General features: G+C 59.4%; 61 protein-coding genes, 3 tRNA genes and 1 pseudogene (2 of these 65 running past the window's edge). 44 read left to right on the forward strand and 21 right to left on the reverse strand.

The window, feature by feature from the left end; genetic code table 11:
- From mobA to HB633_RS14765, 3 genes are all read right to left on the reverse strand, one after another.
- A protein-coding gene (gene mobA, locus HB633_RS14755) for a molybdenum cofactor guanylyltransferase MobA (protein WP_213778815.1) crosses the window boundary here: on the reverse strand, nt 1-563 show its 5' portion. It extends 70 nt beyond the left edge of the window; only the first 563 of its 633 coding nucleotides appear in the window; its start codon is at nt 561-563; the stop codon falls past the left edge of the window.
- Between the two features lies 1 nt (nt 564).
- Complete coding sequence (moaA, locus tag HB633_RS14760; protein WP_213778816.1) at nt 565-1674, reverse strand: GTP 3',8-cyclase MoaA; 1110 nt, start codon at nt 1672-1674, stop codon at nt 565-567.
- 218 nt (nt 1675-1892) lie between these two features.
- Nucleotides 1893-5252 (reverse strand): Rne/Rng family ribonuclease, encoded by a 3360-nt coding sequence (locus HB633_RS14765; protein ID WP_213778817.1) that lies wholly within the window; start codon nt 5250-5252, stop codon nt 1893-1895.
- 62 nt (nt 5253-5314) lie between these two features.
- On the opposite strand from HB633_RS14765, the gene HB633_RS14770 reads away from it, so the two are divergent.
- From HB633_RS14770 to HB633_RS14790, 5 genes are all read left to right on the forward strand, one after another.
- A complete protein-coding gene (locus HB633_RS14770) occupies nt 5315-5947 on the forward strand; it encodes a hypothetical protein (RefSeq protein WP_213778818.1) in 633 nt (210 codons plus the stop codon).
- A 238-nt stretch (nt 5948-6185) separates the two neighbouring features.
- Nucleotides 6186-7190 (forward strand): RluA family pseudouridine synthase, encoded by a 1005-nt coding sequence (locus HB633_RS14775; protein WP_213778819.1) that lies wholly within the window; start codon nt 6186-6188, stop codon nt 7188-7190.
- A 1-nt stretch (nt 7191) separates the two neighbouring features.
- Nucleotides 7192-7851, forward strand: coding sequence for an HAD-IIIA family hydrolase (locus HB633_RS14780; RefSeq protein WP_213778820.1), 660 nt, complete (start codon nt 7192-7194; stop codon nt 7849-7851).
- Complete coding sequence (locus HB633_RS14785) at nt 7848-8234, forward strand: Rieske 2Fe-2S domain-containing protein (protein WP_213778821.1); 387 nt, start codon at nt 7848-7850, stop codon at nt 8232-8234. The genes HB633_RS14780 and HB633_RS14785 overlap by 4 nt, the downstream gene beginning before the upstream one ends.
- Nucleotides 8235-8279: 45 nt before the next feature.
- Complete coding sequence (locus HB633_RS14790; protein ID WP_213778822.1) at nt 8280-9293, forward strand: S49 family peptidase; 1014 nt, start codon at nt 8280-8282, stop codon at nt 9291-9293.
- A gap of 54 nt (nt 9294-9347) precedes the next feature.
- Here the strand turns inward: HB633_RS14790 and HB633_RS14795 are convergent, their stop codons facing one another.
- Both HB633_RS14795 and HB633_RS14800 read right to left on the reverse strand, forming a co-directional pair.
- Nucleotides 9348-10067, reverse strand: coding sequence for an SAM-dependent methyltransferase (locus HB633_RS14795; RefSeq protein ID WP_213778823.1), 720 nt, complete (start codon nt 10065-10067; stop codon nt 9348-9350).
- On the reverse strand, nt 10064-10678 hold the full coding sequence (locus HB633_RS14800) for a Maf-like protein (protein WP_213778824.1): 615 nt from the start codon (nt 10676-10678) through the stop codon (nt 10064-10066). The genes HB633_RS14795 and HB633_RS14800 overlap by 4 nt, the downstream gene beginning before the upstream one ends.
- A 404-nt stretch (nt 10679-11082) precedes the next feature.
- Between HB633_RS14800 and HB633_RS14805 the strand changes: the two genes are divergently transcribed.
- The 22 genes and pseudogenes from HB633_RS14805 (at nt 11083) to nagZ (ending at nt 31283) form a co-directional block, all read left to right on the forward strand.
- The gene (locus HB633_RS14805) at nt 11083-11736 is read left to right on the forward strand and encodes a YceD family protein (protein ID WP_213778825.1); all 654 of its coding nucleotides are present in this window, start codon (nt 11083-11085) and stop codon (nt 11734-11736) included.
- Nucleotides 11737-11853: 117 nt separating this feature from the next.
- Complete coding sequence (gene rpmF / locus HB633_RS14810) at nt 11854-12033, forward strand: 50S ribosomal protein L32 (protein WP_056354381.1); 180 nt, start codon at nt 11854-11856, stop codon at nt 12031-12033.
- Between the two features lie 171 nt (nt 12034-12204).
- A pseudogene (plsX, locus tag HB633_RS14815) lies at nt 12205-13206 on the forward strand (phosphate acyltransferase PlsX); the annotation flags it as partial.
- 158 nt (nt 13207-13364) lie between these two features.
- Nucleotides 13365-14354, forward strand: a complete 990-nt coding sequence (locus HB633_RS14820) for a beta-ketoacyl-ACP synthase III (protein ID WP_213778826.1) — start codon at nt 13365-13367, stop codon at nt 14352-14354.
- Nucleotides 14355-14422: 68 nt separating this feature from the next.
- Nucleotides 14423-15355: an ACP S-malonyltransferase gene (fabD, locus tag HB633_RS14825; RefSeq protein WP_213778827.1), complete on the forward strand. Its 933-nt coding sequence runs from the start codon at nt 14423-14425 to the stop codon at nt 15353-15355.
- A 22-nt stretch (nt 15356-15377) separates the two neighbouring features.
- Entirely contained in the window at nt 15378-16124 is a 747-nt protein-coding gene (fabG, locus tag HB633_RS14830) for a 3-oxoacyl-ACP reductase FabG (RefSeq protein ID WP_213779085.1), read from the forward strand.
- Nucleotides 16125-16358: 234 nt separating this feature from the next.
- On the forward strand, nt 16359-16598 hold the full coding sequence (gene acpP / locus HB633_RS14835; RefSeq protein ID WP_004197638.1) for an acyl carrier protein: 240 nt from the start codon (nt 16359-16361) through the stop codon (nt 16596-16598).
- A 156-nt stretch (nt 16599-16754) separates the two neighbouring features.
- Nucleotides 16755-17993, forward strand: coding sequence for a beta-ketoacyl-ACP synthase II (gene fabF / locus HB633_RS14840; protein WP_213778828.1), 1239 nt, complete (start codon nt 16755-16757; stop codon nt 17991-17993).
- Between the two features lie 15 nt (nt 17994-18008).
- Nucleotides 18009-18509 carry a hypothetical protein gene (locus HB633_RS14845; protein ID WP_255580936.1) on the forward strand — a complete coding sequence of 167 codons (501 nt, stop codon included), beginning with the start codon at nt 18009-18011 and terminating at the stop codon, nt 18507-18509.
- Nucleotides 18510-18604: 95 nt separating this feature from the next.
- Nucleotides 18605-19204, forward strand: a complete 600-nt coding sequence (gene rpoE, locus HB633_RS14850) for an RNA polymerase sigma factor RpoE (RefSeq protein WP_031363443.1) — start codon at nt 18605-18607, stop codon at nt 19202-19204.
- A 77-nt stretch (nt 19205-19281) separates the two neighbouring features.
- Nucleotides 19282-19914, forward strand: coding sequence for a sigma-E factor negative regulatory protein (locus tag HB633_RS14855; RefSeq protein WP_213778829.1), 633 nt, complete (start codon nt 19282-19284; stop codon nt 19912-19914).
- Between the two features lie 3 nt (nt 19915-19917).
- Nucleotides 19918-20961 carry a MucB/RseB C-terminal domain-containing protein gene (locus tag HB633_RS14860; protein WP_213778830.1) on the forward strand — a complete coding sequence of 348 codons (1044 nt, stop codon included), beginning with the start codon at nt 19918-19920 and terminating at the stop codon, nt 20959-20961.
- 19 nt (nt 20962-20980) lie between these two features.
- Nucleotides 20981-22609 carry a DegQ family serine endoprotease gene (locus HB633_RS14865; RefSeq protein ID WP_213778831.1) on the forward strand — a complete coding sequence of 543 codons (1629 nt, stop codon included), beginning with the start codon at nt 20981-20983 and terminating at the stop codon, nt 22607-22609.
- A gap of 6 nt (nt 22610-22615) precedes the next feature.
- Nucleotides 22616-22861: a glutaredoxin family protein gene (locus tag HB633_RS14870; protein ID WP_213778832.1), complete on the forward strand. Its 246-nt coding sequence runs from the start codon at nt 22616-22618 to the stop codon at nt 22859-22861.
- 136 nt (nt 22862-22997) lie between these two features.
- On the forward strand, nt 22998-24788 hold the full coding sequence (lepA, locus tag HB633_RS14875; protein WP_213778833.1) for a translation elongation factor 4: 1791 nt from the start codon (nt 22998-23000) through the stop codon (nt 24786-24788).
- A gap of 21 nt (nt 24789-24809) precedes the next feature.
- Nucleotides 24810-25703, forward strand: a complete 894-nt coding sequence (lepB, locus tag HB633_RS14880; protein WP_213778834.1) for a signal peptidase I — start codon at nt 24810-24812, stop codon at nt 25701-25703.
- A gap of 211 nt (nt 25704-25914) precedes the next feature.
- Nucleotides 25915-27132 (forward strand): ribonuclease III, encoded by a 1218-nt coding sequence (gene rnc, locus HB633_RS14885; protein WP_213778835.1) that lies wholly within the window; start codon nt 25915-25917, stop codon nt 27130-27132.
- A 98-nt stretch (nt 27133-27230) separates the two neighbouring features.
- Complete coding sequence (era, locus tag HB633_RS14890) at nt 27231-28130, forward strand: GTPase Era (protein WP_213778836.1); 900 nt, start codon at nt 27231-27233, stop codon at nt 28128-28130.
- Nucleotides 28117-29040: a DNA repair protein RecO gene (gene recO / locus HB633_RS14895; RefSeq protein ID WP_213778837.1), complete on the forward strand. Its 924-nt coding sequence runs from the start codon at nt 28117-28119 to the stop codon at nt 29038-29040. The genes era and recO overlap by 14 nt, the downstream gene beginning before the upstream one ends.
- Nucleotides 29037-29810 (forward strand): pyridoxine 5'-phosphate synthase, encoded by a 774-nt coding sequence (gene pdxJ / locus HB633_RS14900; RefSeq protein WP_213778838.1) that lies wholly within the window; start codon nt 29037-29039, stop codon nt 29808-29810. Before recO ends, pdxJ begins: the two co-directional genes overlap by 4 nt.
- 4 nt (nt 29811-29814) lie before the next feature.
- A complete protein-coding gene (acpS, locus tag HB633_RS14905) occupies nt 29815-30213 on the forward strand; it encodes a holo-ACP synthase (RefSeq protein WP_056354336.1) in 399 nt (132 codons plus the stop codon).
- 65 nt (nt 30214-30278) lie between these two features.
- Nucleotides 30279-31283 carry a beta-N-acetylhexosaminidase gene (gene nagZ / locus HB633_RS14910; RefSeq protein WP_213779088.1) on the forward strand — a complete coding sequence of 335 codons (1005 nt, stop codon included), beginning with the start codon at nt 30279-30281 and terminating at the stop codon, nt 31281-31283.
- A gap of 61 nt (nt 31284-31344) precedes the next feature.
- Here nagZ and HB633_RS14915 read toward each other — a convergent pair whose 3' ends face one another.
- The 4 genes from HB633_RS14915 to earP form a co-directional block, all read right to left on the reverse strand.
- Nucleotides 31345-32727 (reverse strand): sigma-54 dependent transcriptional regulator, encoded by a 1383-nt coding sequence (locus tag HB633_RS14915; protein ID WP_213778839.1) that lies wholly within the window; start codon nt 32725-32727, stop codon nt 31345-31347.
- 261 nt (nt 32728-32988) lie between these two features.
- Nucleotides 32989-33324 (reverse strand): BON domain-containing protein, encoded by a 336-nt coding sequence (locus HB633_RS14920; protein ID WP_213778840.1) that lies wholly within the window; start codon nt 33322-33324, stop codon nt 32989-32991.
- Between the two features lie 258 nt (nt 33325-33582).
- Nucleotides 33583-34140, reverse strand: coding sequence for an elongation factor P (gene efp, locus HB633_RS14925; protein WP_056354324.1), 558 nt, complete (start codon nt 34138-34140; stop codon nt 33583-33585).
- Nucleotides 34141-34358: 218 nt separating this feature from the next.
- Nucleotides 34359-35540 carry an elongation factor P maturation arginine rhamnosyltransferase EarP gene (gene earP / locus HB633_RS14930; protein WP_213778841.1) on the reverse strand — a complete coding sequence of 394 codons (1182 nt, stop codon included), beginning with the start codon at nt 35538-35540 and terminating at the stop codon, nt 34359-34361.
- 154 nt (nt 35541-35694) lie between these two features.
- On the opposite strand from earP, the gene uvrC reads away from it, so the two are divergent.
- From uvrC to HB633_RS14980, 10 genes are all read left to right on the forward strand, one after another.
- Nucleotides 35695-37845, forward strand: coding sequence for an excinuclease ABC subunit UvrC (uvrC, locus tag HB633_RS14935; RefSeq protein ID WP_213778842.1), 2151 nt, complete (start codon nt 35695-35697; stop codon nt 37843-37845).
- 85 nt (nt 37846-37930) lie between these two features.
- Nucleotides 37931-38527, forward strand: coding sequence for a CDP-diacylglycerol--glycerol-3-phosphate 3-phosphatidyltransferase (gene pgsA, locus HB633_RS14940; RefSeq protein WP_213778843.1), 597 nt, complete (start codon nt 37931-37933; stop codon nt 38525-38527).
- A 177-nt stretch (nt 38528-38704) separates the two neighbouring features.
- A tRNA-Gly gene (locus tag HB633_RS14945) sits at nt 38705-38780 on the forward strand.
- A gap of 59 nt (nt 38781-38839) precedes the next feature.
- Nucleotides 38840-38915: transfer RNA gene (locus HB633_RS14950), tRNA-Gly, on the forward strand.
- Nucleotides 38916-39018: 103 nt separating this feature from the next.
- Nucleotides 39019-39092, forward strand: a tRNA-Cys gene (locus HB633_RS14955).
- A 174-nt stretch (nt 39093-39266) separates the two neighbouring features.
- Nucleotides 39267-40427 carry a site-specific integrase gene (locus HB633_RS14960; protein WP_213778844.1) on the forward strand — a complete coding sequence of 387 codons (1161 nt, stop codon included), beginning with the start codon at nt 39267-39269 and terminating at the stop codon, nt 40425-40427.
- 66 nt (nt 40428-40493) lie between these two features.
- A complete protein-coding gene (locus HB633_RS14965; protein ID WP_213778845.1) occupies nt 40494-41240 on the forward strand; it encodes a TIGR04255 family protein in 747 nt (248 codons plus the stop codon).
- Nucleotides 41233-41592, forward strand: a complete 360-nt coding sequence (locus HB633_RS14970; protein ID WP_213778846.1) for a hypothetical protein — start codon at nt 41233-41235, stop codon at nt 41590-41592. The genes HB633_RS14965 and HB633_RS14970 overlap by 8 nt, the downstream gene beginning before the upstream one ends.
- Nucleotides 41592-42185 carry a hypothetical protein gene (locus HB633_RS14975; RefSeq protein WP_213778847.1) on the forward strand — a complete coding sequence of 198 codons (594 nt, stop codon included), beginning with the start codon at nt 41592-41594 and terminating at the stop codon, nt 42183-42185. The genes HB633_RS14970 and HB633_RS14975 overlap by 1 nt, the downstream gene beginning before the upstream one ends.
- A 179-nt stretch (nt 42186-42364) precedes the next feature.
- Nucleotides 42365-43054 carry a hypothetical protein gene (locus tag HB633_RS14980; RefSeq protein WP_213778848.1) on the forward strand — a complete coding sequence of 230 codons (690 nt, stop codon included), beginning with the start codon at nt 42365-42367 and terminating at the stop codon, nt 43052-43054.
- An 18-nt stretch (nt 43055-43072) separates the two neighbouring features.
- On the opposite strand, the gene HB633_RS14985 is transcribed toward HB633_RS14980, so the two are convergent.
- The 8 genes from HB633_RS14985 to HB633_RS15020 form a co-directional block, all read right to left on the reverse strand.
- Nucleotides 43073-43399, reverse strand: a complete 327-nt coding sequence (locus HB633_RS14985) for a helix-turn-helix domain-containing protein (protein ID WP_213778849.1) — start codon at nt 43397-43399, stop codon at nt 43073-43075.
- Nucleotides 43396-43767, reverse strand: a complete 372-nt coding sequence (locus HB633_RS14990) for a hypothetical protein (protein ID WP_213778850.1) — start codon at nt 43765-43767, stop codon at nt 43396-43398. The genes HB633_RS14985 and HB633_RS14990 overlap by 4 nt, the downstream gene beginning before the upstream one ends.
- Complete coding sequence (locus tag HB633_RS14995) at nt 43764-43901, reverse strand: hypothetical protein (RefSeq protein ID WP_213778851.1); 138 nt, start codon at nt 43899-43901, stop codon at nt 43764-43766. Before HB633_RS14995 ends, HB633_RS14990 begins: the two co-directional genes overlap by 4 nt.
- Nucleotides 43898-44725 (reverse strand): hypothetical protein, encoded by an 828-nt coding sequence (locus tag HB633_RS15000; protein ID WP_213778852.1) that lies wholly within the window; start codon nt 44723-44725, stop codon nt 43898-43900. Before HB633_RS15000 ends, HB633_RS14995 begins: the two co-directional genes overlap by 4 nt.
- 10 nt (nt 44726-44735) lie before the next feature.
- Nucleotides 44736-45152, reverse strand: coding sequence for a hypothetical protein (locus tag HB633_RS15005; protein ID WP_255580937.1), 417 nt, complete (start codon nt 45150-45152; stop codon nt 44736-44738).
- A gap of 104 nt (nt 45153-45256) precedes the next feature.
- Nucleotides 45257-46531, reverse strand: a complete 1275-nt coding sequence (locus HB633_RS15010; protein WP_213778853.1) for a transcriptional regulator — start codon at nt 46529-46531, stop codon at nt 45257-45259.
- The gene (locus tag HB633_RS15015; protein ID WP_213778854.1) at nt 46524-46820 is read right to left on the reverse strand and encodes a hypothetical protein; all 297 of its coding nucleotides are present in this window, start codon (nt 46818-46820) and stop codon (nt 46524-46526) included. The genes HB633_RS15010 and HB633_RS15015 overlap by 8 nt, the downstream gene beginning before the upstream one ends.
- 228 nt (nt 46821-47048) lie before the next feature.
- Nucleotides 47049-47402, reverse strand: a complete 354-nt coding sequence (locus tag HB633_RS15020) for a beta-hexosaminidase (protein ID WP_213778855.1) — start codon at nt 47400-47402, stop codon at nt 47049-47051.
- On the opposite strand from HB633_RS15020, the gene HB633_RS15025 reads away from it, so the two are divergent.
- Complete coding sequence (locus tag HB633_RS15025) at nt 47396-47626, forward strand: hypothetical protein (RefSeq protein WP_213778856.1); 231 nt, start codon at nt 47396-47398, stop codon at nt 47624-47626. The genes HB633_RS15020 and HB633_RS15025 overlap by 7 nt on opposite strands.
- Here the strand turns inward: HB633_RS15025 and HB633_RS15030 are convergent.
- The 3 genes from HB633_RS15030 to HB633_RS15040 form a co-directional block, all read right to left on the reverse strand.
- Nucleotides 47620-47886 (reverse strand): hypothetical protein, encoded by a 267-nt coding sequence (locus HB633_RS15030; protein WP_213778857.1) that lies wholly within the window; start codon nt 47884-47886, stop codon nt 47620-47622. The two genes, HB633_RS15025 and HB633_RS15030, sit on opposite strands and share 7 nt — an antisense overlap.
- 391 nt (nt 47887-48277) lie before the next feature.
- Complete coding sequence (locus HB633_RS15035) at nt 48278-48775, reverse strand: hypothetical protein (RefSeq protein WP_213778858.1); 498 nt, start codon at nt 48773-48775, stop codon at nt 48278-48280.
- The gene (locus HB633_RS15040; RefSeq protein WP_213778859.1) at nt 48714-49229 is read right to left on the reverse strand and encodes a helix-turn-helix transcriptional regulator; all 516 of its coding nucleotides are present in this window, start codon (nt 49227-49229) and stop codon (nt 48714-48716) included. Before HB633_RS15040 ends, HB633_RS15035 begins: the two co-directional genes overlap by 62 nt.
- A 126-nt stretch (nt 49230-49355) precedes the next feature.
- On the opposite strand from HB633_RS15040, the gene HB633_RS15045 reads away from it, so the two are divergent.
- Nucleotides 49356-49568 (forward strand): hypothetical protein, encoded by a 213-nt coding sequence (locus HB633_RS15045; RefSeq protein WP_255580938.1) that lies wholly within the window; start codon nt 49356-49358, stop codon nt 49566-49568.
- Between the two features lie 228 nt (nt 49569-49796).
- Here HB633_RS15045 and HB633_RS15050 read toward each other — a convergent pair whose 3' ends face one another.
- The gene (locus HB633_RS15050; protein WP_213778861.1) at nt 49797-50060 is read right to left on the reverse strand and encodes a hypothetical protein; all 264 of its coding nucleotides are present in this window, start codon (nt 50058-50060) and stop codon (nt 49797-49799) included.
- 179 nt (nt 50061-50239) lie between these two features.
- On the opposite strand from HB633_RS15050, the gene HB633_RS15055 reads away from it, so the two are divergent.
- The 5 genes from HB633_RS15055 to HB633_RS15075 form a co-directional block, all read left to right on the forward strand.
- The gene (locus tag HB633_RS15055) at nt 50240-50749 is read left to right on the forward strand and encodes a phage regulatory CII family protein (RefSeq protein ID WP_213778862.1); all 510 of its coding nucleotides are present in this window, start codon (nt 50240-50242) and stop codon (nt 50747-50749) included.
- A 2-nt stretch (nt 50750-50751) separates the two neighbouring features.
- On the forward strand, nt 50752-51132 hold the full coding sequence (locus HB633_RS15060; protein ID WP_213778863.1) for a hypothetical protein: 381 nt from the start codon (nt 50752-50754) through the stop codon (nt 51130-51132).
- Nucleotides 51133-51297: 165 nt separating this feature from the next.
- Nucleotides 51298-54048: a VapE domain-containing protein gene (locus HB633_RS15065; protein WP_213778864.1), complete on the forward strand. Its 2751-nt coding sequence runs from the start codon at nt 51298-51300 to the stop codon at nt 54046-54048.
- A gap of 267 nt (nt 54049-54315) precedes the next feature.
- Nucleotides 54316-55053, forward strand: coding sequence for a hypothetical protein (locus HB633_RS15070; protein ID WP_213778865.1), 738 nt, complete (start codon nt 54316-54318; stop codon nt 55051-55053).
- 225 nt (nt 55054-55278) lie between these two features.
- A protein-coding gene (locus HB633_RS15075; RefSeq protein WP_213778866.1) for an HNH endonuclease crosses the window boundary here: on the forward strand, nt 55279-55649 show its 5' portion. The gene runs 13 nt beyond the window's last position; only the first 371 of its 384 coding nucleotides appear in the window; its start codon is at nt 55279-55281; the stop codon falls past the right edge of the window.

A 55649-nucleotide genomic window follows, 5' to 3' on the forward strand; every position in this document is an offset into this window, starting at 1 on the left:
GTCACTTCTACCGCCTTGTGGCGCGCGTACCACGCGCGGACCTTGCGCTCTCCGGCGCGGATGAACGCGTCGAGATCGTCGGCGAGCGAGGCGCGCAGCAACGCGAAGACCGGATGCAGGTGGCGTTCACCGGCGGAATCGGTCACCGCTGCGATAGCGATATCCGCATTGCCGGCAGTCAGTTTTTCCGATAACTGATCGGCCAGATGGGGATGGATGAAAGGCGCATCGCAGGGCGAAAAAAGCACGAACTCCGTCTGCGCCGCGTGCAGCGCCGCCGACATGCCCGCAAGCGGGCCGGGGAAATCGGGAAATGCATCGACCACGACCTTGGCGCGAAACGGCATGCCAAGTTGCGCATAGATTTCGAGGCTGCGATTGGCGCTGATCAGCATCGCGCCACATTGCGGCGACAGCCGGCGCAGCGCGTGAAGCGCGAGTGGTTCGAGATTCAGCGGCTGCAAACCCTTGTCCACGCCGCCCATGCGCGATCCGCGTCCACCGGCGAGTACCACACCCGTGATGTCGTGCTTCAAAAGCGCGTCCCGGGCTGGCTCGGTCATGTCAGCCGCCGATGTACGACATTTCGACGCGCCGTGCGTCCGGATCTGCCGCCGGCAGCGAATTACTGCCGCGAAGCTCCGAGTATCGGTCGGTGCGTGCTTCCCAGATTCGCGCGATGGCCGTGGCGACGGTTGCGTCGCTCGCGCCGCTGCGAATCAACGCGCGCAGATCGTGACCGGAGGTGGCGAACAAACACAGGTACAGCTTGCCTTCCGTCGATAACCGCGCCCGCGTGCAAGTCCCGCAAAACGCGCGCGTAACGCTCGAAATGACGCCGATCTCGCCGCTGCCGTCCTGGTAACCCCAGCGTTGCGCGGTTTCGGCGTCGTTGTGAGCCTCGAGCGGCTGCAGCGGAAAATGTTCGGCGATACGCGCAACGACATCCGCCGAAGGCAGCACTTCGCTCATGTTCCAGCCGTTGGACGCACCTACGTCCATATATTCGATAAACCGCAGCACCGTGCCGCTGCCTTTGAAATGGCGCGCCATGGGCACGATTTCGGCGTCGTTCGTGCCACGCTTGACGACCATGTTCACCTTCAGCGGCGCCAGCCCGACCGCATGCGCCGCTTCGATGCCATCGAGCACATCGGCGACGGCGAAATCAGCGTCGTTCATGCGGCGAAACAATGCGTCGTCGAGCGCATCGAGGCTTACCGTGACTCGCGACAGGCCCGCGTCCTTCAGCGACCGGGCTTTGCGCCCGAGAATGGAACCGTTGGTAGTCAGCGTGATGTCGAGCGGCCTGCCTTCGGGCGTGCGCATGAGCGCCAGCCGTTCGATCAGGAATTCGATGTTCTTTCGCAACAGCGGCTCGCCGCCCGTCAGCCGGATCTTCTCGACCCCATGGGCAACAAAAAGCCGCGCCAGCCGTTCGATTTCCTCGAAGGACAGCAGCGCGCTGTGCGGCAGGAATTCGTAGTTTTTATCGAACACTTCGCGCGGCATGCAGTACACGCAGCGAAAGTTGCAACGATCGGTCACCGAGATGCGCAGATCGCGCAAGTCGCGTGACAGCCTGTCAGTGAGCAATCCGGTCGGCGTCGCCACGGCTCCCGGGAAGGCCGGGATCGCGGTGACATCGGTGACGGGAATGATGCGGCGGGACATGATCGTTTTATTTCTCGGAAGCAGCGGCGGGGAGGTGCCTGAGCAAACGCCCTTCGGCTGCTATTAACTTCGAACAACTCATTTTAGCGGAAGGGCGGTTCAGGGGTGAGTTGCCACTCTCTCTTTATGGCGTTTTTGCACACGCAAGAATAAAAAAGCGCCACGGACCTGAGTCACGTGGCGCTCTTGTCAAAACGTCGGGCGCTTAATCAGCGTCTTTATTGCGCGTCTTTACCCGTTTCGACTTGTTGCATCGGCGCGGCGTCGAGCGGCGGCAGGCGCTTGCGCTCCCGCACGACGCGTTTCGGCGCTTCTACCTGAGCCGCAGCTTCGCGGGCGGCGCGGAGCTTATCGGCGTCGGTGTTCACCCAGACGAGCCCCGCCGTGTCCAGCATCGGCTTGAGGGCTTCTTCTTTCAGCGCGACCGGAGCGGCTGCCGGAGCCGGAGCCGGAGCGACCGGAGCCGACGCGGCCGTTTCCACCGCTTCGAAGGCCTTTACCGGCTCGGACTCGACCGGCGCGGGCGCTTCCGCCACCACGGGCACGGACGGTGCAATCGCCGACACCATTTCCGATTCCGGCGATGCGGCAACCGCCGCCGTCTTCAACGGCTCAGCATGCTGGGCAAGCGTTTCGACGGCTTGCGGCGCTGCTTGAGCAACCGCAGGCTCCTCGGCTTTCGGGGCATCGATGAACGGACTCGCCGGCTTTTCTTCCGCTACCTTCGGCGTCGGGCCAAACGGGTTCTCAACCGGCTGCGGTGCCGCCGGTTTCTCGAACACGTTGATTGCGGGCGTTTCGTTTTCAGCATGTGGCGTGTGAACTTCATGCGCCTCGTGCTGAACCACGAATCCTTCGGCCTCGGCGTGCTTCGCTTCGATCGGCTGTACTGCAGGAGCGGCAAGCGGTGCGGCCGTTTCGACCGGCACGGCGCGAACCGGCTCGGGCAATTCGGTCACAGCAACAGCCGCAGCCGCAACCGGCTCGACCGTTACAGCCGGCGCCGGTGCAGGAGCCGCTTGAACCGGCTTGGCTGCGGCGGGCGCGAACTCGCGCGTGTCGTCGCCATCGGTATCGAATACGCCAGCTTGAGCGCGTTCCGGGTCGGTGCTTTCAGCCGTGCCTTCGCCTTCTGCGATATCCGCGGCCTGATTGACCGTTACGCCTTCTTCCTCGCGATCGCGGCGTCCACCACGACGGCCACGACGACGGCGGCGGCGTTCTTCGCCTTCACGCGCTGCGCTCGCCTGATCGGCCTGCAGTGCGTCGGCGTTGCCGTTTTGCTGCGATTCCTGACTTGCTTGCGCGTTTTCCGACAACTCCGAAACCACCGTTTCGCCTTGCGTCAATGCTTCAACGGCGGCTTCCGGCTGTGGCTTCTTGCGCTCACCGCGTTCTGGACGATCGCCGCGTTCACGACGTTCACCCCGATCGGCAGCTTCCGCACGCTCACGGTTATCGCGCGATTCACGCGGTTCGCGCGGCTCACGCTGTTCCCGGGGCTCGCGGCCTTCACGTGCTTCACGCGGCTCGCGGCCTTCACGGCCACCACGCGGTTCGCGCGCTTCTCGAGGCTCGCGCGGTTCGCGACCTTCACGGCCTTCGCGCGGTTCACGCGCTTCCTTCGGTTCCCGTTCCTCGCGGCGCGGATTCTGACGGCCACCTGCCGTACCCGGCGCGTTTGGCGTGCCTGCAACAGCCGCTGCACTGTCGCGCGAACCGGCGCCGCCACGGCGATTCCGGTTCCGGTCACCACCTTGTCCCGAACGTTCCGGCCGGTCGCCCCGTGCCGGACGTGCCGGCGCAGGCGTGACGACCGGCGCTGGCGCCGGCTTCGCTTCCGGCTGCACGCCAAACAGGTTCTTCAACCAGCCGATGAACCCGCCCGTCGATGCCGCCACCGGCGCAGGCGCTGCAACCGGAGCCGCCGCAACCTTCACCGGCGCGCTCGGCGCAGGCGAAGCCGGCGTGATGCCCTTGACCATGGCTTCCTGCTTGGGCTTCACTTCCTCGGTGCGCTTGCTGTAACCCGTTTCGGATTCCAGTTCGTGCGCGGCTTCCTCGGCCATCTTCCACGATGCACGCGGCTCGTCCAGACGCGTGTCGTCGTGACGCAGGCGTTCCAGCTTGTAATGCGGCGTTTCGAGGTGCTTGTTCGGGATCAACACGACGTTGACCTTGAAACGCGACTCGATCTTGTTGATTTCCGAACGCTTTTCATTCAGCAGGAAAGCGGTGACTTCCACCGGCACCTGGCAATGAATTGCCGCGGTGTTTTCCTTCATTGCTTCTTCCTGAATGATCCGCAGCACTTGCAGCGCGGACGATTCGGTATCGCGGATGTGACCTGTGCCGTTACATCGCGGGCACGTCACATGGCTGCCTTCGGAGAGTGCCGGACGCAGGCGCTGACGCGACAGTTCCATCAAACCGAAACGCGAAATCTTGCCCATTTGTACGCGCGCACGATCGTGCTTCAACGCGTCTTTCAGGCGCTGTTCGACCTCGCGCTGGCTCTTGGCCGACTCCATGTCGATGAAGTCGATCACGATCAAGCCGCCCAGATCGCGCAGGCGCAGCTGGCGTGCGACTTCGTCGGCGGCCTCGAGGTTCGTGCGCGTTGCCGTTTCCTCGATATCCGCGCCCTTGGTCGAGCGCGCCGAGTTCACGTCGATGGCAACCAGCGCTTCCGTGTGGTCGATCACGATCGCGCCGCCCGAGGGCAACGGCACCGTGCGCGAATACGCGGTTTCGATCTGGTGTTCGATCTGGAAACGGGAGAAGAGGGGAACGTCGTCGTGATAGCGCTTAACTTTGCTCAAGTTATCCGGCATCACGATGTCCATGAAGGCGCTGGCCTGGTCATGGATCTCGGTGGTATCGATGAGAATTTCGCCGATATCCGGCTGGAAGTAATCGCGGATTGCGCGGATCACGAGGCTGGATTCGAGATAAATCAGCATCGGCTTGCCGGCTACGCCGCTTTGCGACGCCGCTTCCACCGCGCGCCACAATTGCATCAGGTAGTTCAAATCCCACTGCAGTTCTTCGGCCGAACGGCCAATCCCTGCCGTACGCGCGATGATGCTCATGCCTTCGGGCAAATCGAGCTGGGACATCGTTTCGCGCAATTCCTGGCGCTCGTCGCCCTCGATCCGGCGCGATACACCACCGCCACGCGGGTTGTTCGGCATCAGGACGAGGTAACGTCCGGCAAGCGAGATGAACGTGGTCAGGGCCGCGCCCTTGTTGCCGCGTTCTTCCTTTTCCACCTGGATGATCAGTTCCTGACCTTCGCGCAGCGCGTCCTGAATGCGCGCAGAACGCATGTCGACGCCGTCCTTGAAATACTGGCGGGCAACTTCCTTGAACGGCAGAAAACCGTGGCGGTCTTCGCCATAGTTCACGAAACAGGCTTCGAGCGAGGGCTCGATGCGGGTAATGACTCCCTTGTAGATATTGCCTTTGCGCTGTTCGCGCCCGGCGGTTTCGATGTCGATGTCGATCAGTTTTTGCCCATCGACGATGGCGACGCGCAATTCTTCTTGCTGCGTCGCGTTAAACAGCATGCGTTTCATTGAACGGCTCCAGAGCGGCTCTACCGGCCCCCGTCGAGCGAATTCGCGCGGTTGTCAGTCGCGTGAAGCAGGAGGGCGGGCGCGCCGCGCTTATGTGTTTGTTGTCACAAAGCACGCTGGAGCGGGAGTTCTGGCTCGGAGAATTGCCTGAGGCGGGCTTTGCCACCAATGTGCGACGAGGTGCGTCGCGACAGGTAAAAAGCCCTGGGCACATGCGAACAGGTTTGACACGCCGTGATTCGACGGCTGTCGGCTTAAGCGGCACAGCACTGCGGCTCGACGTTCATGAAACGACTCGAGGAGCCGGCAGCGCAGCCAGCAGCAGCCGGATGCATCCTGCAGCAGTCTCTTTTCAGCCGGGGTCTTCTGCGCAAAAAAACGTACAAGCAGCGCGGAAATCAAGACCGCCAGGCCTTCTTCAAAACTGCGGCAGACTGCCGTTGTGGCTTTTCAGGCGCTCAAAGAGCCCGATAACCGCGTTGGGTGTCTCGCCTTATGACAATGTCCGCCACGCTTCGCCCGTTTCAGCGCAGCTTGCAGCAGACCACTGTTTTCTTCGCTACGGCAAAGCGCCGATGTTCCGTTCACCCAACCTGATACCCGCCCAATATCTTCTCGATACCTGCCTGATACCCGGGGTCGAATCCGGAAGTCAGCCGAATAAAAATCCGGCCTTCATCAACTCTCGCCGATAAAATTCTTGATCGCCAAAAATCCGTTACCGTGTCGGCGATCGACTCGACCGAACGCGCCTGTGGGCACCGTCCCTGCCGCGCGATATCGCCGTGCGTGCAACTCGTTACTCCGTTTTCCGGGTGAGCAACTGGCCCTGGGCGCAAGTAAAATAACGGTTATCCGCTTGCACCTGTACAGTCTGACTACATCCGGCCAGCTTAGTGGCTTTTTCCAGACTGTCCGCAAATTATATTCAGAATGAATGAGTTAGGCAAAACATCCCATAAAAAGGTCGCGAGCGAACAGGTCTCCATGATCGAGATCGACGAAAATGCGGCGGGTCAGCGCATCGACAATTTTTTACTGCGCGTCTGCAAAGGCGTGCCAAAAAGTCACATTTACCGGATTTTGCGCAGCGGCGAAGTTCGTGTGAACAAAGGGCGCATCGACGCAGCTTACCGGCTGGAAATGGGCGACCTGGTCCGGGTGCCGCCGATCCGTACCGCTCAACTGGACGAGACACCGGTCTCATCGAATGCGCCCGCGGCCGAATTCCCCATACTGTTTGAAGACGACCACTTGATCGTCATCGACAAACCCGCCGGCGTCGCCGTTCATGGCGGCAGCGGCGTGGCATTCGGCGTGATCGAGCAATTGCGCAACGCGCGTCCGCAGGCAAAGTTTCTTGAACTGGTGCATCGGCTGGATCGCGAGACGTCCGGCGTGCTGATGCTCGCGAAAAAGCGTTCGGCGCTCGTGAACCTGCACGAGCAAATGCGCGACAACAAAATCGATAAACGCTATCAGGCGGTCGGTCATGGCGACTGGCTCGCGGGCTGGGGGCGTCGAAGGATTGTGAAAGAATCCTTGCACAAATATCTGACGCCCGAAGGCGAGCGGCGCGTGCGGGTACAGGACGACGGGCTTGCGTCGCACACGGTTTTCAACCTGATCGAACGTTTCGACGAGTACGCGTGGGTCGAAGCCGAACTAAAAACGGGCCGCACACACCAGATTCGCGTGCATATGGCGCACATCGGCCTGCCGATTGCCGGCGATGCCAAATATGGCGACTTCGCGCTGAACAAGAATCTGGTCCGCCCGAACGCTGATCCGTCGCTCAAGCGCATGTTTTTGCACGCTTTCCGGCTGAAACTCGTGCATCCGTCGACGGGCGAGACGCTTCAGGTCGAGGCGCCGCTGCCGGCCGAATGCAAACGGTTTATCGAACAACTCAAACAATCTTCCAGAGAGACCCAATAAAATGGCGCGTCAGCAATTCGACCTGATTGTCTTCGACTGGGACGGCACCTTGATGGACTCCACGGCGCACATTACGCGCAGCATCCAGGCGGCATGCCGCGACCTGGACCTGCCCGTTCCCGCCGACGAAGCCGCCAGCTACGTGATCGGGCTCGGATTGCGCGACGCATTGCAGATTGCCGCCCCGACGCTCGATCCCGTCGATTATCCGAAGCTGGCGGAGCGATATCGCTTTCACTATCTGATCAAGGGCGAGCAGACCGAGCTCTTCGACGGCGTGCGGCAAATGCTGCAAAACCTTCGCGACGAAGGTTATTTGCTGGCGGTCGCGACGGGCAAAAGCCGCGTTGGTTTGAACCGGGCGCTGGACCAGTCGCGCCTGACGAGCCTGTTCGACGGCACCCGCTGCGCCGATGAAACCTTCTCCAAGCCACATCCCGCGATGCTGCACGAACTGACGCGCGAACTCGGCCAGGACGTGAACCGGACGGTGATGATCGGCGACACCACGCACGACCTGCAAATGGCGAAGAATGCGGGCGCGGCGTCTGTCGGCGTGACCTACGGCGCGCATCCGGCCAAATCGCTGCATGCGCTGGAGCCTTTGTTCGTGGCCGAAGACGTGGCCGCGCTCGACGACTGGCTGCGAGAGAACGCATGACCGGAGCGCCGCCCCAAGCTGTGCGTGTGTGTGCATCGGAGGAACTGGTCGACGGCGGCGACGGACTGCGCCGCGACGCAATCGGCAAAAGCGGTGCAGCCACGGTGTTTTTCGTCCGATACGACGGTAAGCCGTTCGGCTATCTGAACCAGTGCGCGCACGTTCCCATGGAGCTGGACTGGTCCGAAGGCAAGTTCTTCGAGAGCTCCGGCTTATACTTGATGTGCGCCACTCATGGCGCGATTTACGAGCCGGACACGGGAAAATGCGTTGGCGGCCCGTGCCGCGGCGCGCGTTTGCGGAAGATCGAAACCGAAGAGCGCGAGACGCCGGAAGGCCGCGCTGTTTTCTGGCTTCCTGACGACGACCTGCGTCCTGCTTGAATCAAAATCCCCGCTTAATCTTTTAATCTGTCATCCAGGCGACGCATGTCCGATCACATTCCCACTGAACCTTCCGACCCGGCGCGTTCAACCTCTGCGGCTGTCCCACCGGCCGGTGCAAAAGGCGAAAACTGGGAGCGCGCCGCGCTCGAACGCATTGCGCTCGCGGCCATCAACGAACAGCGCTCGGCGCGCCGCTGGCGGATCTTTTTCCGCTTCGTTTTCCTCGCGATCCTGGCCGTCGCGGTCTGGCGCGCATTCGATTTCACCGGCGACAAGGTATCGAAGACTGCGCGTCACACGGCGCTCGTGGAGCTGGAAGGCGAAATTTCCGCCAATAGCGACGCCAGCGCGGACAACGTGAATGCAGCGCTCGACAGTGCGTTCGAAGACGACGCGACGGCAGCCGTGATCCTCCGCTGCAACAGCCCGGGCGGCAGTCCTGTGCAGGCGGGCATCATCAATCGCGAGATCACGCGTTTGCGGACCAAATATCCGTCGAAACCGCTCTACGTAGTCGTGAACGACATGTGCGCGTCGGGCGGATATTACGCCGCCGCGGCCGCTGACAAGATTTACGTCGATAAAGCGAGCATCGTGGGTTCTATCGGCGTGCTGATGGACGGTTTCGGCTTCACGGGCCTGATGAGCAAGCTGGGCGTGGAGCGCCGCCTGCATACGTCGGGCGCGAACAAGGGCGCTTTCGATCCGTTCTCGCCAGAAACGCCGGGTATGGATGCCCACGCGCAGGAAATGCTGGACCAGATCCATACGCAATTCATCGATGCCGTCAAAAAGGGCCGCGGCTCACGCCTGAAAGACAATCCCGATCTGTTTTCGGGCATGTTCTGGACGGGCCAGAAGAGCGTGGAACTCGGTCTCGCCGATGGTTTCGGCGACGCTGATTACGTTGCGCGGGAGATCGTGAAGCAGCCGGATATCATCGATTACACGCAGAAAGAGAGCATCGGCGAGCGCGTTGCGCGGAAATTTGGCGCGGCGGTGGGGAATGCATCGATGAGCGCGCTGATGATGGGCGGCAAGATGCAGTTGAAGTAAGTTTTCGCCGCTGAATGAAAAACGCTCGCCTTGGAGATTCAGGCGAGCGTTTTTTTAGGCGCCCAGCAGCAGGAAGATCGCCGGCCGTTTGTGCAGTTCCGGCGCGGTTTTCTTCTTCCACTCGGCGACCGTCCGAGTGACGATCGTTTCCTCCGGCATCGTCAGGTCCACCGCGACGCAAACCAGCGTCGACGGCGCGCACGTCGCAAGCAACGTGTCCAGCAGCGCCCGGTTCCGGTATGGCGTTTCAATAAAGATTTGCGTCTGGTTCGCCTTCCTCGACAACACTTCCAGCTCGCGCAGGCGTTTGCCGCGCTCGGCGGCATCGACGGGAAGATAGCCGTTGAACGCAAAACTCTGCCCGTTCATTCCAGATGCCATCAACGCCAGCAAAATCGAGCTCGGGCCGACGAACGGCACGACCTTCACGCCGCGTTCATGCGCACGGCGCACGAGCAGGGCGCCTGGATCGGCGACCGCCGGACAACCGGCTTCGGAAACGAGTCCCGCGTCGGTCCCGGCCAGGATCGGCTTGAGCAGCTTTTCGACTTCACCCGGTGGCGTGTTCACGTTCAATTCGCGGATTTCGATTTCCTGGATCGGGCGCTCGGTGCCGACTTTCTTCAGGAATGCACGCGTCGTTTTTGCGTTTTCGCCGATGTAATACTGCAACACGGCCGCGCGCGCCCGCACGGGTTCGGGCAGGACGTCGGCGAGCGCTGCGCTGTCGCCATCGCCGAGTGTGTTGGGAATCAGATACAGAACGCCGCTCATGCCGCCCCCACCAAAGGAAATCCGGCCGCGCGCAGCATCTTGGATAACGCAATCAGCGGCAAACCGACCAGTGCGGTGGGGTCGTCGGAATGAATGGCATCGACGAGCGTGATGCCCAGTCCCTCGGATTTCGCGCTTCCCGCCACGTCATAAGGCGTCTCGGCGAGCAAATACACTTCGATTTCTTCGTCCGAAAGGTGACGAAACTGCACGCGCGTAACGATATCGGCAGATTGAACGTGGCCCGTGCGGTTATCGAAGAGGCACAGCGCGCTGTGAAATTCGACGCTTTTGCCGCGCATCGACTGAAGCTGGGCACGCGCGTTTTCGTGTGTGCCGGGCTTGCCGATCTGCCGGCCGTCGCATGTCGCGACCTGGTCCGAACCGATCACGAGCGCGCCGGATGCATGGGTGACACGCGTCGCGGCGGCTTGCGCCTTCGCCACAGAAAGCCGCAGGGCCGTGGCTTCCGGCGGTTCTTCATCGAGCGGCGTTTCATCGATATCGGGCGTGATCACGTCGAACGGAATGCGCAGGCGTTCGAGCAATTCCCGGCGGTAACGCGAACTCGACGCAAGGACGAGGCGCGGCTGGTTTGAGACATCGGGCATGAAAAAGTCGGCTATAAACGAGAAGGTGGGGGGCTCAAGCGGCCGTGCCGCAACCCGAAGGATAAGTGTTTGACTCGAAAAGACAAAGCCGCTATAGTTTTGGGCTTTTCATCGGTATGCGAGGCGCTTTTCCGCATTTTCCGATGAAGCGCGACGGCTGGAAGTGTACCGAGGCGTACGGGTGGATTTAGTGCCGGATTTAGTGCGGAATTTAGTGCCAGAAGCACATGGACGTGATTGCGTGAGCCTTCCGCTTCGTCCAGCTTGGCGGGTCGGGATAACTCGGGATAAACCACACCAGCCGGACGGGTTCAGGGCGGTGCATACTGCAGCTTCCATCCCGATCGTACTCTGCGGACTTGCCGGTCCGGCCGTCACGGTAATGATCACCTGCAGGAGCGCACATGACACAAAATCCTGGCAAACCTGCATGTCCCGCGGACTTGCGCTCGCTCGACCTGTTCGACTTTGCGCAAAGCCGCCGGCAGGCAGCAGGCGGCGTACGGGTCTCGCAGTTGCCGCGTTTGCTCAATGAAGTACCGGCGGACGCGCCCGATCGCGACACGGTGTTTTCATGGCAAGCCGAAGGCTCCATGCAGCCTGAATTGCAGGACGACGGCACCGAAGCGCCGCAGCCGTATTTGCGGCTTGCCGTGCACGGGTCGGCATGGATCGAATGTCAGCGGTGTTTGTCGCCGTATTCGCAGCATCTTGATGTCGACGCAACGTATCGCATTGTGTTGACGGAAGAAGAAGCGGACGAATTTCCGCTGGACAACGATGAAGTCGAGGTGATCGTGGGCTCACGCCAGTTCGATCTCATCGACTTGATCGAGGATGAATTGTTGTTGTCCTTGCCGCTCGTGCCCAAGCACGACGTGTGTCCCCAAGTGCATGAGAGCCTGAATACAGGTGTCTACAGCGCCGAGGGCGAGCTGGACGAAGGTGGTCTGAATGGCGAAGCAGACTCGCAGCAGGATGGCGGCTCTGGAAGACCCAATCCGTTCGCCGCGCTCGGCAAGCTCAAGCAGGGCGGTTCCGGCAGCGACACGCATTGAAGAAGTTGGAGTATCCGTTATCTGGCGCGATGCGTCCGGATCGATTCACTGGCCACAGGTCAGGGTCGCCGGTGTGTCGAGCTGTGTTAGAATTCGCAAAATTTTTCTGGAGTCATCATGGCAGTTCAGCAAAACAAGAAATCGCCGTCCAAGCGCGGCATGCATCGTTCGCACGACTTCCTCACGGCGCCGGCGCTGGCTGTCGAGCCGGGTACGGGTGAAGTGCATCTGCGTCACCACGTGAGCCCGAACGGCTACTACCGTGGCAAGAAAGTCATCAAGACGAAGAACGACTAAGCGTTCGGCGCGTAGTGCGTCCGCGACGCTTGGTGCGTCTCGCGTCGCCGTCTTGACTCATGGTCTGATACATGATTTGAGCCACGGTCGCTCGCGTTTGACATCTTCCTGGTGCAACAAGAAGGCGGCATTTCACTGCCGCTTTTTTGTGCCTGAAATTCGTCGCACTCCATGACCGTAAAGATCACCATCGACTGCATGGGAGGCGACCACGGCCCGTCCGTGACCGTTCCCGCCGCTGTCAGCTTCGTGCGTTCGCATCCCGATGCGCATTTGCTTCTTGTAGGCATCGAGTCGGCTATCCGTGCGCAACTCAAGAAGTGCAGGGCCGTCGACGAAACCCGGTTGACAGTCGTCCCCGCCACTGAAGTGGTCGAGATGGACGACCCAGTGGAAGTCGCGCTGCGCCGGAAAAAAGATTCATCGATGCGTGTGGCGCTCAACCTCGTTAAAGAGGGGCAGGCGCAAACCTGCATCTCGGCGGGCAACACCGGTGCGTTGATGGCCGTGTCTCGCTACGTGTTGAAGACGCTGCCGGGCATCGAACGGCCGGCTATTGCGTTTGCCATGCCGAGCCAGAAAGGCTTCACCACCGTGCTCGACCTGGGCGCGAACGTGGATTGCGAGCCGCAGCATTTGTTGCAATTCGCCGAGATGGGCCACGCGCTGGTAGCCGCCATTGGCAACAAGGAGCGGCCCACTATCGGCTTGCTCAACATCGGCGAAGAAGTCATCAAAGGCAACGAAACCATCAAACGCGCCGGCGAACTGCTGCGCGCCAGCACGCTCAACTTCTACGGCAACGTGGAAGGCAACGACATCTATAAAGGCACGACAGACGTAGTCGTCTGCGACGGGTTTGTCGGTAATGTGGCGCTGAAGACATCGGAAGGTCTCGCGCAAATGTTGAGCGACATGATCCGCGAGGAATTCAGCCGGTCGCTCGCGACCAAGCTGATGGCGATCGTCGCACTGCCGGTTCTCAAGCGCTTCAAACGACGCGTCGATCCTGCCCAATACAACGGCGCGGCGCTGCTCGGATTGCGCGGCCTCGTCATCAAGAGTCACGGTTCGGCGCAAGCCTACGGGTTTGAGTGGGCTATCAAACGCGGGTATGATGCGGTCAAAAATGGCGTGCTGGAACGGCTCGTGCGCGCCATGGAAGATAATGCTGCTCCTGTGCAACAAGCGGCGCTGGGCACTTCCGCTGATGCAGTCGGCACCGTGGTTCCGGACCCGGCCGCATCCGCCGCCCCGGTCGACGACGCGGCCGCTTTACCCCCGCTCGTGCAGCCGGGGACATCGGGCGCCGCGCTACCCTCGAAGGCATAATGGCTCAATCGAATCTCTATTCCCGTGTCATCGGAACGGGCAGTTACCTGCCGGCCGATCGCGTCACGAATCAGGATCTGGCCGACCGGCTGGCCAAGCAAGGCGTGGAAACGAGCGATGAATGGATCGTCGCCCGCACGGGTATTCACGCACGTCATTTCGCCGCACCCAATGAGACAACGAGCGATCTCGCACTACACGCGTCGCGCAATGCGATCGAAGCGGCGGGCATCGATCCGGACTCGATCGACTTGATCATCGTGGCGACTTCCACGCCCGACTTCGTTTTCCCCAGCACGGCTTGCCTGCTTCAAAACAAACTCGGCATCAAGAACGGCGGCGCGGCATTCGATATCCAGGCCGTCTGCTCGGGATTCGCCTACGCCGTTGCGACGGCCGACAGCTTTATTCGCGGCGGCATGAATCGCACGGCGCTGGTCGTCGGCGCGGAAACCTTCTCGCGCATCCTCGATTTCAACGACCGCACCACGTGCGTGCTGTTCGGCGACGGCGCGGGCGCGGTCATCCTGCAGGCATCGGATGAACCGGGCGTGCTTTCCAGCGCGCTTCACGCCGATGGCAGCCACTCAAGCATTCTTTGCACGCCGGGCAATGTGAACAAGGGCGTGATCGAAGGCAGCGCGTTCCTGCACATGGACGGTCAGGCCGTCTTCAAGCTCGCCGTGAAGGTGCTGGAGAAAGTGGCCGTCGAGGCGCTTGAAAAGGCACGACTCACGCCTGGCGACATCGACTGGCTCATTCCCCATCAAGCCAATATCCGCATCATGGAAAGCACGGCGAAGAAGCTCCACGTGCCGCTCGAGCGCATGGTCGTGACCGTGGGCGAGCATGGCAATACGTCGGCTGCATCGATTCCGCTTGCGCTCGACGTCGCCGTGCGCGACGGCCGCATCAAGCGCGGCCAGCATGTGCTGATAGAAGGCGTCGGCGGCGGCTTTACCTGGGGCGCGTCGGTCATCCGCTACTAAACGTAGCGTCACGCCAGCGCTGCCGAGCCGCATCAGCCATTCGACCAATTCAATCGAGTAAGGACGTCATGAAATTCGCGTTCGTTTTTCCGGGACAAGGCTCCCAATCGGTTGGCATGCTCAACGCATTCGCCGATCACGCCGTGGTGCGCGAAACCGTGCAACAGGCATCCGATGCACTGAATCAGGATCTCGGCAAGCTGATTGCCGAAGGTCCGGCGGAGGACCTCGGCCTCACGACCAACACGCAACCCGTGATGTTGACGGCGGCTTACGCGATTTATCTTGTGTGGGAGAAGGAAACCGGGTTGAAGCCTGCGCTCGTGGCCGGGCATAGCCTGGGCGAATATACGGCGTTGGTCGCCGCCGGCGCGCTGAGATTCTCCGATGCCGTGCCGCTCGTGCGTTTTCGTGCGCAAGCCATGCAAAGTGCGGTGCCCGTCGGTGAAGGCGGAATGGCCGCGATCCTCGGTCTCGACGATGACGCCGTGCGCGCCGTCTGCGCCGAAGCATCGGCGGCTGGGATCGTGGAAGCGGTCAACTTCAACGCACCGTCGCAAGTGGTGATCGCGGGCGCGAAGGCCGGGGTGGAAAAGGCCTGTGAACTGGCGAAGGCGAAGGGTGCGAAACGCGCGTTGCCGCTGCCTGTTTCGGCGCCGTTCCATTCGTCGCTTTTGAAGCCCGCGTCGGACCAGTTGCGCGAATATCTGGCAAGCGTCGAAATTGGCGTGCCGCAGATTCCGCTGATCAATAACATCGATGTCGCCAGCGTCGCTGAACCGGCCGCCATCAAGGACGCACTCGTGCGCCAGGCCGCGGGTCCGGTTCGCTGGGTGGAAAGCGTGCAGAAAATGGCGCATGAAGGCGTCACGCACGTGATCGAATGCGGTCCGGGCAAGGTGCTGAACGGCTTGACGAAACGTATCGACGGCACGCTGATCGGCGCGTCGATCTTCGATCCCGCTTCGCTCGACGAAGTGCGCAAGCTGCTCGCCGGCTGAACAAGAACTGGAACAGGAACGAATAGACATGATTCTGGACAAGCAGATAGTGGTGGTGACGGGTGCATCGCGCGGGATTGGCCGCTCGATCGCGCTCGAACTCGCGCGTCAGGGCGCGACCGTAATTGGTACGGCGACCAGCGAAAGCGGCGCCGAAGCGATCACCGCCGCGCTGAAGGAGGCTGGTGTGCAAGGCCGTGGCGCCGTGCTGAACGTAACGGATGCGGCCGCGAGCGAGGCGTTCATCGACGGCGTGGTGAAGGAATTCGGCGCTCTGAATGTGCTGGTGAACAACGCCGGGATCACGAAAGATCAACTGGCGATGCGCATGAAAGACGAAGAGTTCGATGCCGTTATCGACACGAACCTAAGGGCGGTCTTCCGCCTGTCGCGCGCGGTCCTGCGCCCGATGATGAAAGCACGTGGCGGACGGATCATCAATATCACGTCGGTGGTGGCGTCTTCCGGCAACCCGGGCCAGGCGAATTACGCGGCGGCGAAGGCCGGCGTGGCGGGCATGACCCGTGCATTGGCGCGCGAAATCGGCAGCCGCGGGATCACGGTGAACTGCATTGCGCCGGGTTTTATCGACACCGACATGACCAAGGTGCTGCCGGAAGCGCAGCGTGCGGCATTGACAGCACAGATACCACTTGGCCGACTGGGCAGCCCCGAAGATATCGCTCATGCTGTGGCTTTCCTGGCTTCGCCGCACGCGGGCTACATTACAGGCACGACGCTCCATGTGAACGGCGGCATGTACATGTGACAGGCATTTCGTTAATATCCGCGCCTTGGCGGGTGCGCAAAATGCTGATTGAAAGCACGCTGCGCAAGACATGAAACGCGCTGTCATTAGCAAGTGTCGTTAAAAGTAAGTGACGTGTATCAGAAGCCCGTCACACGTGAAGCAAACCTGATTCGTGCGTGGGTTATTACGGGTGCAAACCTGATAAAATGCGCGCACTTGTGTTTTTGAACTACATTTCCCTCGGAGGGCTGCATGGACAATATCGAACAGCGCGTGAAGAAGATCGTCGCCGAACAACTGGGCGTCGCCGAAGCCGAAATCAAGAACGAAGCTTCGTTCGTCAACGATCTGGGCGCTGACTCGCTCGACACCGTTGAACTCGTGATGGCTCTCGAAGACGAATTCGGCATGGAAATTCCTGACGAAGAAGCAGAAAAGATCACGACGGTTCAGCAAGCAATCGACTACGCTCGCGCAAACGTCAAGGCCTAAGGCCAACACGCAACTGCTGCTACGATATTCGGGGTTGACGCTCTGTTGCGCTTCGAACCGCGCTTCGAACCGATTTAACAGCCACAGGGCTCACAGGGTACATTCCTGTGGATCTTGTGGCTTTTGCTTTTTGTCATTTATGGATAAGGGGTTACCGTGAGCCGTCGTCGTGTTGTTGTTACAGGCCTTGGGCTGATTTCGCCTGTCGGCAATACCGTTGCCGACGGCTGGGCCAATCTGGTCGCCGGCAAGTCAGGCATTGGCGAGATCACGAAGTTCGACACAACGAACTTCTCCACGCGCTTTGCCGGTGAAGTCAAAGGCTTCAATGTCGAAGACTATATGCCGGCCAAGGAAGCGCGCCACATGGATACCTTTATCCATTACGGCATTGCAGCCGGTGTTCAGGCCATGCAGGACAGCGGGCTTGAAATTACCGACGAAAATTCGGAACGCGTGGGTGTTGTAGTGGGCTCGGGAATCGGCGGCCTGCCGATGATCGAAGCCACGCAGACCGAATTGCTTAACCGCGGTCCGCGCCGGGTTTCGCCGTTCTTCGTGCCGGCATCGATCATCAACATGATCTCCGGGCATCTTTCCATCCGCTTCGGTTTGAAAGGGCCGAATCTGGCGATCGTGACCGCGTGTACCACGGGATTGCATTGCATCGGCGAAGGTTCGCGGCTGATCGAATACGGCGACGCCGACGTCATGATCTGCGGCGGCGCCGAAGCGACCGTGTCGCCGCTGGGTATCGGCGGCTTTGCGGCGGCGCGCGCGCTGTCGCAGCGCAACGACGATCCGGCGACGGCAAGCCGTCCGTGGGACAAGGATCGCGATGGTTTCGTGCTGGGCGAAGGCGCGGGCGTGATGGTGCTCGAAGAGTACGAACACGCGAAAGCGCGTGGTGCGAAGATCTACGCAGAAGTCAGCGGCTACGGCATGAGCGGCGATGCGTACCACATGACTGCTCCGCCGGAAGATGGCGACGGCGCGCGTCGCAGCATGCGCAATGCGCTGAAAAACGCTCAGATCAATCCGGATGAAGTGCATTACCTGAATGCACATGGCACGTCCACGCCGTTGGGCGATCTGGCGGAAACCATCGGCATCAAGAACATGTTCGGCGATCATGCCAAGAAGATCGTCGTGAACTCCACCAAGTCGATGACCGGGCATCTGCTCGGCGGCGCGGGCGGACTGGAGTCGGTGTTCACGGTGCTGGCGCTGCATCATCAGGTGTCGCCGCCGACCATCAACATCTTCAACCAGGACCCGGAGTGCGACCTGGACTACTGTGCGAACGAAGCGCGGGAAATGAAGATCGACGTGGCGCTGAAAAACTCGTTCGGCTTTGGTGGTACGAACGGCACGCTCGTTTTCAAGCGTCACTGAGCGCGGCGCGCTTACGTGTTCGCACGGACGGGACGCGTGACGAGCGCGCATGAGGCGCGGCGGGAAGTTCCAGCGGACGGTTTCGCGGAATTTTCCCGCCGGCAGAAAATCACGACATCTCGATTTTTATCGGTCGCCACGGTGGCCTTCATGGCGGTGGCGGCCGGCGCCGTATTCCAATCGGTTGTGGCGTACACCGGTTTTTTCGATGCTTGCGTCGCCGCGCTTATTGTCACCGTCGGGCTTGGCGGCGTGGCGCTCAGGCGTGAACGTAGACGGCCAGTTGCATTCGAGATCGGTCAGGATGGTTTGACGACGTGGGATCGCGAAGGCCGCGCGCAATATCGGCAAATATCGGGTTGCGCGCAGTGGAGCGATCGTCTGCTTGCACTGATCCTGGTTTCAGCCGAAGGGCGTTCCGAGCCACTGCTGGTTCCCGCCGACGCGCTCACCGGCCCGAACGCGTTCCGCGAACTGGCCGTTCGCGCCCGGCGGTGCGCCCAAGAACACCTGTAACGCTTGTAACCGCCCATCAGCATCCGGCGCGTCCCAGCGGCGTGACGCTACAATAGCCCTCCGCGTAGCACCCCCAAAGTTAACGGATTTCCCAGGTGAGCGAAAAAGAAATCGATCAGGTACTGGTCGAACGCGTGCAGAAGGGCGATAAAGCAGCGTTCGAGCTTCTGGTCGCCAAATATCAGCGCAAGATTATCCGGCTTATCTCGCGGCTCGTTCGCGACCCCGCCGAAGTGGAGGACGTCGCACAAGACGCCTTTATCAAGGCTTACCGCGCGTTGCCGCAATTTCGCGGAGAATCGGCGTTTTACACGTGGCTTTACCGGATTGCAGTGAACACGGCGAAGAATTATCTTGCCACTCAAAGCCGCCGTGCTCCAACTTCTACCGAAGCCGATGCAGAAGAAGCGGAAACTTTCTCCGACGCAGACCAACTAAGGGATATCAACACGCCTGAGTCGATGTTGATGAGCAAGCAGATCGCACAGACGGTCAATGCTGCGATGGCGGTTTTACCGGAAGAATTGCGCACTGCCATCACTCTTCGTGAAATTGAAGGTCTGAGTTATGAAGAGATTGCCGAGATGATGAATTGTCCTATCGGGACCGTCAGATCGAGAATTTTTCGTGCTCGCGAAGCCATTGCGGCAAAATTGCGTCCGTTGCTGGACACTCCCGAAGGCAAACGCTGGTAGCAGCGAGGTTGCGCGGGGCAGGGACGCGGTATCTGGGTCAGGTAGTGTCACTAGGGGCAGTCAAGATGGGGAGCATCATGGGGTCGGTTTCGGTGCAATCGCAAGCTAGTTCGCGCGGCGAGCGTCTTTCCGCTTTTGTCGACGGGGAATCCCTCGACGATTCGGGCGACTTGAGCCAGTTTCTTTCCGGATTCACGCAAAAAGACCGCGCCGCGTGGTCGGACTATCACCTGATCGGCGACGCGCTGCGTTCCGACGATCTCGCGGCGAGTCCGGCGGCCAGCAGCGCGTTCATGAACGCGTTCTCGGCGCGGTTCGAGGCCGAAGCGCACGTATTTGCGCCGGCGGCCATTCCGGCTTTATCGGCTGAACGTGCGCGTTCGGGCATGTTCCGGCGTCGCGTGGTGCCGGCTTTTGCCGTCGCGGCGGCTGCGGCCACGCTCACGTGGATCGTCGTGCCGCAGTTGCAAGGCGTCGACAATCACAGCGGCGTTCAGGTGGCGAGCGTTTCTTCGTCGGATCACGTGCAGCGCGTCGCGATGGCTTCGGTGCCCGCCGCCACGCTGCGTTCGCCGGTTGTCGAAGCGAACATCATCCGTGATGCGAGCCTCGACCAGTATCTGGAAGCGCATCAGCAATTCTCTCAACAGCCCGTCATGCCGGGCTCTACGCCTTTGATCCGCACTGCGGCTTCCAGCCAAGGTCAATAACTGATGCAACTTGTGCGGTTGAAGAAAACGACTCATTGGGGGCGGCTGCCGGTCTTGTTGTTCTGCGCAGCTGCGTTGTTATCCGCGGGATCGGGTGCTTGGGCTCAGGGCGACGATTCGGCCGCCCAGCGCAAGTCCGCTGCGGACCTGCTCAACCGGATTCACGAAGCCGCACAGCAGCAGAACTACGAGGGCACCTTCGTCTACCAGCGCGGGACAACGGTGCAGTCGTCACGGATTACGCACTCGGCAACGCGCAGCGACGGCGAGTACGAGTCGCTGGAAAGTCTCGACGGCAAGCCTCGCAAGATGCTTCGCCACGACGACGACATGTACACGTTCGTGCCCGAACGTCATCTCCTGGTCGTCGAAAAACGCCAGAACAAGGATTCGTTCCCGTCGCTGCTGGCTACCGGCGGCGAGCAGGTCCTGGCCGTCTACGAGCCGAAAATGCTCGGTGCGGACCGCGTCGCGGGTATCGATAGCCAGGTCATCGAGCTCGATCCGAAAGACGCCTGGCGGTTTGCTTACAAGCTCTGGTCGGATATCAAGACCGGTCTCCTGCTGCGCGCCCAGACGCTCGGTCCTGATGGCCAGGTCCTGGAACAGCTTTCATTCTCGCAAGTCAGGATTGGCGGCACGGTCGACCGGTCGGCAATTGCAAACGGGATCAAGAACATAAACGGATGGACGGTCGTGCGTCCGCCAGTCCAACCGGTCGATATGCAGGCGCAAGGCTGGAAAATTACCCCGAACGTCCCCGGCTTCCGCGAGATTCGCGAGTTGCGCCGGCCGATGGCATCGCGTGAAGAAGGGCAGCCGCCCATTCCCGTTGATCAAGCCGTTTTCTCCGACGGCTTGGCGGCAATCTCAATTTTTGTCGAGCCGGTGGAAAAGAATTCACGCAAGGAAGGCGCCGGCAATAGCGGCGCGACACACGTACTGGTCAAGCGTCGCGGGGATTTCTGGATTACCTTGTTAGGTGAAGTGCCCCAAGCCACGTTGCAGCAATTTGCTTCTGCCATAGAATACAAGCCTTCCAAGTAATTCCTCGGCCCACCAAGATATGAGCAACCTCTCGCTGCGCACCTTCCTCACGGCCGCGGCGCTTGCTGCGTGCCTGCCGCTTGCGACTTCCGCGGCAACGGCGGCATCGGGCGCCACGACACCGGCAGTCGCGCCGGCCGCTACGCCGGTTGCATCGACTGGCGCAGTGCCGATCGTGAATCTGCCCGACTTCACCACGCTCGTGGACAGGGTCGGGCCGTCTGTTGTGAATATCCGCACGACCACGCGCGTGAGCAGCAGCAGCGATCTGCGCGGCTTGCCGCCCGGCATGGACAACGGCGACATGTCGGAGTTCTTCCGGCGCTTCTTCGGCATCCCGATGCCCGGCACGCCGGGTTCACCAGGTTCGCCTCGCGGCGGGAACGGCGGAGGAAGTGGCGGCGGCGATCAAGGCGGCGACAGCGGTGGGGGCAGCGGCCGCGGGAATCGCAGCGCACCGCAGGACAGCCCGGATAGCCAGGACAATTCCGAGCAAAGCAGCGGCGTAGGGTCGGGTTTCATCATGTCGGCCGATGGTTACGTGATGACCAATGCCCACGTGGTTGATGACGCCGACACCATCTACGTCACGCTCACCGACAAACGCGAATTCAAGGCCAAGCTGGTTGGCGTCGACGAACGCACGGACGTCGCGGTCGTCAAGATCCAGGCGACGAGCCTGCCCGCCATCACCATGGGCGATTCGAACAAGGTGCGCGTTGGGGAATGGGTGCTCGCGATCGGGTCGCCTTTCGGCCTCGATAACACCGTGACCGCGGGCATTGTCAGCGCCAAGGGGCGTGACACCGGCGATTACCTGCCGTTCATCCAGACCGACGTAGCGGTGAATCCGGGCAACTCCGGCGGACCGCTCATCAACATGGCCGGTGAAGTGATCGGCATCAACTCGCAGATCTACAGCCGTACCGGCGGCTTCATGGGGATTTCGTTCGCGATTCCTATCGATGAAGCCATGCGCGTGGCCGATCAGCTGAAGACCGGCGGCAAGGTGGTGCGCGGCCGTATCGCGGTGGCGATTGGCGAAGTGACGAAGGAAGTGGCCGATTCGCTCGGGCTCCCGAAGGCGCAAGGGGCGCTGGTGAGCAGCGTGGAACCGGGCGGTCCGGCGGACAAGGCCGGCATCCAGCCGGGCGACATCATCCTTAAATACAACGGCCACGATGTCTCGACGGCGACGGATTTGCCGCGCATGGTGGGCGACACGAAGCCGGGCGCGAAAGCGACGATCACCGTTTGGCGCAAGGGTCAGTCGCGCGACTTGCCGATCACCATCGCGGAAATGCAGCCGGACAAGGTCACGAAAGCCGAAGCCAAGAAGCCGGCGCCGCCGAAAGAACGGGCGCCGAGCAACGCGCTCGGGATTGCGGTGAGCGATATTCCGGCCGACCAGAAGAAGTCGCTGAAGATCAGCAACGGCGTGCAGGTGGAAGCTGTCGAAGGCCCGGCATCGCGTGCCGGGTTCCAGAAGGGCGACATCATCCTGCGAATCGGCGACACGGATATCACAAGCGCAAAACAATTCGATGCGGTCGCGCAGAACGTCGATCCGAGCAAGATGGTCGCGGTTCTCGTGCGTCGTGGCGACAACACGCAATTCGTGCCGCTGCGTCCGCGCGCGCAGAAGTAGGCCGTCATGCGCGCGCTCAAGCTTTATGGGCGCGCGTGGTGCCATCTTTGCGAGGATTTGCGTGCCGAACTCGAGCCGATTGCGGCAGAGTTCGGCGTGGCAATCGAATGGATCGATATCGATACCGATCCGGCGCTCGAAGCGCTTTACGACGAACTCGTGCCCGTTTTGGTGTTCGATGGCGTCGAGTTGTGTCACTACCGGCTGGACGAACCACGCGTAAGGCGGGCGCTCGCCGGCGTCGCGCGATAAGGGCATCAAGCGCCGCGCGGTAAACGTAAATTCCCGTCCCCCCTCCTTTTCGGCTAAAATCGAAGGGTTTTTCACCCCATTTTCAAGGCGTGCTCCGCGTTTGTCTGGGCGCGCCTTTTTGCTTGATCGGCACTGAATGAATCATATTCGTAACTTCTCGATCATTGCGCACATCGACCACGGCAAATCGACGCTGGCCGACCGCATCATCCAGCTATGCGGCGGCTTGTCCGACCGTGAGATGGACGCGCAGGTGCTCGATTCCATGGATCTCGAGCGCGAGCGCGGCATCACGATCAAGGCGCAAACTGCGGCCTTGACGTACAAGGCGCGCGACGGTCAGGTCTATAACCTGAATCTCATCGATACCCCCGGACACGTCGACTTCTCTTACGAGGTCAGCCGTTCGCTTTCCGCGTGCGAAGGCGCACTGCTGGTCGTGGACGCAAGTCAGGGCGTGGAAGCGCAGACGGTTGCCAATTGCTACATGGCGATCGAACTCGGCGTGGAAGTCGTGCCGGTGTTGAACAAGATCGACTTGCCGGCCGCCGACCCGGAAAACGCGATTTCGGAAATCGAAGACGTAATCGGTATCGATGCAACCGATGCAACGCATTGCAGCGCCAAAACCGGCCTCGGCGTGGCCGATGTGCTCGAAGCGCTGATCGCCAAGGTTCCGCCGCCGAAGGGCGATCCGGACGCGCCGCTGCAGGCGCTGATTATCGATTCCTGGTTCGACAATTACGTCGGCGTGGTCATGCTCGTGCGCATCAAGAACGGCACGCTGCGCCCGAAAGACAAAATCAAGATGATGGCGTCCGGCGCGGTTTATCCGGTCGAGCATCTCGGCGTGTTCGCGCCGAAATCCACGAATCTGGCGTCGCTGTCGGCGGGTCAGGTGGGGTTCATCATCGCCGGTATCAAGGAATTGCAGGCGGCCAAGGTTGGCGACACCGTTACCACCGTCGCCCGTCCGTCGGAAACTCCGTTGCCCGGCTTCAAGGAAGTGAAGCCGCAGGTTTTCGCGGGTTTGTATCCGGTCGAAGCAAACCAGTACGACGCGCTGCGTGAATCGCTGGAAAAGCTGAAGCTCAACGACTCGTCGCTGCAATACGAGCCGGAAGTTTCGCAAGCGCTGGGTTTCGGTTTCCGATGTGGCTTTCTCGGCCTTCTGCACATGGAGATCGTGCAGGAACGTCTTGAGCGCGAGTTCGACATGGACCTCATCACCACGGCGCCAACCGTGGTGTACGAAGTCGTGAAGCGCGACGGCGAGCTGATCCAGGTCGAGAACCCGGCGAAGATGCCGGAGCCTTCATACATCGAGGAAGTGCGCGAGCCGATCGTGACCGTGAACCTGTACATGCCGCAGGAGTATGTGGGCGCGGTGATCACGCTGTGCACGGGCAAGCGCGGCCAGCAGATCAACATGCAGTATCACGGCCGTCAGGTGCAGCTCACGTACGAAATCCCCATGGCGGAAATCGTGCTCGATTTCTTCGATCGGCTGAAGTCCACGTCGCGCGGTTATGCGTCGATGGATTACGAGTTCAAGGAATATCGTGCGTCGGACGTGGTGAAGGTCGACATGCTGATCAACGGCGACAAGGTCGACGCGTTGTCGGTCATCACGCACCGGTCGCAGAGCCAGCACCGGGGACGCGAAGTGGCGTCGAAGATGCGCGAGCTGATTCCGCGGCAGATGTATGACGTGGCGATCCAGGCGACCATCGGCGCAAATATTATCGCGCGGGAAAACATTAAAGCATTGCGTAAGAACGTTCTGGCAAAGTGCTACGGCGGCGATATCTCCCGAAAGAAAAAGCTTTTGGAAAAGCAGAAGGCCGGCAAGAAGCGCATGAAGCAAGTCGGTTCGGTCGAGATTCCGCAAGAAGCTTTCCTCGCGATTCTTCGCGTCGAAGATTAATAAAACAACCGGAAACGATTGATGAATTTTGCGTTGATTCTTTTGATACTCGTCGTCTTGACGGGGATCGCTTGGGTGTTCGATAAATTGGTGTTCGAGCCGCAACGGCGGCGCGCGGCAGATGAAGCGGTAGCCGAATTCGACAAACAGCAGGCACGCCTCGAACCCCGTTTCGCCGATGAACACGCGCCGCAAACGCGCGCCCGTCTGCGCGATGAAAAGCTTCGCCAGCCCTGGTATCTGGAATATTCGGCAAGCTTTTTTCCGGTCATCCTCGTGGTTTTTGTCGTGCGCTCGTTTGTGGTCGAGCCGTTCAAGATTCCGTCGGGATCGATGGTGCCGACGTTGCTGGTCGGTGACTTCATTCTGGTCAACAAATTTGAATACGGCTTGCGCCTGCCTATCAGCAACACGAAACTGACGAGCGGCACGCCGCTTAAACGCGGTGACGTGGTGGTGTTCCGTTACCCGAAAGACGAATCCGTGGATTACATCAAGCGCGTGATTGGTCTTCCCGGCGACACCGTTGCGTATCAGGACAAGAAGCTGACCATCAATGGCAAGCCGGTTCCCGAAACGTCGTTGCCCGATTTTTTCGATGACGAACGCATTGGTTATGCAAAGCAGTTCGAAGAAGATCTGGATGGCCGCAAGAACGCCATTCTGAACAACGCGCAAGTACCGCCGTTCGTGATCGGCGCCGATGATTTCCCGAATCGCGACAATTGCAATTACAACGCGCAAGGCGTGATCTGCAAGGTGCCGCCTGGCAGCTACTTCATGATGGGCGACAATCGCGATAACAGCGCGGACAGCCGCTATTGGGGTTTTGTCCCTGACGCGAATATTGTCGGTCGCGCATTCTTTATCTGGATGAACTTCAGCAGTTTGAAGCGCATCGGCTCATTCCATTGAAGCACGCCATGGTTGTGTAAAGGTTTGACAAACTACGCCGCGGGATAACGCGGCGTAGTCGTTAATGGATGCGTTGAAAGCACCTTAGAAACAGCACGAAGAAAAGCGCCTAACGTGCACGTGCCGTATTGAATTTTATTTTCGGTTTTTCGTTTTTCAGCCGTTTCCCGGCCAAAATCGCCGCTCGCGGCGCCCGCGTTATACTCTGCCCATGCCCTCAACCCCGTTGGAAAGCCGGCTTCAGTACGAATTTCGCAATGCGGAATTGCTGCGCCAGGCGATGACCCATCGCAGTCACAGTGCCACGCACAATGAACGACTCGAATTTCTCGGAGATTCCGTTCTAAATTGCGTGGTGGCTGCGCTTTTGTTCCAACGATTCGCAAAACTCGACGAAGGCGATCTTTCTCGCGTTCGCGCAAATCTGGTCAAGCAACAGTCGCTTTACGAGATTGCGCAGGCGCTGAACGTCTCGGAGGCCCTGCGGCTGGGCGAAGGAGAATTGCGCAGCGGCGGCTTCCGCCGGCCGTCCATCCTGGCCGATACGCTCGAGGCCATCTTCGGCGCGGTTTTCCTGGACGGCGGCTTCGACGCGGCGCTTCAGGTCATCAAACGGCTCTATACGCCGATCCTCGATCACATCGATCCACGCACTATCGGCAAGGATGCGAAGACGTTGCTGCAAGAGTATCTGCAGGGGCACAAGATTGCGTTGCCGACTTATACCGTCGTCGCAACGCATGGGGCCGCGCATAACCAGCAGTTCGAGGTGGAATGCACGGTGCCGAAGCTCGACGTGAAAGTCTCGGGTTCTGGCGCCAGCCGCCGTGCGGCGGAACAGGCCGCGGCGAAGAAGGCGCTGGACGAACTGGCATCGGCAACGCCCGCGCTGACGACGAAACCCAAGCGCAAGGGTTCCCGCGCCGCGAAACTCGCGGAACAGGAAGTCGTGCCCGGCGTAACAGGGGTTCAGGCTGCGCTGGATCTGCGTGCCCCCGACCGGCGCGAGCGTGCGCGGGCGAGCGCGGCCAACAGCAACACGCATAACGATCCCGAGCGTCCGGCCACGGCGCCTTTGGCGGTGATTCGTGCATCGCACGTCGAGTCATCGGGCGATAAAGCCGAGCGCGCTACGATCAGCCGGGTGGAACGTGCTGAGAAGGGCGCGCCCGAGGCGTCTGCGCCGCGTAGCGAAAGCACTGAAAAGCCGGTGGATAACGCTGTGCACAACCCGGTGGAAAAGAACGCCGAAAAAGCCGCGGCAAAGTCGGCGAGCAAGCCGGGCGCTGAATCGCCGGTCATCGACAAACCCGCGTCCCCCGCACGTCCGCGCGAAGAAGTCGCTGCGAAAGCCGAGGAAAGCGTCGAGGCGCACGCGGAAGCGAGTGCCGATGAACCCGTTGCACGCGCGGCCGATGCCGGTCATTGACCGCACGAAGCCATAGCCGAACGCTCGAATTACCGGCCGCCGAAAGCGCCACACTCCCGACGCCACGCGTCCCAACGAATCTGCAGCTGCAAACATCTATGAACGCTCCCACTCCCCCTGGTTTCCGCTGCGGCATGGTCGCGATCGTCGGCCGGCCGAACGTCGGCAAATCGACCTTGATGAACGCGCTCGTCGGGCAGAAAGTCAGCATCACGTCGCGCAAGGCGCAGACCACGCGGCATCGGATCACCGGGATTCATACGCTGGACGACGCGCAATACATTTTCGTCGATACCCCCGGCTTCCAGACCAAGCACAGCGGCGCGCTCAACCGATCGCTGAACCGCGCGGTGACGTCCACGCTGACGGCGGTCGATGCAATCCTGTTCGTGATCGAAGCGGGCCGTTTCGGACCTGACGACCAGAAAGTGCTCGACCTGATTCCGAACGACACGCCGTGCCTTCTGATCGCGAACAAGCTGGACCACGTCAACGACAAAGAGACGTTGTTCCCCTTCATGCAGAAGATGAGCGCGTTGCACGACTTCAAGGAAATCGTGCCGATGACAGCGAAGCATCCGGATGACATCACGCGTCTGATGACGGTCGTGAAGCCGTATCTGCCGGAAGGTTCGCCCATCTACGGCGAGGACGATCTGACGGACCGCAGCGAGCGGTTTCTCGCCGCCGAGATCCTGCGCGAAAAAGTGTTCCGCTGGACCGGCGACGAGTTGCCGTACACGAGCACGGTGATGATCGACAAATGGGAAACCGAAGGTCGCCTGCGCCGTATTTTCGCGACCATCCTGGTGGAACGCGATACCCACAAGGCGATGATCATCGGCCAGAAGGGGGCCAAGCTGAAACAGATCAGCACTGAGGCGCGCCTCGACATGGAAAAGCTTTTCGATGGCCCCGTGTACCTCGAAACCTTCATCAAGGTGAAGAGCGGCTGGGCGGACAACGAAGCGGGACTGCGCGCCTATGGGTACGAATGACGCGTGGATGACCCAGTCTTCCAACGCCGACTCCGATCCGCTCGCCGACAATAACTTCAGCGTCGACGAGCCTTCCACGCCCGCGCCGAAAAAGCGCGGGACGCGCGCCGCTTCATCGAAAGCCGTCGCACCTAAAGATCCGAAAGAACCCAAAGAACCCAAGGCGCCCAGACCGCCGCGTGCCGCGCCGCGCTCGGACTTTCGTATCGCGGAGCAGCCGTCGTTCGTCCTGCATAGTTATCCGTATCGCGAGACGAGCCTGATTCTCGATGTATTTTCCCGCGATCACGGCCGCGTCGCGCTCGTCGCCAAGGGCGCAAAGCGACCGCATTCCGCATTGCGCGGCGTGTTGCAGACGTTTCAGCCGCTGGGTTTATCGTGGACGGGAAAGGGCGAGGTTCGCACTCTGACCCAGGCCGAATGGGTCGGCGGCATGTTGCCGCTCGCCGGCGACGCCTTGCTGTGCGGTTTCTACGTCAACGAATTGCTCGTCAAGTTCTGCGCACGCGAAGACGCGCATCCCGCGCTGTTCAATCATTACTTGCTGACATTGTCGCGTCTCGCGCACGGCGAACCGGCGCTGTACGCGTTGCGTTCGTTCGAGCGCGTGTTGCTGCGCGAGACCGGTTACGCGATGGCGCTGAACAGAACCATCACGCGTCAGCCGGTTATCGCCGGTGGAAAATACGTGTTTGATCCCGAACGCGGCGTGCGCGAAGCATCGGACGATGTCCCGTCGCAATGGCCCGTGATTTCGGGCCAAACCCTCCTGGATATGGAGAAGGACGAATACAGCCGCCCGCAGACGGCCGCGCAGAGCAAAACGCTGATGCGCTTTCTGTTGAACGTGTATCTTGGCGGCACGCCGCTCGCCACCCGTCAAATCTTGATCGACTTGCAAAACCTATGAGCTTCTTTCTTTCGTCGCCCGCGAATGTGATCGACCTGGGCGTCAACATCGATCACGTCGCCACGCTGCGCAACGCGCGCGGCACCCAGTACCCCGATCCGGTTCGCGCCGCGCTGCAAGCCGAAGAAGCGGGCGCTGACGCCATCACGCTGCACCTGCGCGAAGACCGCCGTCATATTCTCGATGCCGATGTCCACGCGCTGCGTCCTCTGCTCAAAACGCGGATGAACCTGGAATGCGCGGTGACGCAGGAAATGCTGGACATCGCGTGCGGCGTGCGTCCGCATGACGTGTGTCTGGTGCCGGAAAAGCGCCAGGAACTGACGACCGAAGGCGGTCTCGATGTCGCCGGCCAGTTCAACGCCGTGAAAGCCGCGTGCGAGCAACTGCGGCAGGCAGGGGCGCGGGTGTCGCTTTTCATCGATGCCGATGAGACCCAGATTCGCGCAGCGCATGAAGCGGGCGCGCCGGTGATCGAATTGCATACGGGTTGCTACGCCGAAGCGCACGACGAAGCCACGCAGCAAAAGGAATACGAGCGCGTGGCGCGCAGCGTCGACTTTGGCAATTCGCTCGGGCTGAAAGTGAACGCGGGACACGGTCTGCACTACACGAACGTGCAGCCGATCGCGGCGCTCGAAGGCATCGTGGAGCTGAACATCGGGCATGCGATCGTCGCGCACGCGATCTTTGCCGGCTGGGACAACGCCGTGCGCGAGATGAAGGCAATCATGGTGGCGTCGCGTCTTGCCGCCACATCGTCACGATAAAACCATGGCGATCTACGGAATCGGTACGGATCTCGTCCAGGTGAGCCGCATTGCCGGCGTCATGGAGCGCACGAAAGGGCGCTTCGCCGAAAAGGTGCTCGGCGCCGACGAACTGCGCGTTTATCACGCGCGAAAGGCGCGTTCGGAAGTCCGCGGCCTGGCGTTTCTTGCGACGCGGTTTTCGGCGAAGGAAGCGTTCTCCAAGGCGATCGGCCTCGGCATGCATTGGCCGATGACCTGGCGCGCCGTCCAGACGCTCAACGAGCCGAGCGGCAAGCCGATCGTGGTGGCATCGGGCGAACTCGCCGAATGGCTGAAGGCGCGTGGCATCACGGCGCAGGTCACGATCACCGATGAACGCGACTACGCGGTATCGTTCGTGATTGCGGAAACGAATGTGTAAGACTACTAACCCCTGACTTTCTCGCTTCCAATTTGAACTCGTTAAAACGCACTCCCGGTCCGGTCATGCTCGATGTGGCCGGCACCACGCTCTCCGACGCCGACATCCGCCGTATCGACCATCCGATGACCGGCGGCATCATCCTCTTCACGCGGCATTTCGAGGATCGGGCGCAGCTCGTTGCGCTGACCGACGCGATTCGCGCGGTGCGCGACGACATCCTGATCGCGGTCGATCACGAAGGCGGTCGCGTGCAACGTTTTCGCACCGATGGCTTCACGGTCCTCCCCGCGCCGGGCAAGCTCGGTGCACTCTGGGATCGCGACGTATTGCTCGCCACGAAAACCGCGACCGCGTTTGGTTACGTGCTTGCGGCGGAGTTGCGGGCGTGCGGTATCGACATGAGTTTCACGCCGGTGCTCGACCTGGATTACGGGCACTCGAAGGTGATCGGCGATCGCGCAATGCACAGCGACCCGCGCGTGGTGACGATGCTCGCGAAGAGCCTGAACCACGGCCTCGCGCTCGCGGGCATGGCGAATTGCGGCAAGCACTTTCCGGGACACGGGTTTGCATCGGCGGATTCGCATGTCGCCATGCCGGTGGACGATCGTTCGCTCGAAGACATCCTCGCCGCCGATACCAAACCGTACGACTGGCTGGGCATGTCGCTGGCATCGGTGATTCCGGCGCACGTGATCTACCCTCAGGTCGATGAAAAACCTGCCGGCTTTTCGCGCGTCTGGCTGCAGGACATCTTGCGCGGCAAGCTCGGATTCAATGGCGCGATCTTCAGCGACGATTTATCGATGGAAGCCGCCCGTGCAGGCGGCACGCTGACCGAAGCCGCGACCGCAGCGCTCACCGCCGGCTGCGACATGGTGTTGATCTGCAACCAGCCGGAAGAGGCTGGAAAAGTTCTCGACCGGTTGACGTTCCAGCAGACGAAGGCATCGCAAACGCGGTTGAAACGCATGCGGCCGAGAGGGCACCCGTGGCGCTGGAACAAGCTGATGTCGCAGGTCGAATATCAGCAGGCGCTGGCGTTGGTCAAAAGCGCACTGGGCTGAATGCAAAAGCCGGTGGTTTCTTCGAAAGAAACCACCGGCTTTTTTTCGGGCGCAAGCCCGATTACTCCAGCTTCATGCGCTGCAGCTTGTTGTAAAGCGTCTTCGGACTGATGCCAAGCAACGTCGCCGCCCTGTGCCGCGTGCCGCCAACGGCTTCGAGCGTCGCGCGAATCAGCATGTCTTCGACGTCGGCGAGCGCTGTTCCCACAGTGACCTGGACGCTGGTGCCATTCAGGCCACGACCGCCTGCGCTTGTGTGTTCATCGGCGCGAAGGGTTTCGATCACGTCGCCGGACGCGTGATACGCGCGTCGAACGCGATCGCGCAATTCGCGCACATTGCCCGGCCATTCGGCTGCGAGGCATTCGCGGATGAAATCCGGGCTCACTCGTTTGGGCGCGCCGCTCGTGATCCCGCTCACGTGGTTCTCGCGATTCAGCTCATAGACGAAATGCTCGGCGAGCAGCGCAATATCGTCACCGCGATCGCGCAACGGCGGCAACGCAATCGACGACGCGTTCAAACGCTGGAACAGATCCTCGCGCAATTTGCCATCGGCGACGGCGTCTTTGGGCGGCATTCTCGTCGATGCCAACAGCCGGAAATCCGTCACGATCTTGTTGCTGCCGCCCACGCGCATGAACGTCTGCGAGTCGAGCGCGCGCAACAGCGCTTCTTGCTGGGCGAGCGGCAATGCATCAATCTGATCGAGGAACAGGGTGCCGCCGCCCGCCTGTTCGAGCAGGCCGGGCTCGCGGTTTTCCGCGCCGGCAAATGCGCCGCGCTCGTGGCCGAACATCAGGCTTTCCATCGAACGCGCGTTGCTGTCCGAGGCTGCCGAACAGTCGAACGAAACGAACGGGCCTTTGCGGCGCCGGCTCATCTCGTGCAAGGTTTTCGCGGCGACCTTCTTGCCCGTGCCGGCTTCTCCGCAAATCAGCACGGCGGCTTCGGTCGGCGCGGTATGTTCGATCAAATCGTAGACGTGCTGGATCGCGGCGCTCCGCCCCAGCATGCTGCCGAAATGCCCGAGTTCGCGGAGAGTACTGCGCAACGCGCCGACTTCCTCGGTGAGTTCGTACGGACGCGGAATGCGCGCGAGCAAGCTGCGCAGGCGTGGAATGTTCACCGGCTTGAGCAGGTAATCCCAGATGCCCTGGCGCAAGCCTTCAATGGCGCTTTCCACGGTCGCGTTCCCGGTCATCACGATCACGGGCAGCGCACCGCCCGGCGGTTGCGCAGGGAGGTTGTGGAGCAGGTCGAGACCGCTGCCATCGGGCAGGTTCAGGTCGACCAGCACTACGTCTGGAATGAAGCGCGTCAAGGCGGAACGCGCCTCGGCGAGCGTGGTCGCGGTATCGACGGAGAAACCGTCGGCCGCGAGTATGGCGGACAGGCCGGAAAGGCTGTTCGGATCGTCTTCGACAATCAAAGCGTGTGGCATGGCGGACACGGCGTAATAAATGGGTCTGAATGGCGTTCCAGGCCGGTCGCTCTTGCGGCGACACTCGGCGGCGAACGCGTCGGAACCAGGCAATGGCGGTACCGGCGCGCTCCAGGGCTGACTTCATCTCAGCTCATCATTGCGATCCAGTACTCGTTATTCATCGCCGGGTCTTCGTCCTGCGCTTACTCGATACTGATTTCTGCGCTGGCACGGTTGCTTCCGGTTCAAGCTACGGAAGGCAAACCGGCCCTTACGCGCTTACTGCGGCTTCACATGCAGATCGTTCTTGACCGACTGCACGCCTTCCACGCCGCGAGCTACCGAAACCGCCTTCTGGATCTGGTTCGTAGAATCCACGAAGCCGGACAACAGCACTTCGCTTCGATACGTCTTGACGCTCACTGACAGCGACTTCAGGCCTGGATCTTCCAACAAAGCTGTTTTCACCTTCGTGGTCAATGCGGTGTCCGTGGTGTATTCGCCTGCCGATTCGTGCGTAGGTGTCGACGAACAACCTGCCGTGATGGCGATGGCGGGAACAGCGCAAACTGCAGCGAGTACGAGACGTGCGATAGTGGTTTTGGAATTCGGCATTTTTTCTTGTGTTGGAAGTTGATAAATTCCACGCGTTTATTTCTCTTTGCGCGGTCACAACATCCACAGCAGGTTTCGTGCCATCGTTGAGATGTAGACGAATCAGTGAGTTAGCAACGTGCATTGCATCTCGTGACACGTTTCGATCGTAATTTCGATGTATGAACCGGTAAAGTTTGCCTGAATTGGCAAATATGTTCAGCAAAAAGAAAAAGCGCCCCGAAGGGCGCTTTTTGCGGACTTCAGCGTGACGCCGGGTTAGGCGCGGCTGCGGTACTCGTTCGTGCGGGTATCGATTTCGATCTTGTCGCCGATGTTGCAGAAGAGCGGCACTTGAAGTTCGAAGCCCGTGGCAAGCTTGGCCGTCTTCAGAACCTTGCCCGACGACGTGTCGCCCTTGACAGCCGGTTCCGTATAGATGATCTCGCGCACCAGCGATGTCGGCAATTCGACCGAGATGGCTTTCTCGTTGTAGAACACCACTTCGCACGGCATGCCGTCTGCGAGGTAGTGGAGGGCGTCGCCCATCATGTCGGCTTCGACTTCGAACTGGTTGTAGTCGGCGTCCATGAACACGTACATGGGGTCGGCAAAGTACGAGTACGTCACTTCCTTGCGGTCGAGCTGAACAACGTCGAACTTGTCGTCCGCCTTGTACACCGATTCCATGTTGCCGCTAGCCAGCAGGTTACGGAACTTCATCTTCACGACCGCGGAATTGCGGCCGGATTTGTTGTATTCGGCCTTCAACACGACCATGGCATCGCTGCCGATCATCACGACGTTGCCGACGCGGAGTTCTTGTGCGGTCTTCATATTAAAAAACTGTCCTGTACGAAAATTTGAGCCTGATCGCTGCGGTGCTGGCGGCCGGCTTTGAGATTTGGATGCGCTGCAGCTACCTGCCTGTTCCATCCCACGCCATCCCGCACGCCTGGGTGTTCGCTTGGCTACGTTCACCCGTCCACCGTGGAATCCGCCCGGAACTGTACGCTTGTGTACCTGCCCCGAACTGCAAGCCGTTGGATAACCGCTTATTTTAACTGAGATTTCGCGAATTCCGCCAGATTTCCGGCCAGATCGCCAATGCCCGCGAGTTCCAGAGCCCAATCGGCGGCGCGCTGCTCCAAATCTCTTCGATACCGCCAGAAACCCGGCCAATCGGGCGTGCCCGCGCCGTTCCAGGCGTGCCAGAACCGTTCCAGTGACGTCCGGGCGCCCTCCGGCAAGCCATTCGCGTAGTGCGCGAGGGCGGCGTCGAGCTTCGGCAGGTGGGCATCGTCGGCCTGCGGATAGATCTGCCAGACGAACGGTTTTTGCGCCCATTGCGCGCGCACGAACGAATCCTCGCCACGCACGAAATTGATGTCGGAGGCCCAGAGCAGGGCATCGAAGAGCGGTTGTTCCACGAAACCCAGCGCGTAGGCTTTCAACGAACCGCTTTCAGCCTTCGCTCCCGCCGCAAACCCCGGCAGGCCGAAAAAGCGCGCGATCGCGCCCGAGATACGGCCCTCGGGCACCAGCAAGGCGACGGGCGACGGCGAGTCGCGCCACTGTTCCAGCAACGAATCGATGGCCGGATTTTCGTAGGCGAACAGGGAGACGACGGTCGTATCCGCCGAAGGCGCCGAAATGCCAACCCGTTCCTGCCACCACGCGTCACGCTGGAAGGCTTCGCGCCCGGCGTCGAGGGTCCGCTCCTTCAGCACGCCACCGGTGCCGGCACCGAGGCCGGGGAAGAAGAACGTCTTGTTGATCGCGTGGCGCGGATGTGGCGACGGCCTCAGGTGGAAGTCCGCGACCCAGTCCTCCGCGCTCAGATATTCCAGGTTCAGCCATACGGGCTTGCGTTCGCGGCGCGCCATCGCGGTAACGTAGATGGCGGGCAATTCGCAACCGAACGCTTCGATCACGACATCGGCGATCTGCAGCGTGTCGCCTGCGTGCGTGGGCGCGTGCCAATGCTCGATCACCACGCCCTCGGCTTCCTGACGTGCGAGCCCGGCGTCGACGGCAGGACAGAGCGCGTGGAACGCCTTGAGGTCATCGACGAAAAGGCGCACTTGCCAGCCATGCTCCGTTGTGAGCTGGCGCGCGAGGCGCCAGCAGACGCCGATGTCGCCGAAGTTGTCGATGACCTCGCAAAAAATATCGCAGGCAATACGGAGGTCTGCATTGCCGGCAAACACCGGGGGATTTTCCACTGAAGCGGGCATAAGTGCTGGAGCGGCGACGAACCGCTTGATCGATGGTGAACAAGAGCCAGAGTGTGGTTTGCACTAAACTGGCATTTTTGAAGATAACGATTCGCGCGTCCCGGTCGCCAAGCCGCCGAGCGAACTCAACGCGAACTCCGCACACCGCCCCTGCATGACCGAACCCGACGTTTTCGACCCTAAAAAGAACCTGGCCCAGCTTCCGCATCTGCCGGGCGTGTACCGCTACTACGACGAGAATGGCAACGTGCTGTACGTCGGGAAAGCGCGCGACCTGAAAAAGCGCGTATCGAGCTATTTTACGAAGACGCTGCTTTCTCCGCGCATCGCGATGATGGTCACGCGCATTCGCAAAATTGAAACGACCGTCACGCGATCCGAAGCCGAAGCGCTGTTGCTTGAGAATAATCTGATCAAGGCGCTTACGCCGCGATACAACATCCTGTTTCGTGACGACAAGTCCTATCCCTATCTCAAGCTGACGGGCCATACGTTCCCGCGCATGGCGTATTACCGCGGCAGCGTCGACAAGAAGAATCAGTTCTTCGGGCCGTTCCCGAGCGCGTGGGCCGTGCGCGAGAGTATCCAGATTTTGCAGCGCGTGTTCCAGTTGCGCACGTGCGAGGATTCCGTCTTCACGAACCGCACGCGGCCGTGCCTCTTGCATCAGATCGGCCGATGCACGGGGCCGTGCGTCGGTTTGATCGATAAGGAAGATTACGCGCGCGATGTGTCGAATGCATCGCGGTTCCTGCTCGGTCGGCAGGGCGAAGTGATGAAGGAACTCGAGCAGAAGATGCACGCGTTCGCCGCCGATCTCAAATTCGAGCAAGCCGCCGCGGTGCGCAACCAGATGAGTTCGTTGTCAACCGTGCTGCATCAGCAGGCCATCGAAGTGGGCGGCGACAACGACGTCGATATCCTCGCGGTCGTGGCGCTCGGCGGCAAGGTCTGCGTGAACCTCGCGATGGTGCGCGGCGGGCGTCATCTCGGCGACAAAGCGTATTTCCCGACTCACGTGGAAGCGGCGCTCGCCATTGAAGACGCGATGCCCGAGGAACTCGCCGAAGAAGATATCGGAAGTATCGTCATCGAAGAGGTTCAGGCGAGCGCCGGCGAAGTTGCGTTGCCGCCCGGCACGCTGGCCGCGATCGAGCGGGACTTCGAAGCGCATGCCACGACCGGGGAGATGCAAGAAGAGATCGCCGAAACAGGCGCGGTGGAAGGACTGGATCAGGCGAGCGAATCCGAGCGTCAGGGCGCGCTCGAGGCTGAAGTGCTGGAGGCGTTCATCGCGCAGCATTACATCGGCAATCGCGTGCCGCCGGTGCTGGTCGTGAGCCACGCGCCGGCCAATCGCGAACTCGTGGATCTGTTGATCGAGCAGGCCGGGCACAAGGTCACGCTCTTGCGTCAGCCGCAGGGACAAAAGCGCGTGTGGCTGTCGATGGCCGAATCCAACGCGAAGCTCGCCCTCGCGCGCCTGCTGTCCGAACAAGGCTCGCAACAGGCCCGCACGCGCTCGCTTGCGGATACATTGAACCTCGAGATGGACGACCTTGCGCAATTGCGCATCGAATGTTTTGATATCAGTCACACGATGGGTGAAGCGACGCAGGCATCGTGCGTGGTCTATCACCATCACAAGATGCAGACGGCGGAATACCGGCGCTACAACATCACCGGCATCACGCCCGGCGACGATTACGCCGCGATGCGCCAGGTCTTGACCCGACGCTACGAGAAGATGGTCGCGCAAGCTGCGGCACGCGCCGCAGAGGAACCGGTCGAACTCGATCCATCAGAAGCGCCGCAATCCGATGAACCCGATGTCGCCGAACCGACGCCCGCCGGCGGCCGTTTGCCGAACATCGTGTTGATCGATGGCGGCAAGGGGCAGGTCGAGATCGCACGGCAAGTGTTTGCCGAACTGGGGCTCGACCAGGGCATGCTGGTCGGCGTGGCGAAAGGAGAAGGGCGTAAGGTGGGCCTGGAAACGCTGATTTTCGCTGATACCCGCACGCCGCTCGAACTCGGCAAGGAAAGCGCGGCGCTGATGCTGGTCGCGCAGATCCGCGACGAAGCGCACCGGTTCGCGATCACCGGCATGCGTGCGAAGCGCGCGAAAACACGGCAGACCTCGCGGCTGGAAGAGCTCGAAGGGATTGGTGCAAAACGGCGTCAGCGGTTGTTGTCGCGCTTTGGCGGGTTGCGCGGCGTTCAGGCGGCGAGCGTGGAAGATCTTGCGAGTGTGGAAGGGATATCGCAGGCGCTGGCCGAGCAAATCTACCGGCAGTTGCACTGAGCGCAACGTCCGGCCGTCCGGCCCGTCGGCTTGTGACATATAAGTCGACGCGGCACAATGGCACCTCTCAATAAGAGTCACGCCCATGCCGTTTAATTTTCCGATTTTCCTGACGTGGCTGCGAATCGTGCTGATTCCGCTCGTCGTGGGCGTCTTCTATTTGCCGGACATGATGATGAGCCCGGACCATCGCAATCTGGTCGGCATGGTCGTCTTTGTGCTCGCCGCGCTGACCGACTGGCTCGATGGCTACATGGCCCGCAAGCTCAACCAGACCTCGGCATTCGGCGCGTTTCTCGATCCCGTCGCCGACAAGCTCATGGTCACCGCCGCGTTGCTGATTCTCGTGCAACTGATGCGGCTGAATGCGGTGATTGCGCTTGTCATCGTAGGGCGTGAGATCACCATTTCTGCATTGCGTGAATGGATGGCGCAGATCGGGGCATCGAAGAGCGTGGCCGTGAATTCGCTCGGCAAGTTCAAGACCGTCTGCCAGATGGTCGCGATCCCCATGCTGCTTTTCTACGGGCCGCTGAAGATTTCGGGTACGCCAATTGTCATCGATACACGCGTTTGGGGACTCTGGCTGATCTACGTGGCCGCGTTTCTCACGGTCTGGTCGATGCTCTATTACATGAAGCTCGCGTGGCCGCAGATTCGAGAGCGCGGCGGCATGCTGTAATGGATTGTGAAAGAGTTGATTGCAGCAAATAGTGATGGGGCACATACAAAGCTCTTGACACTAAAGTTGGGCTTCTCCATAATCTCGTTTCTGTCGGATGCACGCGAAACAACACACCGCAACGCGGCGTCTGATGAAGTACAAAAGCAGTAAATTGGCAGAAGAAGTCGGCAAGATGCGGGAGTAGCTCAGCTGGTAGAGCGCAACCTTGCCAAGGTTGAGGTCGCGAGTTCGAGCCTCGTCTCCCGCTCCAGATTCAAAGGTCGTCGGCAATGGTAAGTCGACGATTAGCAGTAGATTGCAAGGCAAGATGCGGGAGTAGCTCAGCTGGTAGAGCGCAACCTTGCCAAGGTTGAGGTCGCGAGTTCGAGCCTCGTCTCCCGCTCCACAAAAAGGGGAAGCAAAGCTTCCCTTTTTGTTTGGTGCCTTGATTCATGTGCTGGCTGGATTGGTTTGTCAGATACGGTACGTTTTATGTAGCCCCCGCTTCTGGCGCGATAGCAAAGCGGTTATGCAGCGGCCTGCAAAGCCGTTTAGGCCGGTTCGACTCCGGCTCGCGCCTCCAAGGTTCAAACGCGAAAGCCCTGATTACTCAGGGCTTTTTCTTTGTCTGAGCCGTTTCCATATATGGAAATGCGCCGTCTAAAGTGGTAAAAAGCCCTCTCTAACCACTCGAAAAACATGCAAAACCACGCGCAGATCGGCTCATTGGCCGTTGGCGTGAGTTTTGTAGCGGGCTATGTCGACAAAGAGATTGCGTCCATCTGGGACGTGGGAATACACAATCCGCCGCAAGGGCCTGCTGCCAAAGCCACTTTCGCTCACGTTTGAAAACGAGGATGAAGGCGACGCATATGTGAGGCGTATCGAGCAACTGCTCGATGCCGGCATTCTTCCGGAGGACCTGGTCGCCCGACGCGGAAGTGTCGTCACTGTCGACGATGCGATCCGCGCTTATCTAGGTAAGGTAGCGTTGCCGGCGTCTGACGTCTCGCTGCTGAATACTTTGTTGGAGCGATGGAAAGGGCAGTCGCTTACGTCCGTCAACTACGATTGGACTGAGCGTTGGGTCACGGCCATGAAGCGACGCGACGTAATGGCTCCATCCACGATCCGCCACTATGTCGGTGCGCTCGCACGATGTTTCGACTGGACGGTCAAAAGCGGCAATCCGTCTCTGCCGATTAATCCATTGCGGCTGCTGCCTAAGCGCTATGCGACATACACCGATGAGGACTCGGCCGCTGTGAAGAGCCAAGGCAGGGAAGGTAAAGAGGACATCGAGCGGGATCAGCGACTATACGGTGACCCGGAGCAAGCGGTTCGCGCCATCCTTGCTAAGGTTAAGCCGGAGAACCGGCAGCGAGCCTTCGAGCTTCAGTACCGCCCCGCACTCGTATTTCTATTCGAGCTCGCGCTGGAATCCGCAATGCGGTTGCGAGAGATGTACACGCTTTCCCCGCAGCAGGTCGATATCGAGCGCCGGACGGTTTTCTTGGATAAAACCAAGAACGGAAGCAAGCGCCAGGTGCCGCTCACTACTGTGGCGATCGCGGCGTACCAAAAGTACGTCGAGCTGGTCAAGGCCGGCGATGAGGAAATGGAGGGGTTTGCGTTCGATAGCGACCGGCTTTTCCCGTGGTGGGACGGCAGTCGTGACGCGAAAGCGTTGGCGAAGGTGACCGTGTTGCTGTCGGCGCAATTTGGCCGGATTTTCGACGGCGCGGGCTGCGGAGAGGTGACGTTCCATGATCTGCGTCACGAGGCAACGTCGCGGCTCTATGAAAAGACCTCTCTGTCCGATGTCGAGATTGCCAAGATCACCGGACATTCGAGCACGAAACTGCTGATGCGCTATGCAAATTTACGGGGTAGCAATCTTGCGGCACGTCTTTGGTAATGGCGAAAGTCGTTAGATTTTCTGGCGCGCCAAAGGTACCATATGGCAGAATCCGGCCGAGAACCTATGAAACTACCTATCCGCCTCAAGAGCGAGCCGATTGTCGATGCGATCTTCGAGATCCGCTTCGCGGCTAAAACGCAGATTGCGAGCATCTTGCCCGGCTACCTTTACTCAACGCTTGGCGGAACGAGTGTAGAACGGTTGTCAGCCGCCGATATACCTGAGGCAATCCGCGTTTCCGACGCCAATCTGCGGGCGCTTCCGACGCAAAAAGTGTTCATTGACAAGTTTTATATCCTGGTGGGTGACGAATTACTCGGAATAGGTTGTCAGCTTCCGTACCCTGGCTGGGCCGAGTTTCGCCCTGTCATTGAGAAGGTATTGAACACGGTTCACGCTTTAAAGTTGGTCTTGTCGGTGCATCGGTACTCGATGAAATACGTGGATGTTTTGCCCGCGAAGGATTCAGGTGAGGCGTTGTCGATGCTCGATCTCGGAATCGAACTCGGCGGCCAAAAATTAAAGCACGAAAAATTCCAGCTTAGAACCGAATTAGTGCGCGGAGCGTTCATACATGTAGTCAACTTAGTTGGATCAGCGCAGATGCTGATTGCCAATCAACCGCAGCGAAATAGCGGCGCGATCGTCGATATTGACTCCATCTGCGACCTGTCGCCGGCGATGAGGTTTGAAAGCTTTTTAATGAAATTGAAAGCGTCGGCTGACGAGATACACGAAGCGAACAAAGAACTGTTTTTTGAGCTGTTGCAGCAGGAAACCGTCAACTCTTTGGGGCCAGATTATGAGTAATTATGTGCTTGTAGGTGCCGAACCGATGGTGGACGTGTCTCCAAGTCGAGCAATGCCTTGGATTTTTGCCGCCAGTATCGCGGCAGTAAGCATCACTGCAGCGGGGGCTGCTGGGTCAGTGTCCGATCTTGCGAAAGTTACTTTGGCCAGCGCTCGCCACGCCTCATACGTGGTTGACCAGATTGCTGATACAGCCTTAATAGGCGGTGAAACCTCGTTTGACGTTGCGGACGGACATTTTGAGGCGAGTATGACTGCTTTTTACGGTCATCTGCTCCAAGCTCAACAGCCGTTGGGACACGAGTTTGAAGCCGTCTTGGCAAAGAATCTTTGGGATCTTTACGCTGACTGATGATGCAATTCAGTGCCGAAAAATTAAAAGATCAAATCCCGTTCTATCTAACGAAAGAGAGGCAAGAGGGTTTGATGAAGGCGCTGGAAGATTTTCCTCGGAAGATCGACTACTACCTTGACGACTATAAAGATGATCTGTTGCAGGGGGATGGTTGGACGGCGTTAGATGTCATCCAATTTGAAACGGGCGACCGAAAAAACATCCGCGGGATAGTCTTATCCAATAGTTGCGACATCAGCGAAGCAAACGAAAGGGCGCTTCCACCTCGCCTAGTGTTTGCGCCTCTAATACGCCTACAACGCTTCGTCGAGGCGTTGAAGGTTGAGGGACTTAAAAACGAGACGATAGAAGCGAAGTTGACGTCAATCCGAAATCAAGAGGTCACGACTGTTTTTTACCTTCCCCAAGGTGGTCAGCTAGATAGTGAGTACATTGCGCTTCTGGATGATCTGCATACCATTCCCGTCAAGCACTTCGCTGAAAAAGGTGATCGAACTAAGCTGTTCACTCTTGGGATGGCTGGCTTCTACCTTTTTTTGTTTAAGTTGTCGGTTCACTTCTGCCGATTTCACGAAAACGTAGCTAGGTAACGATTCGGTGCTCTGCAAGATTCGCGGCAAAGAAACGTAGGCGCCCGAATGTGGCCATCCTAGTACGTTCAAAATTGCGTGCCGTTTTGGCTCTGAACGCTCATATAATGCGCGCACACAACGGCCGACTTAGTCGTGCGCCATATCTTCGTGCCAGGTTCCAATGAAAGGATTGGTCAATGAGCGATATTTTAAGCTGGCTGCCGAAAGGCGCGCTGGGTTGGATGGCTTTAATCGCCGGCATCTTTGTTTGGCCCTTAGTCCAGGCAACTATTCGGGATCGTATTTCTAAGCCGGCGGCAACGTGGGCTGCTCGAAGTGCACTATGGCTAGTAACGTCGGGCTTCCGAAGTAGTCGGGACCGGCTCTTCCGGGATGTAGCTCAGCGAAAAATCGAACCGGCGAGCGTCACTCTTTATTTCTTTCTTGCGTTATGTGCTTCGCTTTGGCTGGGCTATTCGGCCGCCATCTTCAAAAATGCGGATCTGTATGACGGCTCATATGAGCAACGGATTTTGTCGATGACGGATGAAGAGGCTGCCATCGAAAGCAAGTTAGTTAAAGAAGAACGAAATCATATTGGGCGGGTTTTGGTAATTGCGAACTTCGGCGGAAGTGTTCTGGTGTTCGTTATGGTATTTTCCGCTGCAATACGCCGAAGGATCGTGGCGAACTCGGTCAGACGTTTTGACCATCTGTTAGCCGTTTGTGCGCCTTCATTATCGTTTCAAGAGGAGCGCGAGATAAGGGCGGCGTTCGCAATGATGGGCTCCTATGAAAACTATGTACAGGTTATTGACTACTTGTTAGCGAAGGGAACCACTGAGTCGGTTGCCCCCGCGCCAGTAGAAAACGCTGATTTAGTTTGACCGCAGTACCGCCCAAACTCATGCCACTGCGACGCTAGGGATCTCAGGCAAGGTAGGCAACACGCGCGCTCGCCGTCCAGGTCGACGACGATCGTGCGTATTGAATTGCCGTACGATAGCCTTAGCAAGCTTTTCATCTGCTTCCGGCTCAAAAGCTCCCTGAAGCCTGGCATTCGACTGTTCCTGAATCTTCTTGCGGAGGAACGAAAGCACGTCATCTTCAAGGAAAACCCATGCCCTACCGATCTTCGCGCCTGGCAGCTCGCCAGTGCCTGCGATTTTCAGAACGGTGTTGCGATCAACCTTGAGCAGCTCCGCACATTCAAGCAGGTCGTAGGTTTTCATGGTTTGGCTGCTCGTTGTGCTGCTGCCTGAAATGCAGCAAGCGTTTCTGCGGCGCGGAAACCATACGACGACGGTTTAGCCTCCGGTGCCTTCCCGCAGATGCACCAGAACACGTCCATCCTCTTTCGCTCGCTCATCATCCGAAAGTTTTCTATCTTTCCCTGCCTCGCCAGTTCTGCAAGCGCGGCATCAATCAAGCCCTTGCTTGTTTGCAGGGCCCGCGCGAGTGCGGTCTTTGGCTGGTGACCCATAATCAGCGCGTCTAGGATCTCGGCCTGCAAAGTTGCTTTGTCTCGCGTAAGTTGCACATGTCCACGCGCGTCAACGATGCGAGCGACACGCGATGGGTTATCAATCATCCATCTCACGCTGCATCTCCTGAGCGAACCCATTCCGCGTGCATCGCTGCGGGCCGGTTAATTTGGATGAAGTAACCGAGCGAAAGTGCGATCACAGATGCGACTGCGAACCATGCGATAAACAGTTCGATCACAAGATTCATCTTTCACCTCCTTGGAACGACTTCGCTTGACCGACGTCTTCGATCGGCTCGCGCGAAAAGACGAACGCGTCAGCCGCATCGATCGCGGCGTGCAGCTTCGGCTCCGCGTTGGCGGTAAGTCGATGGCGTCCGGCAACTGCGCGTACCTGATCAACCAGGTCGGTGATCACCACATCCGCTTTCCCGGCCTGCTCGATCTGTAGGTCTAAAGCAGCTTGCACAACGTCAGTCGTGAGGTTGGCGCCGGTAGGAAGGCCAAGGGCTTGACGAACGACGGTCAAGGCACTCAGCGCGAACTGCGCGTCGCGGAGCTTCTCCTGCAGTTCCTTAGGCGTCGGCCTGGTGAAGAGCCCGCGAGCGGCCTTCGGACGCTGTCCGTTCCACTCGCGCGAGTCGTCACGCCATACGGGGGAGCCGTCAAAAGGATAAGTGAACAGGTATTGCCAGTGCGCCGGCTGATCGTCGGTCGTCGCGTCGGCCTTGGACGTCGACGTGAACCAAGGGCGGGACGATTGCGTGAGCACCGAGCGAAGGTAAGGCGGCCACCACGCATCTACGTCCGGTGTGAGCATCTTGTCTGTCGTGAGCACGGCGGTAACCGCGGTTGCGTGGATGGCGCGCAGCTCCATCTCAGCCGGCGGCGTACGGTGCTGATCAAAGACTTTCCGAACCGCATTCCAGAATCCGGTCGCGGCCTCGTCAAGCGTGACATCACTATTGATGTCTACCGTGCCGTCGCCTCGCACGGTCACGAGTGGCTTCCCCGTCTTATCACTGTAGATGTGCATAGCGGTCGGTACGTATTTGCTCGCTTCGTTATTCATGGTCGGTTCCTCAACACGACGTCGGCCGCAACGCGCGGTCGAGCATCATTAATCCGGTTTCAAGTTGGATGCCGGCTGTGCCAGCCCATGTGCGCGCTTCCTGTGCCGCCTTGTGTCGGCTATAGCTGCCGACTTCGTCGCGCATGAGGTCGAGCAGCTCGACGTCGGCCGCGAGTACGACGTCCTCAGTCAACTGGCGGATCTCGATGCGAAGTGCGTTGATCCGCGCAAACATGGCGAGTCGTGTTTTCGACTCGCCTTCGTCTTTCTGGATAGTCGTTCGCCGCGCGAGCGGCGCATCGTCTTTCTGGATCGCTTTGGCGGGCGTCAGCCCGTTGCTGTCGTCGGGCCGCGCCAGCGGATCGACGTCCATCGTCTCGATCGCTTGGGCGGGCGCAAGCCCGTTGCTGTCGGAGTCGGAATTCAAGGTATGCGCCGGAACGGAGCGGAGTTTTGCGAGCGTCCCGCGTTTTCCCGCGTGTTGTCGCTCTTGCGCCAGCGGGTGTGGGGTAGAAATAGCCGCGCGAACCATCAGGCGTTCTCCTCTGCGTACTTCGCCGAGAGCTCTTCCGACCAGTCCGGATCTGGCATCAAGTGCAGCTTGTTAAGCCACGTGTGAACGGCCTTCGCGTCCTTCTCAATGCGTCGCTCAGGTGTGTCGAGCGCACGCGTAAGCTCCGATACCGCAGCTCTGATTGCCTGCATGCGCGTCGGACAGGCGAATTCGAAATCGCGAATGGAGGGGACCCCACTAGTGCCGCTGTTACCGATGCGCAATGTGGTCGAGAAGATCCAAGACCCATCCTCGGGTTGGGCGAGATGAATCTCGGCAGGCGACAGGCCTGTGCGCTTGCTCATTGGTGCGCGGATGACCTCGCATTTATCGAATACGCCATGCTTGTTTGGGTGGTGAATCGGGTATGCCGACTTCTTAGGCAGCGCGTCGAGTAGATCGCTGAGCGGCGTAAGCGCCGAATGGACGCCGGCCACTGTGCCTGGCGAGAGTTTCCCGAACAGTGGATCATGAAGAACCGACTGCAGCGCTTGCAAAAGTTGCTTTGCCTGTTCGCCAGTGATCCCCTTAGTCGCCGGCTTCGGCAGGGCTTTCTTGGTGATCTTTCCGGTGCCGGTTGCCTTCGCTTGAGCGGCGGCACTTGTCAGGCGAAACATGGCCTTGTCGCCGCCGTACGTGCGTATCTCCTCGATCGCCAGCGTAGACGAAACGACTTTCGATCGGATCAGGTCGTGAATCGCAGCTGGCGCGGTGGCAAGCAATGTGACATCGCGGATCGTTTGATCGGTGATACCAAGGCGTGCACAAATAACCTTCTGCGTAATATTCAGTTGCTGCAGCTCGACGACTGCAGAAGCGAGATCAAGCGGCGACAGTTTTTCGCCATCGTTGTTGGTGACGCCAGCGACAATCAGGTTTTCTCGACTGACCGATTTGGCCTCGTCAATCACGATCGGCAACCGCTCGATGCTGATTCCTTCGCTGATGACGAGAAGAGCGGCATGGTATCGGTGCTGGCCTTCATAGACGTAGATGCGATCTTCGCCATCAACCTTTCTAACAATGCACCCTAAAGGCTTTTTGCGGTCGTATCCGTTCACCCGGATAAGGTCGGCAATGTGTCGCACGCGCGCCTGGTCGAGCGGCCGAACGTTGTCTCTCGGGTCGTAGAAAATTGCGGACGGTGGGACGGTCCATAGGTCGGACGATCCACCGCCGGCAGCCTTGACTGCGGCTTTGGTGTTGCCGGTGACGATTGGCACATCGAGCTGCAGGGACTTGGACTTAACCATTGCTTACCTCCGATGCGCTGGCGAAGTCGTTCGCCGTGACAACTCCCGGTCCCACAACGCCAGCAGGCCGGGGCTTATGTTCTAACCAGTAAGCGACGTCGAGCGGTTCCGAGTGCCGCACGAAACCGCGAGTTACTACGCCTGCACGCATCAGCATGTCCATCTCGATCCCGACAGCATCGTGATCGGCGTGCGGGAGCGCTTCAGTGATGTCGGCCGTCGTGAGGTAGGTCGACTGATTGAGCATTGCAATCAGATGCTTTGCGATCGCTGAAAGATCACCGTGCATGGGACCTCCTGAGCGCGACAGTACTAAGTGAAAGGAGGAAGCAAGCGAATTGCAGCGCGCAAATGCCGGAGACGATAGTGACGGGGTAAGCGCTCGCCGGGTAGCTAGCGAGCATCCAAAAGAACGAATTGACTAGTCCGAAAACTGCGCCAAGCGTGCGACGTCGGCCACTCTGCAACAGCAGCCAAACGGCGATACACAGGGTGATGGCGATGATGTACGAGAGGATCACGCGGCCTCCTTCACTTTGATCGGCTTTGCCTGCCAGCCTTTCTTCGCGAGATCCGCTTTGTTTTTCGCTGCGTTAGTAATGCGCTTTGCGTTTCGACGGGCGCTTACTGCTGCGGCGCAGTCGCCTTCGCTCGGATAGGAAATCTGGGTGCGTACGATTTCATCGCCGTCCATGATCATGTAAAGCGTGTAGATCTGGCCGAGCAGCGGCTTGCGATGCACAACGAACGGTCCGACCATGACGGGCGTTGCGGGACGGCGTGCCATGGGGTCGTATTTAACGAAAGTGCGCAGGCTGAGCGTGTCGTTGCGCGACACGTCCAAGTGCGGAAGTAGGTTTATCTTTGGCATGGTTCTCAGTCGGAGTCGCCGGCCGCAAGACGCTTGAGGTCCGGATCGGGTTGTTGCACCTCGTGCTGTTTCTTCCGCAGCTCGGCGCAGGTGGTCAGGCAGATTCGAAGGGCGGGATTGGTGACAGCGTCGACGGCGGATCCACGAACGCGGCGAAGGCGAAACTCTTTCGCGAGTTCGGCATCGGATACGGGGATTCGCTCGGCCACGACTGTCTCTACTGAAACAGGGCGTGCAGGGCGGCGTTGACGTTGGAACCCGACAGGTCGACGGTCACGTCTGGCCGCACTCCACAAAACGGAAAGTCGAGGTGTGAGGTAACGATCAGAACGTCTGCCTCATTCGGGCGAACGCGATCGAAATAGTCGGAGTTATGCTCAATGCTCTCGACAGTTAGCCCGACACCCTCAAAACGGCGACGAATCATCTGGGAAACGGGAGCTTTTCCAGATCCCTGTGGGCCGGTCACAAAAACGATTTTCATGACTAGACGTTCCCGGTATTTGATGCGGGAGCGTGGACGGCTGGCTGCGGGGTGGAAGCCGGAGGCGCTTCAAAAAAGCGAGCGACGCCGACAACGAAAGCCGCGATGAAGACGTAACGCCAGACCTTCGATCTCTCAAAGTCACTTTGGCGGTACGCGGTGTGGTCCGTCGGGATGACAAACGGCAGGCCTTGCATCTGACGCAGTGCAGCTATGCGGGCGGTGGTGTGGTGGTCCGGGAGGTGATCCATTGAATTCTCCGATGAATGGCAGCGAAGGAAGCGCGCCAATGCACCGGAGAATATCCGTATAAGGAATTTCGTGTCAATCCGTATGCGGAATTATTCTAATTTTTTGGCCATATTTTTTTATTCGGTTCCGTGCGAGGAAGTCAGTCGTGACGTTTCCACGCATACGTCGCCACTATCTGGCCAGCTATAGAAAGAGCTGCATCAAGCCACGCAATGTCATTGATATAAGTCGCCGCAGCGAACGCGATAGCAATCAGGCCAGCCGTTGTAACGAAACCACGCTGCCTGGGCGGCTGTTGCGCGGGCGGCGCATTCCCCTTGATCGCCGAAATTAGTCGATCGAAGCCACGCAAAACAAACGCGGCGTATTCAGGTTCGATCCCGATGGCAGATGTGTGCGTAGTCCCATCAGCGTGCAGGAGCACGATGGCTGCTGCTACGAGTGTTTTTTCTAGCGAAGTTGCGTGCCCGATCAGATGTTTGGAGACGAGCGCATGACGCGCGGCGATATTAGGATCGCCACGTGGGGATGGATCTGAGGGTGGGGCGGGCCGACGACGCTGGTATGACGCCAGATTAACTACGGGCGCCCTTGTTCCGTCTAGTTGCCTTTGTGCTGGTTTCTTGTTGGTTCTCATGTGTGCTCAACGTATCTGTGGTTAGATTTCGTTGAGCAACGCGCCGAGCGAGTGCCATCTCGCTAGGAGTCGCGTGGATCGTTTCAGACACTATGGACGGCGTCTTTGCGCTCGTCTCGTGAGTCGCGATTACAAATTCAGCGAAGGCTTTGATCTTTTCTTTCTCGGTTTCGGGCAGCGCCTGATACCGCTCGACGTCGAACGGCAATCTCTGGTCCGTGTCCACGCCATCTTCCGCGAGCAGCTCCGCCACCGTAATTCCAAAGGCCGACGCGAGCTTAAATGCAGTGTCGAGCTCCGGTTCAGTGTCTTGAAACAAAACCCTATGAATCGAGCTTTGGGACATCCCGGCTCGTGCTGAAAGCTTTGCCTGCGTGCCAGCCTCCGGCACGCGGGACATCCACGTTCGGGTTCGCTCCGCCAAAAGTGCTCGCATTGATTTCTCTTTAGCCATAAGAGAAATCATTCCACATAAGGAATTCCCTATGTGGAAATCAGAGGTTTGTGTTAAATTCCGCATACGGAAGTTTCGCGCTCAAACATTTTCGGGGGCATTCGAATGACACACAAGCAGGAACCGATGCTTAGCACCGTCTTGCGCCGATTGGATCAGGTAAAAGGCGACTGGCCGCGTATAGCGGAGGAGAGCGCTGTCCCGTACCAGACCATTACCAAGATCGGCGGGCGATTCGTAACTAACCCGCGAGTCGATACGGTGCAAGCGTTGTTCGATTACTTCTCGGGATTGCCTGAGCAGTCGGCGACGGCCGATTCCAGTCACGCCACGCACTGAAGGTTTCTTATGCATGGCGCAGGCCTAAGCCGAGTGAGGAATTGATGAAACGACTGTATGCGCGTCTGGTGTTGTGGTTGATCAATCCGGCGCTTGAACGTAAGAGCCAGCTGCGCGAGTCGAGTGGGCCGTATCTCATAGGCATCGACCCGTCTCGCGACGAGACGATGCCCCGATTTGTGGCGACAAGCGCCAAATGGCGAATTAACGGGGGTGGCCGGTTTGAATTCAACCCGGATAGTGCAACTCCTTCAGCAGCGCCGTCGGATCCTGAAGCAGCGTCTTGAGCGGAAAAGCGAATTCGACTGGATCCACATTTGCAGCGGGATTCGCGAGGAAAAACGTGACGCAATCCTCCAAGGCTGTTTGGTTGAACCCTGGAGATGCTTGGATGGCGGCCTTCAACGCGACGAGCGCCACGCTCATTCCAGCTTCGAAGCTTTCCAGTTTGTGTAGGCGTTGTTGAAGCAACTGTTGCTCTTGTTCGGTCATGAGTGCCCCTGCTGTGTGGTGTTGCGGTATGGGAGCTGGCGATTCTCTCACGGCGGTGGGCACTCTCTTTTTGCGGCGACATGGCAGTAGCAGTTGTTGTTTGATTGATATGAATGTTAGGACCGCCGGCCAGCGGTTTACAGATTGAAACGCGATAACTACAAAGAATTGGGGCGCAAATGACCTGCCGATATGACGGAAGCGAGCCGCTGGACGTCCTGTACACATCAGTCCGTAATACTCCGGGCGGCGTTGCAGATGCCGCTGCGTTCCTCACGAATCGACGCGGCAAGAGCATTCACACCGAATCGTTGCGCTTGCGCCTTCGCAATGAAGGCGAGAACCGGCTTTCATTTGAGATGTTCGAGCTGCTCATCGAGTGGATGGAAGAGAAGCGGCAGGAGCACGCGCACGATGCCTTGATTGCGTTGAACGAGCGATTTGGCTTCCGGGCGATCCCGGTAGACGACGAATCTGATGCCGCGTCCGTGAATGGCATCGCTCGATCCACGCTCGAAATTGCATCGCAGACCGGCGTCGTCGCTCGCGAGGTGATCGACGCGGTAGCCGACGGTCGGATCGACGATAGGGAAGTCGAACGCATTTCTACTGAAGTGCGAAAGAGCCATCGCTTGCTCGACAAGCTTGCGCGAAATGTGGTCGGGCTGAACAAGGCGAACAGGCGCTAAGCATGCAGTTCTGCAAGGGAATGGCGTGCTGCAACCCTCACCGCGAGGCGGTGGGGCTTTATTGCGACTTGGGCCATCAGTACGCGTGCGCAAACAATGAAATCCTGCGCCTCGCCGTACACGCTCCCGGTAGCGTTGCTCGCTTCCTCGCTGCACTGCTTCCGGTTTTTCCGGACACGCCGGACTGGATCCTCACGACCGCAAGCCGAGCAGGCCACCTGGACGATTTTATCGATCGGTCTGCACGGTACTGCGCCTCGCTCGCGACCAAAACGGAACGCCAAACTTTCACCGGGATCATCGCCGGCCATCTCAGCGCCGATCAATTAGGTCGGTTCAAAGAACTGATGGCGGCTGAGTGGCACCGTCTTCGCAGCAAATAAATCGAGGGATACCAAAGTGACTTTGTTTAGCGCCGCAACAGCGTTGCGATCAAGGAATTCGGCTGCGGCCTCTTTGCGGATCGTGCGCGTGCAAGCAAGGATCCTGCAAATGCGCATTCGTCAGCGCGCAGACGGCAAATTCGTTCATCACGTAACTTATAAATAATGGCGACGATCGATCAGATCATCCAGCAGCTTGACGCTGCTGGACACCCTAAGCTGCCTGATGGTCATCCAATCGCTGACGGGAAACCGCATCGGTATGGCCCGCGCAAAAAATATTGGTATTCCGCTCATGAGGTGGAGAAGGCAGGTCGCGTCATCGGTTACACAGGTGCGTTTGGTCACTGGTCAGGCGACGACAACGGGGCCACGACTTTCATGTGGCAGGGCGATTCTCTTTCGCCCGATGACATTGCGGCAACGCGCGCACGCCAGCGTGAAACGGAGCGCGTTGAGGAAGAAAGGCGGGTTCACAAGGCGAAGCTTGCGGCGAACCGCGCGGCGTCGCAATGGCAAGAGGCAACCTCGTCCGGCACGTCAGAATATCTCGACCGGAAGCAAATCACGCCTGAGGGCGTGCGGTTCGATTCAGACGGGACACTGTTCGTACCGATGTTTCGTTATGGCAACGGTGTTCGCCTGGTCGGTCTGCAAAAGATCACTCCATCCGGCGCAAAACGCTTCAATGCCGGCATGGAGAAAAAGGGCGCAGCTTTCCAATTAGGAGAAATTGAGCACGGAGACAAGGTTGCGATGGTCGCTGAAGGATATGCGACAGGTCGATCGATTCGAATGGCGACGGATGAACGGATTCCGTTGTTCGTGTGCTTTGACGCCGGTGGCATCATGGATACGGCAGCCTACTTGCGCGATCGCCACCACGATCTGCACGTTCTTATATGCGCAGACGACGACTGGAAGCTCGAACAGCGCCTGCGCGAGCATTTGTTGGCCGAATATGCTTTCGATGGTGAGCTCACCATCGACGAAGTTGCGGATCCCGTTTCGATCAAGGCCAACAAAACGGCGTACATGCTTCGCGCGGCGTATCGGAAGGATGAGCAGGGTATCGGATACATCGAGCTCGCGGTTTGGAACGATGTGATGCCCGAGCGGTTGCGTCGATTTGAAAACACCGGCCTTAAGCGCGCTTATGAGGCGGCAGCTGCAATAGGAAACGCCAGCGTCGTCTATCCAGTGTTCGCGAATCGTGAGGATCGCAAACTCACGGATTTTAACGATCTCCATGTTGATGAGGGCCTGCATGTCGTCAAGGCGCAGATAGAGGCCGGATTGCTCGCGGCCCTCGCACCGAGCATCTCAGATATACCTGCGTTTCCTCATCTGCATGCTGTGGATCCAGGCGAGGATCCTTTGTTTAACGAAGCGGTCGCATTTGTCCGAAAGGGCGCGCGCGCGAGTGTCTCTGCCTTGCAGCGCCAGCTGCGCATCGGCGTCAACCGTGCTGCGCGTCTTATCGAAGCAATGGAAGCGGCAGACGTTGTATCCGCCCCTAGCTCCAACAACGTGCGCACGGTGATCCGGCTGCTGGGTGCAGAGCACGCCGATTCCGCTGGCGCTGACGATGAAGGGCTGCATCCGAACGACCCGGCTAACGATGTAGTTGAGTGGCAGCACCAGTTGCGGCGGGCGGAAAAATCGCATGCCTTGCTTCCATGTCTCGACAACGTATTCGCGATCCTGACGAACGATCCGCGCTGGAAAGGCGTGTTTGGATTCGAGCAGTTCTCGTTGCGCGTGATGAAACTGAAACCTCCACCTTTCGAGGGCGGCGAAGTCGGCGAATGGACTGATCGCGACGATGCGCGCTGCGTGCTTTGGCTCGGACAATTCTGGTCGTTTAGTCCACGTAGTGATGTTGTGATGGACGCTGTGTTCCTCATAGCCGACCGGAACCGCTATCACGAAGTAAGGGACTATCTCGATGCACTGCAATGGGATCGAGTTGAGCGGCTTCGCTCGTGGCTCATTACATACCTAGGCGTGGAAGATAGCGAGTATGTGCGCCTGGCTGGTTTCAAGTGGCTGCTTGGCGCTATCGGCCGCGTCATGCAGCCTGGATGCAAAATGGACAACGTCTTGATTCTTGAGGGCGTGCAGGACGCTGGTAAATCGGCCGCATTCCGTACTCTTTTTTCGCCGCAGTGGTTCACCGACGCGAATATCGTGATTGGCGACAAGGATGCGTTTGCGGTGATGGCTGGTAAGTGGGTAATCGAGCTGGCCGAACTCGACGCCTTGAGCAAGTCCGACTCGTCGAACGCAAAGCGGTTTTTTACGACGGCAGTGGATACATATCGGCCTCCATATGCCAAGCGCGCGATAGACGTCCCGCGACAGAGCGTGTTTGCCGGCACCGTCAACTTCGATACTTATCTCAAGGATGAGTCTGGCAATCGCCGCTATTGGCCTGTTAAGGCATCCCCACGCATCCGCTTAAAAGAACTGGCCGCTGACCGCGATCAGATCTGGGCAGAAGCGTACACCGTCTACGTCGAATGGCACCGTGCTAACAGCGAAGCCGAAGGGCTGCTTCCGACGCCGTGGCAGGTTCTGCCGACCGAAAAACACCTGTTCTCGGCGGAGCAGGAAGCGCGGTATGAAGGCGACATCTACGAAACGATGATCGCGAAGCATATCGCCGTGCTGAGCAGGATCACCATGCAGGACATCCTCGGCGACTGCCTGAAGCTGGAAATATCGAAGTGGACGCCCGCTGAGCAGCGCCGGGTCGGCAAGGCATTGAAGTCAATCGGTTGGATCCGCAAGCGCGAGTCGTCGGGCACGCGCGAATGGTATTACACCGCGCCGGATCCAATTGACGATATCGAAAAACCTGTCGCGTTAGCGAACTTCCAACGTGCGGAGAGCGACGATGATGCGCCGCTGTGAACCCCGTATTGTCGCGCCGTTCGCAAATCGCCCTGCCACCTGTGGCGCGCGCGACAGCCTTTGTAAGCGCGCCGTTATCGCGTCAGCAGCGCGCCGTTCATTGTCGCGTGTCCCGATGTCCCAAGCGTTGCGCCTCGTGTGTGTGCGTATGGGCGCATGCGACATGCGCGACGTGCGGGCATGGGGCGCATGTCGCGCACACCCGCGCGCTTCCGCTGTTCTTTTTCCTTGGGACATTGGGACAGTAGGACGGAAAGGAGATAGCCGATGAGCCTGCTGAAAGAACGAGCCGCGATTGCGATGAACGTTCGAGTAGCCTTGGCCGATGTTGCGCCGGATCGCCAAGTAACTTTGGGCGCGATCGCCATGGTCGATGATCTGGGCAACATGCTGTGGCACATGAAGTATGGCGAAGATCGGCGCGGCAAGACGTTGCGTCGTGCGGCGTTGTTGCTGGCGAGCCGGATCGGCGGTTCCAATCGCTTTAAACGCACCAGGACATCGGGCGGTGGTGCTGATGCGGTGTTCGTTTCGTTCGCCGAACGCGCCATCGCGGAATGGGTCGCCGACCGATGCAGCGCGTGCGGCGGATACGGGATGCTAGGTCGGGGTCAACGGGCTACGCTTCGCGTCTCTTGTCCAACTTGCAGCCATCTACAGGTCGCGATAGCTGACAGTCTGCAGTTCTCACGTTGGCCCGCTCCGATTGCAGCGGCCAACGGCCTGCGCTTTTCTCCTTGGCCGCGCGTCGTTCGATCGGCATGCCCTACCTGTCTCGATAAGGGCTTTGTGGAACGCAAGGCCGCATCAAAGAATCCTCACGTGTGCAGTCACTGCAACGGCACTGGACGCGAGCCAGTCAACCACGCTCAGCGAGCTGCGGCGATAGGCGTACCGCTTGATCAATACCACCGGCGTTGGCTTTCGCGTTTCGAGTGGCTGGCCGATGTATTGACGCGCATCGACTCGCAGACGGAGGAACAATTCGCATGGGCCATCAGGTAAGCGGATGGAGTTGCACAAGGCAGAGTTTGGCCATAGACTCCGCAGCGTTTACATGAAGCACATTCGCTGGCACCGCGCGTTAGTCGTGCAACCTCAACGGGACAGAAGAATAATTAATGGAGCCTGCTGAGTTACGTGGGAGTCGCACGCCCATTCAAATCGTAGTGCCAACCTCATGAGCCCTGTTGCGTTTGCATCGGGGCTCATTGCATTGAGCCAATCAATATGCCCCGAAAAGCACCGACGCCGTGCCGGCATGCAGGCTGCGCCGCACTGGTCGATAAGCCCGGGTTTTGCGACGCGCATCAACGTGAGTCAAGCGGCTGGCAACGAGACGAGCATCGCGGTTCCCGACACGAGCGTGGTTACGGCTCGTACTGGACTCGGCTCCGAACGCGGATCCTCACGCGTGACTGCGGCTTGTGTCAGCCGTGCCTGCGCGAGCAGCGTGTGACGAAGGGCGATGCCGTCGATCACATCGTGTCTAGGGCGGAAGGCGGCTCGGACGATGAAAACAATCTACAGGCGATCTGCAAGCCCTGCCACGCGGCCAAAACGGCCCTTGAAAGCGCCCGCGCGCGTGCACGAAAGGCCTC

The organism is Caballeronia sp. dw_276, from assembly GCF_018449635.1.
Taxonomy (GTDB): Bacteria; Pseudomonadota; Gammaproteobacteria; order Burkholderiales; family Burkholderiaceae; genus Caballeronia.

Bases quoted from the DNA above. Each gene is read 5' to 3' on its own strand.
- moaA (WP_213778816.1), bottom strand. From the start codon at position 1,674: ATGTCCCGCCGCATCATTCCCGTCACCGATGTCACCGCGATCCCGGCC.
- HB633_RS14765 (WP_213778817.1), bottom strand. From the start codon at position 5,252: ATGAAACGCATGCTGTTTAACGCGACGCAGCAAGAAGAATTGCGCGTC.
- HB633_RS14775 (WP_213778819.1), top strand. From the start codon at position 6,186: ATGAATGAGTTAGGCAAAACATCCCATAAAAAGGTCGCGAGCGAACAG.
- HB633_RS14780 (WP_213778820.1), top strand. From the start codon at position 7,192: ATGGCGCGTCAGCAATTCGACCTGATTGTCTTCGACTGGGACGGCACC.
- HB633_RS14785 (WP_213778821.1), top strand. From the start codon at position 7,848: ATGACCGGAGCGCCGCCCCAAGCTGTGCGTGTGTGTGCATCGGAGGAA.
- HB633_RS14790 (WP_213778822.1), top strand. From the start codon at position 8,280: ATGTCCGATCACATTCCCACTGAACCTTCCGACCCGGCGCGTTCAACC.
- HB633_RS14795 (WP_213778823.1), bottom strand. From the start codon at position 10,067: ATGAGCGGCGTTCTGTATCTGATTCCCAACACACTCGGCGATGGCGAC.
- HB633_RS14800 (WP_213778824.1), bottom strand. From the start codon at position 10,678: ATGCCCGATGTCTCAAACCAGCCGCGCCTCGTCCTTGCGTCGAGTTCG.
- HB633_RS14805 (WP_213778825.1), top strand. From the start codon at position 11,083: ATGACACAAAATCCTGGCAAACCTGCATGTCCCGCGGACTTGCGCTCG.
- rpmF (WP_056354381.1), top strand. From the start codon at position 11,854: ATGGCAGTTCAGCAAAACAAGAAATCGCCGTCCAAGCGCGGCATGCAT.
- HB633_RS14820 (WP_213778826.1), top strand. From the start codon at position 13,365: ATGGCTCAATCGAATCTCTATTCCCGTGTCATCGGAACGGGCAGTTAC.
- fabD (WP_213778827.1), top strand. From the start codon at position 14,423: ATGAAATTCGCGTTCGTTTTTCCGGGACAAGGCTCCCAATCGGTTGGC.
- acpP (WP_004197638.1), top strand. From the start codon at position 16,359: ATGGACAATATCGAACAGCGCGTGAAGAAGATCGTCGCCGAACAACTG.
- HB633_RS14855 (WP_213778829.1), top strand. From the start codon at position 19,282: ATGGGGTCGGTTTCGGTGCAATCGCAAGCTAGTTCGCGCGGCGAGCGT.
- HB633_RS14860 (WP_213778830.1), top strand. From the start codon at position 19,918: ATGCAACTTGTGCGGTTGAAGAAAACGACTCATTGGGGGCGGCTGCCG.
- HB633_RS14865 (WP_213778831.1), top strand. From the start codon at position 20,981: ATGAGCAACCTCTCGCTGCGCACCTTCCTCACGGCCGCGGCGCTTGCT.
- HB633_RS14870 (WP_213778832.1), top strand. From the start codon at position 22,616: ATGCGCGCGCTCAAGCTTTATGGGCGCGCGTGGTGCCATCTTTGCGAG.
- lepA (WP_213778833.1), top strand. From the start codon at position 22,998: ATGAATCATATTCGTAACTTCTCGATCATTGCGCACATCGACCACGGC.
- lepB (WP_213778834.1), top strand. From the start codon at position 24,810: ATGAATTTTGCGTTGATTCTTTTGATACTCGTCGTCTTGACGGGGATC.
- rnc (WP_213778835.1), top strand. From the start codon at position 25,915: ATGCCCTCAACCCCGTTGGAAAGCCGGCTTCAGTACGAATTTCGCAAT.
- era (WP_213778836.1), top strand. From the start codon at position 27,231: ATGAACGCTCCCACTCCCCCTGGTTTCCGCTGCGGCATGGTCGCGATC.
- recO (WP_213778837.1), top strand. From the start codon at position 28,117: ATGGGTACGAATGACGCGTGGATGACCCAGTCTTCCAACGCCGACTCC.
- pdxJ (WP_213778838.1), top strand. From the start codon at position 29,037: ATGAGCTTCTTTCTTTCGTCGCCCGCGAATGTGATCGACCTGGGCGTC.
- acpS (WP_056354336.1), top strand. From the start codon at position 29,815: ATGGCGATCTACGGAATCGGTACGGATCTCGTCCAGGTGAGCCGCATT.
- nagZ (WP_213779088.1), top strand. From the start codon at position 30,279: ATGCTCGATGTGGCCGGCACCACGCTCTCCGACGCCGACATCCGCCGT.
- HB633_RS14915 (WP_213778839.1), bottom strand. From the start codon at position 32,727: ATGCCACACGCTTTGATTGTCGAAGACGATCCGAACAGCCTTTCCGGC.
- HB633_RS14920 (WP_213778840.1), bottom strand. From the start codon at position 33,324: ATGCCGAATTCCAAAACCACTATCGCACGTCTCGTACTCGCTGCAGTT.
- efp (WP_056354324.1), bottom strand. From the start codon at position 34,140: ATGAAGACCGCACAAGAACTCCGCGTCGGCAACGTCGTGATGATCGGC.
- earP (WP_213778841.1), bottom strand. From the start codon at position 35,540: ATGCCCGCTTCAGTGGAAAATCCCCCGGTGTTTGCCGGCAATGCAGAC.
- uvrC (WP_213778842.1), top strand. From the start codon at position 35,695: ATGACCGAACCCGACGTTTTCGACCCTAAAAAGAACCTGGCCCAGCTT.
- pgsA (WP_213778843.1), top strand. From the start codon at position 37,931: ATGCCGTTTAATTTTCCGATTTTCCTGACGTGGCTGCGAATCGTGCTG.
- HB633_RS14960 (WP_213778844.1), top strand. From the start codon at position 39,267: ATGTCGACAAAGAGATTGCGTCCATCTGGGACGTGGGAATACACAATC.
- HB633_RS14965 (WP_213778845.1), top strand. From the start codon at position 40,494: ATGAAACTACCTATCCGCCTCAAGAGCGAGCCGATTGTCGATGCGATC.
- HB633_RS14970 (WP_213778846.1), top strand. From the start codon at position 41,233: ATGAGTAATTATGTGCTTGTAGGTGCCGAACCGATGGTGGACGTGTCT.
- HB633_RS14975 (WP_213778847.1), top strand. From the start codon at position 41,592: ATGATGCAATTCAGTGCCGAAAAATTAAAAGATCAAATCCCGTTCTAT.
- HB633_RS14980 (WP_213778848.1), top strand. From the start codon at position 42,365: ATGAGCGATATTTTAAGCTGGCTGCCGAAAGGCGCGCTGGGTTGGATG.
- HB633_RS14985 (WP_213778849.1), bottom strand. From the start codon at position 43,399: ATGAAAACCTACGACCTGCTTGAATGTGCGGAGCTGCTCAAGGTTGAT.
- HB633_RS14995 (WP_213778851.1), bottom strand. From the start codon at position 43,901: ATGAATCTTGTGATCGAACTGTTTATCGCATGGTTCGCAGTCGCATCT.
- HB633_RS15000 (WP_213778852.1), bottom strand. From the start codon at position 44,725: ATGAATAACGAAGCGAGCAAATACGTACCGACCGCTATGCACATCTAC.
- HB633_RS15010 (WP_213778853.1), bottom strand. From the start codon at position 46,531: ATGGTTAAGTCCAAGTCCCTGCAGCTCGATGTGCCAATCGTCACCGGC.
- HB633_RS15015 (WP_213778854.1), bottom strand. From the start codon at position 46,820: ATGCACGGTGATCTTTCAGCGATCGCAAAGCATCTGATTGCAATGCTC.
- HB633_RS15020 (WP_213778855.1), bottom strand. From the start codon at position 47,402: ATGCCAAAGATAAACCTACTTCCGCACTTGGACGTGTCGCGCAACGAC.
- HB633_RS15030 (WP_213778857.1), bottom strand. From the start codon at position 47,886: ATGAAAATCGTTTTTGTGACCGGCCCACAGGGATCTGGAAAAGCTCCC.
- HB633_RS15035 (WP_213778858.1), bottom strand. From the start codon at position 48,775: ATGAGAACCAACAAGAAACCAGCACAAAGGCAACTAGACGGAACAAGG.
- HB633_RS15040 (WP_213778859.1), bottom strand. From the start codon at position 49,229: ATGGCTAAAGAGAAATCAATGCGAGCACTTTTGGCGGAGCGAACCCGA.
- HB633_RS15045 (WP_255580938.1), top strand. From the start codon at position 49,356: ATGCTTAGCACCGTCTTGCGCCGATTGGATCAGGTAAAAGGCGACTGG.
- HB633_RS15050 (WP_213778861.1), bottom strand. From the start codon at position 50,060: ATGACCGAACAAGAGCAACAGTTGCTTCAACAACGCCTACACAAACTG.
- HB633_RS15055 (WP_213778862.1), top strand. From the start codon at position 50,240: ATGACCTGCCGATATGACGGAAGCGAGCCGCTGGACGTCCTGTACACA.
- HB633_RS15060 (WP_213778863.1), top strand. From the start codon at position 50,752: ATGCAGTTCTGCAAGGGAATGGCGTGCTGCAACCCTCACCGCGAGGCG.
- HB633_RS15065 (WP_213778864.1), top strand. From the start codon at position 51,298: ATGGCGACGATCGATCAGATCATCCAGCAGCTTGACGCTGCTGGACAC.
- HB633_RS15070 (WP_213778865.1), top strand. From the start codon at position 54,316: ATGAGCCTGCTGAAAGAACGAGCCGCGATTGCGATGAACGTTCGAGTA.